This window comes from Nitrospirota bacterium (assembly GCA_016212185.1).
Lineage (GTDB): Bacteria > Nitrospirota > Thermodesulfovibrionia > UBA6902 > DSMQ01 > JACRGX01.
Window position 1 is genome coordinate 1 of record JACRGX010000090.1, and the last position, 57132, is coordinate 57132.

General features: G+C 43.2%; 60 protein-coding genes (1 of these 60 only partly in view). 33 read left to right on the top strand and 27 right to left on the bottom strand.

Annotated features, from left to right (window positions below; genetic code table 11):
• The 6 genes from acpS to HZA10_10215 form a co-directional block, all read right to left on the bottom strand.
• Nucleotides 1-326 (bottom strand): holo-ACP synthase (acpS, locus tag HZA10_10190; protein MBI5196673.1); only part of this gene is annotated, 326 nt, incomplete at its 3' end.
• Nucleotides 323-1033, bottom strand: a complete 711-nt coding sequence (locus HZA10_10195; protein MBI5196674.1) for a pyridoxine 5'-phosphate synthase — start codon at nt 1031-1033, stop codon at nt 323-325. The genes HZA10_10195 and acpS, both read right to left, overlap by 4 nt.
• A 162-nt stretch (nt 1034-1195) precedes the next feature.
• Nucleotides 1196-2149, bottom strand: a complete 954-nt coding sequence (locus tag HZA10_10200; protein MBI5196675.1) for an ATP-binding cassette domain-containing protein — start codon at nt 2147-2149, stop codon at nt 1196-1198.
• A gap of 111 nt (nt 2150-2260) precedes the next feature.
• Complete coding sequence (locus HZA10_10205) at nt 2261-3247, bottom strand: ABC transporter ATP-binding protein (GenBank protein MBI5196676.1); 987 nt, start codon at nt 3245-3247, stop codon at nt 2261-2263.
• Nucleotides 3248-3250: 3 nt separating this feature from the next.
• Entirely contained in the window at nt 3251-3955 is a 705-nt protein-coding gene (locus HZA10_10210; protein MBI5196677.1) for a general secretion pathway protein GspB, read from the bottom strand.
• Nucleotides 3956-3981: 26 nt separating this feature from the next.
• Nucleotides 3982-5610, bottom strand: coding sequence for an AAA family ATPase (locus tag HZA10_10215; protein ID MBI5196678.1), 1629 nt, complete (start codon nt 5608-5610; stop codon nt 3982-3984).
• Between the two features lie 96 nt (nt 5611-5706).
• Here HZA10_10215 and HZA10_10220 point away from each other — a divergent pair, with 96 nt between their 5' ends.
• The 9 genes from HZA10_10220 (at nt 5707) to glnA (HZA10_10260) (ending at nt 13340) form a co-directional block, all read left to right on the top strand.
• Complete coding sequence (locus HZA10_10220) at nt 5707-5865, top strand: hypothetical protein (GenBank protein ID MBI5196679.1); 159 nt, start codon at nt 5707-5709, stop codon at nt 5863-5865.
• 200 nt (nt 5866-6065) lie between these two features.
• Nucleotides 6066-6266, top strand: a complete 201-nt coding sequence (locus HZA10_10225) for a hypothetical protein (protein ID MBI5196680.1) — start codon at nt 6066-6068, stop codon at nt 6264-6266.
• Between the two features lie 14 nt (nt 6267-6280).
• The gene (locus HZA10_10230; GenBank protein ID MBI5196681.1) at nt 6281-7150 is read left to right on the top strand and encodes a hypothetical protein; all 870 of its coding nucleotides are present in this window, start codon (nt 6281-6283) and stop codon (nt 7148-7150) included.
• Nucleotides 7151-7291: 141 nt separating this feature from the next.
• Nucleotides 7292-8641, top strand: coding sequence for an ammonium transporter (locus tag HZA10_10235; GenBank protein MBI5196682.1), 1350 nt, complete (start codon nt 7292-7294; stop codon nt 8639-8641).
• Nucleotides 8642-8773: 132 nt separating this feature from the next.
• Entirely contained in the window at nt 8774-9112 is a 339-nt protein-coding gene (locus tag HZA10_10240) for a P-II family nitrogen regulator (protein MBI5196683.1), read from the top strand.
• A 212-nt stretch (nt 9113-9324) separates the two neighbouring features.
• A complete protein-coding gene (locus tag HZA10_10245) occupies nt 9325-10620 on the top strand; it encodes an ammonium transporter (GenBank protein MBI5196684.1) in 1296 nt (431 codons plus the stop codon).
• A 102-nt stretch (nt 10621-10722) separates the two neighbouring features.
• Nucleotides 10723-11061, top strand: coding sequence for a P-II family nitrogen regulator (locus HZA10_10250; protein MBI5196685.1), 339 nt, complete (start codon nt 10723-10725; stop codon nt 11059-11061).
• 3 nt (nt 11062-11064) lie between these two features.
• On the top strand, nt 11065-11781 hold the full coding sequence (locus HZA10_10255) for a type 1 glutamine amidotransferase (GenBank protein ID MBI5196686.1): 717 nt from the start codon (nt 11065-11067) through the stop codon (nt 11779-11781).
• Nucleotides 11782-11927: 146 nt separating this feature from the next.
• Nucleotides 11928-13340 (top strand): type I glutamate--ammonia ligase, encoded by a 1413-nt coding sequence (gene glnA / locus HZA10_10260; GenBank protein MBI5196687.1) that lies wholly within the window; start codon nt 11928-11930, stop codon nt 13338-13340.
• Between the two features lie 132 nt (nt 13341-13472).
• On the opposite strand, the gene HZA10_10265 is transcribed toward glnA (HZA10_10260), so the two are convergent.
• The 5 genes from HZA10_10265 to HZA10_10285 all read right to left on the bottom strand — a co-directional run bounded on the left by HZA10_10265 (nt 13473) and on the right by HZA10_10285 (nt 15129).
• On the bottom strand, nt 13473-13712 hold the full coding sequence (locus HZA10_10265) for a CopG family transcriptional regulator (protein ID MBI5196688.1): 240 nt from the start codon (nt 13710-13712) through the stop codon (nt 13473-13475).
• Nucleotides 13687-13974, bottom strand: a complete 288-nt coding sequence (locus HZA10_10270) for a BrnT family toxin (GenBank protein MBI5196689.1) — start codon at nt 13972-13974, stop codon at nt 13687-13689. Before HZA10_10270 ends, HZA10_10265 begins: the two co-directional genes overlap by 26 nt.
• A gap of 87 nt (nt 13975-14061) precedes the next feature.
• Nucleotides 14062-14478, bottom strand: a complete 417-nt coding sequence (locus HZA10_10275; GenBank protein ID MBI5196690.1) for a PIN domain nuclease — start codon at nt 14476-14478, stop codon at nt 14062-14064.
• Nucleotides 14435-14698 (bottom strand): hypothetical protein, encoded by a 264-nt coding sequence (locus HZA10_10280; protein MBI5196691.1) that lies wholly within the window; start codon nt 14696-14698, stop codon nt 14435-14437. Before HZA10_10280 ends, HZA10_10275 begins: the two co-directional genes overlap by 44 nt.
• A 92-nt stretch (nt 14699-14790) precedes the next feature.
• A complete protein-coding gene (locus tag HZA10_10285) occupies nt 14791-15129 on the bottom strand; it encodes a P-II family nitrogen regulator (protein ID MBI5196692.1) in 339 nt (112 codons plus the stop codon).
• Nucleotides 15130-15325: 196 nt separating this feature from the next.
• Here HZA10_10285 and glnE point away from each other — a divergent pair, with 196 nt between their 5' ends.
• From glnE to HZA10_10300, 3 genes are all read left to right on the top strand, one after another.
• Nucleotides 15326-18244 carry a bifunctional [glutamate--ammonia ligase]-adenylyl-L-tyrosine phosphorylase/[glutamate--ammonia-ligase] adenylyltransferase gene (gene glnE, locus HZA10_10290; protein MBI5196693.1) on the top strand — a complete coding sequence of 973 codons (2919 nt, stop codon included), beginning with the start codon at nt 15326-15328 and terminating at the stop codon, nt 18242-18244.
• Nucleotides 18231-18572, top strand: coding sequence for a hypothetical protein (locus HZA10_10295; protein ID MBI5196694.1), 342 nt, complete (start codon nt 18231-18233; stop codon nt 18570-18572). Before glnE ends, HZA10_10295 begins: the two co-directional genes overlap by 14 nt.
• A gap of 337 nt (nt 18573-18909) precedes the next feature.
• Nucleotides 18910-19332 (top strand): SET domain-containing protein-lysine N-methyltransferase, encoded by a 423-nt coding sequence (locus tag HZA10_10300; GenBank protein ID MBI5196695.1) that lies wholly within the window; start codon nt 18910-18912, stop codon nt 19330-19332.
• Here HZA10_10300 and HZA10_10305 read toward each other — a convergent pair.
• Nucleotides 19316-19621: a hypothetical protein gene (locus tag HZA10_10305; protein MBI5196696.1), complete on the bottom strand. Its 306-nt coding sequence runs from the start codon at nt 19619-19621 to the stop codon at nt 19316-19318. The two genes, HZA10_10300 and HZA10_10305, sit on opposite strands and share 17 nt — an antisense overlap.
• 36 nt (nt 19622-19657) lie before the next feature.
• Nucleotides 19658-21199, bottom strand: coding sequence for a site-specific DNA-methyltransferase (locus HZA10_10310; protein ID MBI5196697.1), 1542 nt, complete (start codon nt 21197-21199; stop codon nt 19658-19660).
• Between the two features lie 249 nt (nt 21200-21448).
• Between HZA10_10310 and glnA (HZA10_10315) the strand changes: the two genes are divergently transcribed.
• The 3 genes from glnA (HZA10_10315) to lptG all read left to right on the top strand — a co-directional run bounded on the left by glnA (HZA10_10315) (nt 21449) and on the right by lptG (nt 25271).
• A complete protein-coding gene (glnA, locus tag HZA10_10315) occupies nt 21449-22780 on the top strand; it encodes a type I glutamate--ammonia ligase (protein ID MBI5196698.1) in 1332 nt (443 codons plus the stop codon).
• A 333-nt stretch (nt 22781-23113) separates the two neighbouring features.
• Nucleotides 23114-24193 carry an LPS export ABC transporter permease LptF gene (lptF, locus tag HZA10_10320; protein MBI5196699.1) on the top strand — a complete coding sequence of 360 codons (1080 nt, stop codon included), beginning with the start codon at nt 23114-23116 and terminating at the stop codon, nt 24191-24193.
• A 7-nt stretch (nt 24194-24200) separates the two neighbouring features.
• Nucleotides 24201-25271, top strand: coding sequence for an LPS export ABC transporter permease LptG (gene lptG / locus HZA10_10325; protein MBI5196700.1), 1071 nt, complete (start codon nt 24201-24203; stop codon nt 25269-25271).
• A 50-nt stretch (nt 25272-25321) separates the two neighbouring features.
• Here lptG and HZA10_10330 read toward each other — a convergent pair whose 3' ends face one another.
• The 3 genes from HZA10_10330 to ilvE form a co-directional block, all read right to left on the bottom strand.
• Nucleotides 25322-26314: a hypothetical protein gene (locus tag HZA10_10330; GenBank protein ID MBI5196701.1), complete on the bottom strand. Its 993-nt coding sequence runs from the start codon at nt 26312-26314 to the stop codon at nt 25322-25324.
• A gap of 286 nt (nt 26315-26600) precedes the next feature.
• Nucleotides 26601-27275 (bottom strand): deoxyribose-phosphate aldolase, encoded by a 675-nt coding sequence (gene deoC, locus HZA10_10335; GenBank protein MBI5196702.1) that lies wholly within the window; start codon nt 27273-27275, stop codon nt 26601-26603.
• 24 nt (nt 27276-27299) lie between these two features.
• A complete protein-coding gene (gene ilvE, locus HZA10_10340) occupies nt 27300-28163 on the bottom strand; it encodes a branched-chain-amino-acid transaminase (protein MBI5196703.1) in 864 nt (287 codons plus the stop codon).
• Nucleotides 28164-28321: 158 nt separating this feature from the next.
• Between ilvE and HZA10_10345 the strand changes: the two genes are divergently transcribed.
• The 6 genes from HZA10_10345 to HZA10_10370 all read left to right on the top strand — a co-directional run bounded on the left by HZA10_10345 (nt 28322) and on the right by HZA10_10370 (nt 34948).
• On the top strand, nt 28322-29284 hold the full coding sequence (locus HZA10_10345; protein ID MBI5196704.1) for a GDP-mannose 4,6-dehydratase: 963 nt from the start codon (nt 28322-28324) through the stop codon (nt 29282-29284).
• Between the two features lie 3 nt (nt 29285-29287).
• Complete coding sequence (locus HZA10_10350; GenBank protein ID MBI5196705.1) at nt 29288-31066, top strand: hypothetical protein; 1779 nt, start codon at nt 29288-29290, stop codon at nt 31064-31066.
• Nucleotides 31067-31189: 123 nt separating this feature from the next.
• Nucleotides 31190-31408 carry a helix-turn-helix transcriptional regulator gene (locus HZA10_10355; GenBank protein MBI5196706.1) on the top strand — a complete coding sequence of 73 codons (219 nt, stop codon included), beginning with the start codon at nt 31190-31192 and terminating at the stop codon, nt 31406-31408.
• Between the two features lie 159 nt (nt 31409-31567).
• A complete protein-coding gene (locus tag HZA10_10360) occupies nt 31568-32545 on the top strand; it encodes a site-specific DNA-methyltransferase (protein ID MBI5196707.1) in 978 nt (325 codons plus the stop codon).
• A gap of 22 nt (nt 32546-32567) precedes the next feature.
• Nucleotides 32568-33323 (top strand): hypothetical protein, encoded by a 756-nt coding sequence (locus tag HZA10_10365; GenBank protein ID MBI5196708.1) that lies wholly within the window; start codon nt 32568-32570, stop codon nt 33321-33323.
• Nucleotides 33324-33403: 80 nt separating this feature from the next.
• Nucleotides 33404-34948, top strand: coding sequence for a glycoside hydrolase family 3 protein (locus HZA10_10370; GenBank protein MBI5196709.1), 1545 nt, complete (start codon nt 33404-33406; stop codon nt 34946-34948).
• Here HZA10_10370 and gltA read toward each other — a convergent pair.
• The 4 genes from gltA to HZA10_10390 all read right to left on the bottom strand — a co-directional run bounded on the left by gltA (nt 34878) and on the right by HZA10_10390 (nt 39600).
• Nucleotides 34878-36296 (bottom strand): NADPH-dependent glutamate synthase, encoded by a 1419-nt coding sequence (gltA, locus tag HZA10_10375; protein MBI5196710.1) that lies wholly within the window; start codon nt 36294-36296, stop codon nt 34878-34880. The two genes, HZA10_10370 and gltA, sit on opposite strands and share 71 nt — an antisense overlap.
• A 102-nt stretch (nt 36297-36398) precedes the next feature.
• Nucleotides 36399-37232, bottom strand: coding sequence for a sulfide/dihydroorotate dehydrogenase-like FAD/NAD-binding protein (locus HZA10_10380; protein ID MBI5196711.1), 834 nt, complete (start codon nt 37230-37232; stop codon nt 36399-36401).
• Nucleotides 37233-37469: 237 nt separating this feature from the next.
• Nucleotides 37470-38168 (bottom strand): ComF family protein, encoded by a 699-nt coding sequence (locus HZA10_10385; GenBank protein MBI5196712.1) that lies wholly within the window; start codon nt 38166-38168, stop codon nt 37470-37472.
• A 214-nt stretch (nt 38169-38382) separates the two neighbouring features.
• Nucleotides 38383-39600 (bottom strand): 2,3-bisphosphoglycerate-independent phosphoglycerate mutase, encoded by a 1218-nt coding sequence (locus HZA10_10390; protein ID MBI5196713.1) that lies wholly within the window; start codon nt 39598-39600, stop codon nt 38383-38385.
• 237 nt (nt 39601-39837) lie between these two features.
• On the opposite strand from HZA10_10390, the gene HZA10_10395 reads away from it, so the two are divergent.
• Together HZA10_10395 and HZA10_10400 are read left to right on the top strand one after the other, a co-directional pair.
• Nucleotides 39838-40326 (top strand): peptidylprolyl isomerase, encoded by a 489-nt coding sequence (locus HZA10_10395; GenBank protein ID MBI5196714.1) that lies wholly within the window; start codon nt 39838-39840, stop codon nt 40324-40326.
• Nucleotides 40327-40413: 87 nt separating this feature from the next.
• Entirely contained in the window at nt 40414-40767 is a 354-nt protein-coding gene (locus HZA10_10400) for a hypothetical protein (GenBank protein ID MBI5196715.1), read from the top strand.
• Between the two features lie 50 nt (nt 40768-40817).
• On the opposite strand, the gene HZA10_10405 is transcribed toward HZA10_10400, so the two are convergent.
• The 4 genes from HZA10_10405 to HZA10_10420 form a co-directional block, all read right to left on the bottom strand.
• Nucleotides 40818-41780, bottom strand: a complete 963-nt coding sequence (locus HZA10_10405) for a hypothetical protein (protein ID MBI5196716.1) — start codon at nt 41778-41780, stop codon at nt 40818-40820.
• Entirely contained in the window at nt 41770-42558 is a 789-nt protein-coding gene (locus HZA10_10410) for a prepilin peptidase (GenBank protein ID MBI5196717.1), read from the bottom strand. The genes HZA10_10405 and HZA10_10410 overlap by 11 nt, the downstream gene beginning before the upstream one ends.
• Nucleotides 42555-44351 (bottom strand): aspartate--tRNA ligase, encoded by a 1797-nt coding sequence (gene aspS, locus HZA10_10415; protein ID MBI5196718.1) that lies wholly within the window; start codon nt 44349-44351, stop codon nt 42555-42557. The genes HZA10_10410 and aspS overlap by 4 nt, the downstream gene beginning before the upstream one ends.
• 206 nt (nt 44352-44557) lie before the next feature.
• Entirely contained in the window at nt 44558-45280 is a 723-nt protein-coding gene (locus HZA10_10420; protein ID MBI5196719.1) for an rRNA pseudouridine synthase, read from the bottom strand.
• A gap of 77 nt (nt 45281-45357) precedes the next feature.
• Between HZA10_10420 and HZA10_10425 the strand changes: the two genes are divergently transcribed.
• Nucleotides 45358-46191 (top strand): segregation/condensation protein A, encoded by an 834-nt coding sequence (locus HZA10_10425; GenBank protein MBI5196720.1) that lies wholly within the window; start codon nt 45358-45360, stop codon nt 46189-46191.
• A gap of 179 nt (nt 46192-46370) precedes the next feature.
• On the opposite strand, the gene selD is transcribed toward HZA10_10425, so the two are convergent.
• Nucleotides 46371-47321 (bottom strand): selenide, water dikinase SelD, encoded by a 951-nt coding sequence (selD, locus tag HZA10_10430; protein ID MBI5196721.1) that lies wholly within the window; start codon nt 47319-47321, stop codon nt 46371-46373.
• A 108-nt stretch (nt 47322-47429) separates the two neighbouring features.
• Between selD and HZA10_10435 the strand changes: the two genes are divergently transcribed.
• Genes HZA10_10435 through HZA10_10455 form a run of 5 tightly spaced genes read left to right on the top strand, consistent with a single transcriptional unit; the run spans nt 47430 to nt 50402 of the window.
• Nucleotides 47430-47600, top strand: a complete 171-nt coding sequence (locus HZA10_10435; GenBank protein ID MBI5196722.1) for a hypothetical protein — start codon at nt 47430-47432, stop codon at nt 47598-47600.
• A gap of 27 nt (nt 47601-47627) precedes the next feature.
• Entirely contained in the window at nt 47628-48359 is a 732-nt protein-coding gene (gene hisA, locus HZA10_10440) for a 1-(5-phosphoribosyl)-5-[(5-phosphoribosylamino)methylideneamino]imidazole-4-carboxamide isomerase (GenBank protein MBI5196723.1), read from the top strand.
• Nucleotides 48360-48382: 23 nt separating this feature from the next.
• Nucleotides 48383-48739, top strand: a complete 357-nt coding sequence (locus HZA10_10445) for a four helix bundle protein (protein ID MBI5196724.1) — start codon at nt 48383-48385, stop codon at nt 48737-48739.
• A 57-nt stretch (nt 48740-48796) separates the two neighbouring features.
• Nucleotides 48797-49651: an imidazole glycerol phosphate synthase subunit HisF gene (gene hisF, locus HZA10_10450; protein ID MBI5196725.1), complete on the top strand. Its 855-nt coding sequence runs from the start codon at nt 48797-48799 to the stop codon at nt 49649-49651.
• Nucleotides 49652-49709: 58 nt separating this feature from the next.
• Nucleotides 49710-50402 carry a GGDEF domain-containing protein gene (locus HZA10_10455; GenBank protein MBI5196726.1) on the top strand — a complete coding sequence of 231 codons (693 nt, stop codon included), beginning with the start codon at nt 49710-49712 and terminating at the stop codon, nt 50400-50402.
• Between the two features lie 40 nt (nt 50403-50442).
• Here the strand turns inward: HZA10_10455 and HZA10_10460 are convergent, their stop codons facing one another.
• Nucleotides 50443-51477, bottom strand: coding sequence for a hypothetical protein (locus HZA10_10460; GenBank protein MBI5196727.1), 1035 nt, complete (start codon nt 51475-51477; stop codon nt 50443-50445).
• Nucleotides 51478-51799: 322 nt separating this feature from the next.
• Here HZA10_10460 and HZA10_10465 point away from each other — a divergent pair, with 322 nt between their 5' ends.
• Nucleotides 51800-53188 (top strand): TldD/PmbA family protein, encoded by a 1389-nt coding sequence (locus HZA10_10465; protein ID MBI5196728.1) that lies wholly within the window; start codon nt 51800-51802, stop codon nt 53186-53188.
• A gap of 142 nt (nt 53189-53330) precedes the next feature.
• Complete coding sequence (locus HZA10_10470) at nt 53331-54224, top strand: UDP-3-O-acyl-N-acetylglucosamine deacetylase (protein ID MBI5196729.1); 894 nt, start codon at nt 53331-53333, stop codon at nt 54222-54224.
• 249 nt (nt 54225-54473) lie between these two features.
• On the opposite strand, the gene HZA10_10475 is transcribed toward HZA10_10470, so the two are convergent.
• Nucleotides 54474-54977 (bottom strand): helix-turn-helix transcriptional regulator, encoded by a 504-nt coding sequence (locus tag HZA10_10475; protein MBI5196730.1) that lies wholly within the window; start codon nt 54975-54977, stop codon nt 54474-54476.
• A 423-nt stretch (nt 54978-55400) separates the two neighbouring features.
• Between HZA10_10475 and amrS the strand changes: the two genes are divergently transcribed.
• Both amrS and HZA10_10485 read left to right on the top strand, forming a co-directional pair.
• Complete coding sequence (gene amrS / locus HZA10_10480; protein MBI5196731.1) at nt 55401-56483, top strand: AmmeMemoRadiSam system radical SAM enzyme; 1083 nt, start codon at nt 55401-55403, stop codon at nt 56481-56483.
• Between the two features lie 13 nt (nt 56484-56496).
• Nucleotides 56497-57132, top strand: the 5' portion of a protein-coding gene (locus HZA10_10485; GenBank protein MBI5196732.1) for a metal-dependent transcriptional regulator. Its footprint extends 21 nt past the window's final position; the window shows 636 of its 657 coding nt (coding positions 1-636); its start codon is at nt 56497-56499; its stop codon lies beyond the right edge, outside the window.

The following is a 57132-nucleotide window of genomic DNA, read 5'->3' on the forward strand; positions in this document are numbered from 1 at the left end:
CTGAGGGACAGATGGCAATGGCTGATTGACTTCTCTTGGAAAAACGCCTCAAGCAAGCCTCTGGCCTTAATCACCGGCTTCCCATTTTCAAAATTCATAACTTCAATATCAGTCAGCGGAATAAACACCTCAGAGCCGATTGCCTTAACCAAAGCCTCTTTTGCGGCAAATCTTACAGCAAATGAAAGATACGGCTCTTTTTTTTCATAGCAATATGCAATCTCATTTTCCGTAAATATCTTCTCAAGGAATTTTCTTCCCCATTTATCAACGGCCTCTTTCATCCGCTCAATCTTTACAAGGTCTATGCCGATTCCGTATATCATCCCACCGCCTCTTTCATTTCTCTCACTGCCCTTTCTATTCCCACGAAGACTGCCCTTGAGATGATGCTGTGTCCGATATAAAGCCCTCTTATCCCCTTAATGGACGCAATTCCCCCCACATTCGTATAATTCAGCCCGTGTCCTGCATTAACCAGCAAACCAATCCCAAGGGCTTTTTTTACCGCCTTTTTTACCCTGCTTAATTCTTTCGCCTGTTTACTGCCTCTTGCGTTTGAATAAAGCCCTGTGTGAATCTCAACCATCCGCGCGCCTATTTTTTTTGACGCCTCAATATCTGCAATTGATGGATTTATAAAAAGGCTCACCGGTATGCCCCTGCCCTGCAATAAATCAACCGCCTTTTTAATCTTCTTTCCGCTCGTTTTAAAATTAAGCCCGCCCTCTGTTGTAAGCTCCTGCCTTTTTTCAGGAACAAGAGTAACCATGCCGGGTTTTATTTTCATGGCAATTCCTGTCATCTCATCTGTTGCCGCCATTTCAAGATTGAACTCAACATTCCTCACCATCTTCCTTATTTCTTTTAAATCCCTGTCCTGTATGTGTCTTCTGTCTTCTCGTAAATGAACGGTGATTCCGTCCGCACCGCCCCTTATTGCAAGCGGCACAGCCAACACAGGGTCAGGCTCGCACCCCCCCCTTGCGTTTCTTACAGTCGCCACATGGTCAATATTAACGCCGAGAAGCATGTATTACCTCCTTGAATATAATACCCGTTCAAATTGTTTAATTCGTTTAAGATTGTTCAAATCGTTCAAATAAATTGAGACTCATTCAATAATCGTTTAAACAGTTCAACCTTGTTCAAATCGTTCAATTTTAAACAACTTTAAACAATGTTGAACTGTTAGTTAAAACAGATGGCACGAAACCCATCTCCCATTGCTTATCTCTTTTAAAACAGGAATCTCTTTGCCGCACGGTTTAAATCTCCTGTGGCACCGGGGATGAAAAGGGCATCCCGGCGGAATATGCACAGGACTCGGCACATCGCCTTCAAGGATTATCCTTGAACTTTTTTTATCAACATCAGGCTTTGGCACAGCAGATAAAAGCGCCTCGGTATAAGGATGAAGCGGTTTTTTAAAAAGCTCATTCGTCGGTGACGACTCCACTATTTTACCGAGATACATCACAGCCGCTAAATCGCTGAGGTGCTCAATTACCTGAAGATTATGGCTTATGAAAACATATGAAAGTTCAGACCCCCTACCGTCGCCCCGCCTTAAATCCTCAAGCAGATTGATTATCTGCGCCTGAATGGATACATCAAGCGCTGAAAGGGGTTCGTCTGCAACTATAAGTCTGGGATTTACAGAAAGCGCCCTTGCTATGCAGACCCTCTGCCTCTGCCCGCCGCTTAGTTCATGCGGATACCTGTAAAGGGTCTCTCCGTTGAGTCCGACCTTTTTGAGCAGTTCCACAACCCTGTTCTTTATCTCGCTTCTCGGCGCAATTTTATTTACTATCAGCGCCTCGCCGACTGCATCCACGACGCGTTTGCGCGGATTAAGCGATGCAAAAGGGTCCTGAAATATAATCTGAAGCCCTTTTCTGATCTTTGAAAGCGTCTCGCCGCGGGCTTCCACAACGTCCATATCATCAAAAAAAATCTTCCCTCTGTCAGGCATGAGCAGTCTCAGAATTAATTTTGCAAGTGTTGACTTGCCGCAGCCGCTTTCTCCCACAAGCCCGAAGACCTGTCCTTCCTTAACTGAAAAGCTGACGTCATCAACTGCCTTAAGAATGTTTCCACCCTTAAGGGGAAAGTGTTTTTTTACGTTTTGTAGTTTAAGTATTTCCATTTGTTTTTGCTGTCATTCCGGGCTTGACCCGGAATCCAGTAGAAGCATATTGAAATGCACCCCAACATCCTCTCTGGATTCCCGTTTTCACGGGAATGACAAAATAAACCTTCATAATTCATTTGCCCTTATGCACCGGCTGAGGTGTCCTGAAAATCCCCCCTTATCATTTACTGCAGCAAGCTCCGGCTCCTTCAAATTACATTCTTTAATTGCATAGCGGCACCTTGGAGAGAATTTACATCCTGCCGGAAGTTCGCTTAGTCTCGGCACCTGTCCGGGTATCGGTGTAAGCTTTTCACCCTTTTTCTTTGGAAGCGATTTAAGAAGTCCTATTGTGTAGGGATGTTTCGGATTAAGAAATATCTCCCTGACAGGGGCCTCTTCAACTATCCTGCCCGCATACATTATTTCAACCTTTTTTGCCCATTCGGCGATAACTCCGAGGTCATGGGTTATGAGTAACAATGACATCCTGCTGTCCTTTCTTAAATTATCCAGCAGTTCAAGTATCTGCGCCTGAATCGTGACATCAAGCGCTGTCGTCGGCTCATCTGCAATGACAAGAGACGGCTTGCACGCAATTGCCATTGCAATCATGACCCTCTGCCTCATCCCGCCGCTCATCTGATGCGGATACTCCTTAACCCTTGTCTCAGGCGAAGGAATCTTCACCGCCTTGAGCAGTTCAACCGCCTCATTCATGGCTTCTTTTTTGCCCATGTTTTTATGCGCCGTCAAAACCTCGGCTATCTGGTAGCCGGAAGTCAATACAGGATTCAAAGAAGTCATCGGCTCCTGAAAAACCATGGAAATATATCTGCCCCTGAGGTCCCTTAGTTCAGACTCTTTTTTGCTGAAAATATCTCCGCCCTGAAAAAAGACCCTCCCGGAAAAAGAAGTATTTGCCGGCAAAAGCCTCATTACTGAAAGCGCAGTCAGCGTCTTGCCGCACCCGCTCTCACCGACAACGCCTACAACCTCTTCCTCCATGACGTTAAAGCTTACGCCCTCTACCGCAGTGATTTCCCGCCGTAATTTATTTTCAGTTGTGAATGAAACGCTCAGGTCTTCAACTGAAAGGAGAGGCCGGGGCATTATCTAATATCCCCTCATGCGAAAGCGGTAGCCCTGATAATTTAAGACAACCCCGTATTCAGTAATATCTTCAAGCCTCAGCCCGCCGGCTATAGATTGACCCTCACGCAAAATCTTTCCGTTAATGTTGACCATGCGCGACGATGGATTATTGGAATATATATGTCCTGCAATCAAAATATCAGGCAGTCCCTGCTGGACCGAGGCAGGGAGTTCGTTTTTATCATAAATTGTTTCTCCCTGAGCGGGTATGGAGTTTATCTTGGGTTCTGCAGGCGGTAACGGCAGCGCTTCAGGAATTTTTTTAGTTCCAACTGCAATGGGCTTCGCCGGAGGAGCCTGCGGAATAACATCTGCCTGCCTTGCCGCGGGAGGAGGAGTTAAGGCAGACTTAATTCCGGCGTCACGCTGAGGCAAGGCCGGCGTCTGTTTTTCAGAAATCTCTCCGCCTGTCCTGACCAAAGGCGCCTCATAGCTTTGAGAATCTATCGCCTGCTTAGCAACATGCTGATTGTCAGACCTCCACGGATGCAGCCACACAAGCATTACAGCGGCATTCACCAGTAAAACCGCCGCAAGAAAATAAGCCAGGGGGAAACGTTTAACCGGTTTCTCTGAAGTAAAATCATGGACTGTAAGCAGCCCCGGCAAAGAGCTGCGGTGGCGCTTGTGTTCCAGCTTTTTTAATGCATCAAGTATAAATGACATCGTTTAAATTCCTCTTTACGCTATATTTATGCGCCTCCGGCGTTTTTATACTCAAGTGCGGGGACATCTGCACCGGTTGCCTTGTCAAGATAAATCAATGTCTCTGCGCCTAAAATCCCGTCAGGGACCAATCCGTTTGCAAGTTGAAATTTTTTGACCTGCTTAACAAGCTCTCCGTCATACAAAAAATTCTTACTGGATTGAGCAGGCTTTCCGTTTATTGCCGACAGCTGATTTTCAAGCCATAGTATCACAGTGCTGCTGCTGCCCGGGTATATGTCTCGCTGATAATCCTGAGGGGGGCGCCATAACAAAGTGTATTCGCCTAACCAGTGCGCCTCAATATCTTTTACAGATACATTTTTAGTCTCCGTCCCAAGCGCGAGTACAGCCGTCTGAGCCTTGATAGCTGTCAATGCCGCATAAAACTCCCTGCCTTGCCTGTCAAACAGCTTTAATAAAGCTGGTTTGTTAAGGCGACGCAGACTCTCAAAACTGCTCACTGTATTTAAACACCGCAGACCATACGCCTGCGCCTGTACACATGCAGAAGCTTTCTTTCCTGACTGATATGAAATGCCCCATTGTTTAAAAATTGATTTTAATGCAGCCTCTTTGTTCAGCCTGTTCAGATTACCCAAATTGCTCAGCTTACTTAAGGGCTTCGGCTGTTCTGCAGGCGGTAATGAAGAAGTATGAGGTGTAATTACTGTATTTTCCTTCAGGGCCGGCGGTTGTTCTTTCTTGTAATTAAAATAGGCTGCCGCAAACACGACCGCAGAAATTGCAAGCAGTATTACAGCAAACATCCATACGGATATCTTTTTACGATAACCTTTATATTCAGCTTCGCCGAAAACTTCCCGTGCCGCTGTCTTAATCGTCGGCTTGTCAACATCATTTTTCCCCTGAACATATGTCCCTAACAGCGCCCTGTCGCATAATACATTAATCAAACGCGGGACTCCCCTGCTCAGCCTGTATATGCTGTGCATGATCCGGAAAGAAAATATCTCCCTGCGTACCCCTGCAACTGATAAGCGGTGTGCAACATATGCGGCTATGTCCTTCTTTGACAGGGGACCGAGATGATACCGCGCAATTATCCGCTGCGCAAGCTGCTGAAGTTCAGGCCTTGACAGCTTATCCCTTAGTTCAGGCTGTCCAAGGAGGATAATCTGAAGCAGCTTGAATTTATTGGTCTCCAGATTAGTCAGCAGCCGTAACTGCTCCAGCACATCAGTACTGAGATTCTGGGCTTCATCAATAATAAGCAGGGCCTTATGCACCCTTGCATGAGCGTCAAGCAAAAATGTATTAATAAGGTCTGTAAACACCTTGACACTGGTATTGCCCTCGGGATATTTAATTCCAAACTCGTCACAAACCGTTGCCAGCAGTTCCACGGCAGTTAATTTAGGATTAACAATGAAGGCAATAGCGGAGTTTTTGGGAATCTGTTCAAGGAGGCAGCGGCAGATGGTTGTCTTGCCGGTGCCTATTTCTCCAGTTAATAATACAAAGCCGCCGTCCCCGTTAAATCCATACACGAGATGCGCCAAGGCCTCCCTGTGCTGAGCGCTCATGTAGATATAGCGCGGGTCAGGGGCAATGGAAAACGGCATTTCCGCAAGACCAAAATATTCTTTATACATAGGCAGCGCTTTGTTATTGAAACTATTATTTGTTATTGAAACTATTAAAAGAGTAATACAAGCACCATGCAAAAAACAACCCCTTGCGTAGGGTGTATGAAAACAATATCAATAAACCTCCCCGCTGCAAAGACAGCGAAGTATCTTAAAGTCTCCCCTCCCTTGACGGGAGGGGATGAAGGGGAGGGTGAAAAGAACATCCTTAATCTCCCCCACCCACACCCTCCCCCGTCAAGGGGGAGGGAACTATTATGAAAGTGCATTTTCGGGTCAATGACAGCTTATTTATGTAGCGGTTAACTTATTAACCTGATGTTCCAGCCCTCCAAGACTTAAAACTTGCACAACTACAAAATTGTACTAAACATACAAAATTGTATGTAGATGTTTATTAAACAATCCTTAAAAATCAATGGAATAACTTCTCGCATGATTTTCGCATTAGTAATTTCAGGATGACTGAAACAAAAACACTAAAAGAAAAAATTAAAGAGTTTGAGCAGGAGGAGATAATCAACGCGCTCAAAGAATGTAATTGGGTTATTGCAAGGGCGGCAAGGAAACTCGGCATAACCGAGAGAATAGTTGGATACAAAATTAAGAAATACGAAATAAAAAAAGAAGCAGCCGCAGACCTTGGTCTGAGGAATAAATAACTTTGGAGGGCAGCATGAAATTAAAAATTATGTTCTGTACAGCGTTATTAGTATGTTTCAGTCTTGCAAAAATTTCATTTGCAGAAGAAATCAAGGATGCGCACAAGGTAGAAACGCAAAAGGAGGTTACGCTTCAGCATACGGAAACACCACCTGTGTCAGGAAGCGCATCAGCCGGGGTTTTTAACAAATATATCTTTAGAGGATATGAACTAAGCTCAAACAGTTTTGTTATTCAGCCTTCTGTCAGCGTTTCATATAAATGGTTTTCAGCCTCTTTATGGGGCAACATTGACAGCGACGAACACCTCACACAGTCCTTTGTCCCTGACAGAGCCGGGCACAAAAGTTTTAATGAAACTGATTTGACATTGAGCTATACGTATGCGATAGATAAACTCAGCATGACTGCCGGATATATTTACTACGGCACTAAATACACTGCAGAAACCGAAGAGCTGTTTTTTACAGTAGGCTATGATACTGTGCTCAAACCCGTATTGTCAGTTTACCGCGATATAAATGAATATCCGGGCACCTATATAAACCTTGCGCTCTCACAGTCACTGCCTATTTACAAGGATATCACCATTGATATTGGCGCATCCGCAGGATATTTCATGGGGGACAATGACTACTGGAACACGTATGAAAGCACTACAAGCGCATATACCGGCAAAAAATACTCTGCGCTCCATGACGGCATGATAAAGGCCGGTTTTACAATACCAGTTGCAAAAAATATCAATGTTCAACCACTTGTTCAGTACTGGTTCCCGCTGTCTGACAGGGCGGAAAGAACAGTTGACAACAGTTCTTATAACCATAACGGAAAACTTGACGATACATTTGTGTCGGGTGTCAATATGGCGTTAAGTTTCTAACTGTCATTCCCGCAGAGCCTGTCCCTGCTTGTCAGGGATCGCGGGAATCCTTCTGAAGAAAGATGCCCCGATTTAATCGGGGCATGACAACCAAAAAGCATTTTCATGTCAATGACAGAACACAAAAAAGGAGGCATCGCCATGAAAAAAATATTAAGTTTTTCAATCATAATCAGTTTGCTTGTTTTAACAAGCCTTGTCTTTGCAGAGGAGGTTCCTCTTGCACCCCCCACTGTTCCTGCAGTTGCGCAGAGCGCGCCTGTGCCGAAGGTTGATACCGGCGACACTGCATGGGTCTTAATCTCAACTGCGCTTGTAATGCTAATGACACCGGGGCTCGCATTGTTTTACGGCGGCATGGTCCGACGCAAAAACGTATTAGGCACTATAATGCAGAGCTTCATCGCATTGGGGGTAATCAGCATCATATGGGTGCTCTACGGATACAGCCTTGCGTTTGGTCCTGACATCGGGCACTTCATAGGCAGTCTTGACTGGGCCGGATTAAAAAATGTCGGGCTGGATCCGAATCCTGATTATTCGGCCACAATCCCGCATCAGGCCTTTATGATATTTCAGATGATGTTTGCAGTCATCACTCCCGCACTGATAACAGGCGCGTTTGCAGAACGTTTCAAATTCAGCACATACATTTTATTTCTCGTGCTCTGGGCCACCTTTGTATACTCACCTGTTGCGCATTGGGTATGGGGCCTCGGTGGATGGATAAGAAACCTGGGCGCGCTTGACTTTGCAGGCGGGCTGGTTGTGCATATAAGCTCGGGTGTATCAGCGCTTGCCGCCGCCCTTATGGTCGGCAAAAGAAAAGGCTACAACAAGGAATCAATGCCTCCGCATAATCTTACGATGACATTTTTAGGCGCTGCGCTGTTGTGGTTCGGCTGGTTCGGGTTTAACGGCGGCAGCGCAGTGGCATCAGGCGCGCTTGCAACATCTGCATTTGTTGTGACACATATTGCAACTGCTGCTGCCGCACTAACATGGATGACTGCAGAATGGATGCACAGGGGAAAACCGACAGCGCTCGGCGCTGTGTCAGGCGCTGTTGCCGGACTGGTTGCAATTACTCCGGCCTCGGGTTTTGTCGAACCGATGTCCTCAATAGTCATCGGATTGGCAGCCGGCGTCATATGCTACATGGCAGTAAATCTCAAGACAAAACTCAGATATGACGACTCTCTTGATGCAGTGGGCATTCATGGAGTCGGCGGCACATGGGGCGCAATTGCAACCGGATTATTTGCATCAAAGGCAATTAACTCAGCGGGTAATGACGGACTATTTTTCGGCAATGCCTCACTGCTGGTTAACCAGTTAATAAGCATCGGCGCCGTATGGGTTTATTCTTTCGTCATTACACTGATTATTCTAAAAGTTCTTGACCTCACTCTCGGATTAAGAGTCAATGAAGAGAGCGAATTTATTGGTTTAGACCAGTCAGTGCACGGAGAAAGCGGGTATACGTCGTAAAAATCACTAAAGGATTTCACATAATTTGTCATTCCCGCAGAACCTGTCCCTGCTTGTCAGGGATCGCGGGAATCTTTCTTAAGAGGGATTGCGGACAAGCCGCAATGACGGAAAAAAACAAAAGGAGACATTATGAAAAAGATAGAGGCGATAATTAAACCATTCAAGCTTGATGAGATAAAAATGGCGCTGAATGAACTTGGGGTACAGGGCATGACAGTAACAGAGGTTAAGGGTTTTGGAAGACAAAAAGGACATGTAGAGTTTTACCGCGGGGCAGAGTATGACATAAATTTTGTCCCGAAGGTAAAGATAGAGATGGTCGTGCCGGACAAGATAGCTGAGCAGGCAATCTCCGTGATTCAAGCGCATGCAAAAACAGGGGACATCGGCGACGGAAAGATCTTCGTCTCAAACATTGATGAGGTTATCAGGATACGAACAGGTGAAAAAGGAGAGGCAGCAGTTTAATCGCAAGCCATAGCTACAAAAATGTAGTTCCTACATTTTTGTAGCTATGGTACATATCCCTATGTTTTTAAAGAAAAATTTAAATGCATACAATCTTTTCCTACAAAATTGTATGGAATGAAAATATAATTTTTTACAATAAATCAAGGAGTTAAATTTAAGCATGACTTTTGCAACTACCTCTATTGAAAATAACCTGAATGGAGGTGTTCATGAAATTGAGGTTTATCCTGACAGCAACAGTAAGTTTAGTTTTGCCATGCCTCGCTTATGCCGGAGAACCGTCTGCCATAAACAGCGGCGATACCGCATGGATGCTGATTTCAACAGCGCTTGTAACGCTGATGACACCGGGGCTTGCGCTCTTTTACGGCGGTATGGTCAGGAGGAAAAACGTGCTCGGAACCATTATGCACAGCTTTATCATGCTTTGCATGGTAAGTGTAATATGGGTATTGTGGGGATATTCGCTTGCATTCGGGCCTGATAAATGGGGCATTTCAGGAAGCCTTGAATGGTTTGGACTTAACGGTGTAGGGCAAGAGCCCTCCACGTTTGCGCCAACTGTCCCCCATCTGATATTTATGATGTTTCAGAGTACATTTGCAGTCATAACTCCGGCGCTGATTACAGGAGCATTTGCTGAGAGGATGAAGTTTTCGGCGCTGATTATTTTTACGATACTATGGGTAACATTTGTGTATTCGCCGTTATGCCACTGGGTGTGGGGCGGCGGATGGATTGCAAAAGAACTCGGCACGCTGGATTTTGCAGGAGGAATAGTGGTTCACATAAGTTCAGCAGTTGCGGCATTGGCGGCAATAATGGTCATAGGAAAACGCAGGGGCTTCGGCATTGAGCCGATGCTGCCGCACAACCTGCCGATGACCATACTCGGATTAGGACTTTTATGGTTTGGCTGGTTTGGCTTTAATGCAGGCAGCGCACTGACATCCGGAGGGCTTGCCTCGGTAGCATTTGTAACAACAAACACAGCCGCCGGCGCTGCGGCTATGAGCTGGCTCATTATTGAATGGATGCAGAGGGGAAAACCTACTGCGCTCGGCGCAGTCAGCGGCGCTGTGGCAGGGCTTGCAGGCATAACACCTGCCGCAGGTTTTGTCAGCCCCCTGTCGGCAATATTAATCGGCATAATTGCAGGGGCCTTGTGCTACATGGGCGTTAATATGAAATCAAGACTCGGCTATGACGATTCGCTTGATGTAATCGGGATTCACGGCGTCAGCGGGACCTGGGGAGTATTGGCGGTAGGGCTTTTTGCATCAACAGCCATAAACTCTGCCGGCAAGGATGGACTGTTTTTCGGTAATCCTTCATTGCTCTGGACACAGTCTGCCTCTGTAATAGTATCTTATATTTTTGTTTTTATCTCAACGCTAATCATTCTTAAACTTGTTGACTGGACAATAGGGCTGAGGGTCAAGGACGGTGAAGAGTTTCTTGGACTGGATCAGTCTCTTCACGGTGAAAACGCGTATACGCAGTAATTATTACAAGAATTTCACACAATTTGTCATTCCCGCTTGTCGGGAATCTTTCTTAAGAGGGATTGCGGACAAGCCGCAATGACAGAAAAAAAGGAGTTAAAAATGAAAAAGATTGAGGCGATAATTAAACCGTTCAAGCTTGATGAGATAAAAAAAGCCCTGAATGAACTCGGCGTGCAGGGAATGACGGTGACTGAGGTCAGGGGTTTTGGAAGACAGAAAGGGCACATAGAGTTTTACCGCGGGGCCGAGTATGACATAAATTTTGTTCCGAAGGTAAAAATAGAGATGGTCGTGCCGGATAAAATAGCAGAGGAGGCAATCTCCGTGATTCAGGAGCATGCAAAAACAGGCGACATCGGCGACGGAAAGATCTTTATCTCAAATATTGATGAGGTAATCAGGATACGAACAGGTGAAAAAGGAGAGGCAGCGGTTTAGTTTATGTCAGTGCTAATTTGTAAAAACATAATAACTGAAGGGCCCGGGACAATTGAGGATTATCTCAAGTTACAGAAAATCTCTTATTGTATTGTAGACCTCTCAGCCGGCGTCAGGCTCCTCGCTCCCGATGCCTTTGACACGCTTGTAATGATGGGCGGGCCCATGAGTGTAAATGAAGACAACATTTATACCTATATCAAAGACGAAGAAACTCTTGTCAGGGATTTTATTTCAAAAGGCAAAAAAGTTCTTGGCGTATGTCTCGGCGCCCAGATAATGGCAAAGGCTTTGGGCGCAAAGGTTTATGCGGGCCCGCAAAAAGAGAGTGGATGGTATAATATCGGACTTACGGAGGATGGATTAAAGGATGAGTTGTTTTCTTCACTCCTGACCTTGCCTGGTAGGCAGGCTCCGGACCTTGCCTATCGACAGGCAGGCTCCGGACTTTTAACTGTCTTCCACTGGCATGGAGAGACCTTTGATATTCCGGAAGGCGCAGTAAGACTTGCATCTTCTGAATTGTATCCGAATCAGGCTTTCAAGTACGGCAAAAACGCCTATGCGTTTCAATTCCATATTGAAGTGACACGGAAGATGATAACGGACTGGCTCAGGGATGCGCCTGATTTTCAGAAAATTGAGAAAGACTCGGAAACATTTTACAGGGAATATTCCGTAAGGGCGGAAAAGTTTTATGAAAAATTTTTCACACACTAAAGTTCGTCATTCCTGCGGAAGCAGGAATCCAGATGAAAAAATACTGGATTCCGCATTCCCGAAGTATCGGGACGGAATGACAAAAAACGACCTGTACTATTTACAGTGTTATAATTTACCAATCAATAAACAAAGGAGGAATTAAGATGACACCAAAAGACGTAATCAAGATGGCGCAGGAAAACAAGGCGGTCATGGCAAATTTCAAGTTCCTTGATTTTCCCGGCATCTGGCAGCATTTTGCAGTGCCGATAGCAGAATTAAAGGAGGAGATATTTGAGGAAGGGCTCGGCTTTGACGGCTCTTCAATCAGGGGATGGCAGGCAATCCACACGTCTGACATGCTGATAATCCCTGATCCGAAGACTGCATTCATGGACCCTTTCATGGAGTATCCAACGATAAGCTTAATCTGCAATGTCGTAGACCCGATAACAAAAGAATTTTATACTAGGGACCCGCGTTATATTGCGCAAAAGGCTGAGGCATATCTGAAATCAACCGGCATAGGCGACACGGCATATTTCGGGCCCGAGGCTGAGTTTTTTATTTTTGACAATGTAAGATTCGACCAAAACTCGCAGAGCGGTTACTATTTTGTTGACTCTATTGAAGGCATATGGAATTCAGGCCGTGTTGAAAATCCGAATCTTGGATACAAACCAAGACATAAGGAAGGTTATTTCCCGGTTCCGCCCACAGATAGTCAGGTAAATTTGAGGACAGAGATGGTCATGGAGATGCAGAAATGCGGCATTTATGTTGAAAAAGAGCATCACGAGGTGGCAACAGCAGGACAGGCTGAGATAGACATGAGATTTGAATCTCTGGTTAAAATGGCTGACAATCTCATGCTGTTTAAATACATAATCAAGAATGTTGCAAAAAGGCACGGCAAGACAGTGACTTTCATGCCTAAGCCTTTATTCGGGGACAACGGCTCAGGCATGCACGTACATCAGAGCATATGGAAAAACGGCAAGCCTACCTTTGCGGGAAAAGGTTATGCAGGCTTAAGCGATTCTGCGCTTCACTATATAGGCGGCATATTAAAACATGCAAAATCACTCGCAGCAATTACAAACCCGACTACCAACTCTTACAAGAGATTGACCCCGGGATTTGAGGCGCCGGTTAATCTTGCATACTCTGCAAGAAACCGCTCCGCATCCATCAGAATACCGACCTATTCCGCAAGCCCGAAGGCAAAAAGGGCTGAGATCAGATTCCCTGACCCTTCATGCAATGGCTATCTTGCCTTTGCTGCCATGTTAATGGCAGGGCTTGACGGCATTGAGAACAAAATACATCCGGGAGAGCCGCTTGATAAGGACATCTACGAACTCGGTCCCGAAGAGCTGGCAAATGTGCCGACAATGCCCGGAACCCTTGAGGATGCGCTTAACCACCTTGAGGCAGACCATGAATTTCTGATGAAAGGCAATGTATTTACGGAAGATGCCATCAAGACATGGATAGCATACAAGAGGAAAAATGAGGTTGATGCGCTGAGATTAAGACCGCATCCCTACGAGTTCTTCCTGTATTTTGACATTTAAACATCACAAAAAAAAGGGGAGGGCAAATGCCCTCCCCTTTTTTTATCTGTTGCAAGATATTATTTTCTGATTAAATCCAGCGTGGTATAAACTGTGTGGAATTGTGGGACACCCAAGCAATTGTTAAGCGTGTTAAGCGCTTTTTTTATGTTGTGAGGCGTATAAATCTATCAGCCGTCTGATCATTTTTTGATATGAAGTATGATAACGCTGCGCCTCTCTTTTAAAAAAATCAATGCTTGATTTGTGCAGAGCAATGGTTATCTTAATATTTTCCTCTTTCAATACCAATTTGTCAGGCGTAGGAAGGAAGTCTTTAATGACTCTCAACTTACCCATCGGCTTATCAGTGTATTTTATTTTGCTCTTCATATATTTTCCTCCCTTTTCTCCAATATCCCGCACCATAGATGCGGATAATGTTTTCTCTATAAGTAAACCTGACCGTCATTATGCCTTCGCCGACCCTGCCGATACAATAAAACCGTTCTTCTTCAGAGTTATGATTAATATCTTCAACTATTACGCGGTGAGGGTCAAAGAAAGCGTGCTGCGCCATTGCAAAAGAAACATTATGTTTAGTTTGGTTTTCCCTGTCTTTTCCCTCATCCCAGTCAAAGCAGGTTTTCTTCATAGACATACTATACTACAGATATAATAAATTTGGCAATATAAATATATGGCTAAATGTATGGCACGATGGAAGTGTGGAAAATTGCGATTATTTTCTGATTAAATCCAGTGTGGTATAAACCGTAACTCCCAGTTCGCCAAAATCCTTATCATTGCTCCATATGGGGCAGCCGAGCTTCAGGGATAACGCAAGGAGATGTATATCATCAGGGTCTCTTTCTCCCAACATAACCTGAGCCTTATTTATTTTATCCTTATAAACTTCACTGCCACATACGAGAATGGGCAGCATGGAAACCGCAAGATAAAGGTCTTCTAACGGTATGTCTCTTTTTTCCGCAAGGACAGGGATATATTTTTCAACTTCCTTCAGATTAAATGCAGTGGTATAAAAAACTATATTTTCAGTAGTTAAAAATACAGTCCTTGAGTTTCCGCCAATTATTGCTGACAGGATTGGATTAGCGTCTACGGCGAGTTTTTCTATGCCTTTCAAAATCTTCAAGTATATCTTCCTCTTTTACCCCTTTTGCGTGAAGTTTTTTCTTTATGGATTCAGTAAGGGCGATAAAAATATCTTTCTTAAATTCAAAGGGAATTGCTTCTAAAGGGGTAGGGAAGAAAATCCCTGCGACTTCTCCGCGCCGCATAATAATTAACGGCTCTTTGCTTCTTAATGCCTTTGTGGCGCTGTCCCTGAATTGTTTCACCGACAACATCTTCATATCGTGACCACCTCCATGACCATATTATAGCATATAATTGCTTCTCATAAAAGTCAGAATTAGATGCTTTAATTTGAAACAAATTCTTTCGTTCACAGCGCCTCTTCTCCCCGCTCTCCGGTCCTTATCCTTAAGACATCTTCAATGCCTGAAATAAAAATTTTCCCGTCGCCGATTTCGCCGGTCTTTGCAGTTTCAGAAATTGTCCTTACTATCTCATCCGCCTTTTCATCGGAAACCGCAACTTCTATCTTAATCTTCGGCAGAAAATTCACCTCATAAGTTGTCCCCCTGTAAAGCTCCACATGTCCCTTTTGCCTGCCAAAACCCTTTACCTCTGTCACTGTCATTCCGTGAATCCCGGCATCATTAAGCGCCTTCTTAACATCATCAAGTTTGAATGGTTTAATTACAGCAGTTATCATTTTCATTGCCTTTATCCTCCAGATTATAAATTACTTACCAACGCCGTTCAATAATCGTTTAAACAGTTCAACCTTGTTCAAAATCGCTTTGAACCATCTTAAACAATTTTGAACTGCTTTGAACTATCACGACTGTGACAGCCAGCATAGATGCTTGTTCATTATCACAATTTACTGAATTTGTATTACTATATTCTATATTATGCCTTCTGACAAGGAAATATTTCAAAGCATAACAGAAGCATCGCAGAATACCGCTGATCCCAAAAGGGCGGAGACAAATCTTCTCAGGCTTTTAGAGGCGGCTCCTGAAAAAGAACTTTTCCTGCCTTATTTGACGGACATTGCACAGCTTTTTTCCGTAAGCCAGTTCCTTGCAAACCACTGCTTTTCATATCCTGATGAACTTTTCAGCGCATTGAGGCAAATCAAGGAGCCTGTCACAAAAAAATTTCTTTTTGAACAGGGCGCTGAAGAACTTTTTCCTTCACAAAGAGATACAAAAAACAATGGAAAAAATCCCCCCTCACCCCCCTTTGACAAAGGGGGGATGGGGGGATTTTTAGGTGAAAGTTCAGACCTTATGAAGAAGATACGGTTATTCAAAAAACGGTATCTCCTGCGGATTACCCTGCGTGATATTACAGGCGTGACAGATATACTTGCCTCAATGGATGAGATTACCTCCCTTGCCGAAGTAATTATACATTTTGCGCTCCATGCCGCTTTACAGATGAACCGGCAGAAATTCGGAAACCTGTCCTCTGAAGAAGGGCTCAGCCTTATCGCACTGGGCAAGCTCGGCGGCGAAGAACTGAATTACAGTTCTGACATTGACCTCATGGCAGTTTATGAAAATGAAGAAGGGCAGACTTCCGGCATAATGAGTCCGTCAGGAGTAAGAATGAACCGGATAAGCAGCAGCGAGTTTTATTTTAAAGTTATAGAGCTTTTCAACAGGATGCTTTCTGCAAATACGGAGGACGGCATTGCATACCGGGTGGACCTCAGGCTCAGGCCTCAGGGTGAAAAGGGAGAAGTTGCGCTTCCCTTGAAGGCATACGGCGCCTACTATGAAACATGGGGGCGCACATGGGAGCGCATGGCTCTGATAAGGGCGCGGCATATAGCAGGCAGTCCGGATACCGGCAGTGCCTTTATGAAAGTGATAGAGCCCTTTGTCTGGAAACAGGCCATGGATTTCACTGAGATTGAAGAGATTAAATCACTGAAGAAAAAAATTGATTCGGCTTTTTCAAAAAATGATATAAAGCGCGGATACGGAGGCATAAGGGAGGCGGAATTTTTCATTCAGACATTTCAGCTTATTTACGGTCATAAACATGAGGGGCTCAGAACTCACAGGCTTTTAAATGCAATACAGTCCCTGCGGTGGCTTGGGCTGGTGCCTGAAGAAGACCTCGTTATGCTGTGGGATAACTATCTTCACCTGAGGCGCATTGAGCATCTCCTTCAGATGAAGGACGACCTTCAAACTCATTCACTGCCGGCATCAGCGGATGATCTGATTTCCCTTGCCAAAAAGAAAGGCTTTATTTCCCCGGATGAATTCCTCTCGGACCTCAGGTTAAGGAGAATGAAAATAAGAAATATGTATAACTCCCTTCTCGGCACTGAAGAAGATGTGCATGCCGAGGCGCTTTCTCTCCTTGAAGGCGACCTCAGCGGCGATGAACTTGCCGGCTACCTCTCTTTCAGGGGATTAAAAACACCATCCGGCGGGCTTAAAAATCTCAGGGGAATCCGAGAGCAGTTTGAACACTTCAAGACACAGAGGGAGCGCACAGTAATGAGGAAGGCCGTTCCCATGCTCATTGAAAATGCATTAAATGCGGAAAGCCCTGACAGGGCGCTGAGCGGTCTTGAGAGGTTTTTCACGGCAACAGGCATCAGGGAGACATACCTTACGGGACTCATGGAAAGAAAAGAATTGAAGGATGGAATCATCAAAATATTTTCTCTGAGCGCTTATCTATCAAGAATATTTCTGAGCACCTCTCAATACCTGGACCTTCTTATTGAAGGCAATGTCATACAAAAGACATCAAAGCAAACCCTTGAAGATCTGGAAAGAATCATCACCCATGAACATTTTGAGACAGGGATTGCAGTGTATAAAAACGCCGAGGAAATCCGCCTCGGAAGTTTTTTTCTTATGCGCGTTATCGCAAACCATAATCTGGTCAGATATCTTTCCCATCTTGCGGATGCAGTAACCCGAATAATAACTGAAAGGTCTTTATCCACTGCTACCCCCTTAATGCCCCCCTTGCCGAGGGGGAAATTAAGGGGGGCAGGATTCTCCGTGATTGGGCTTGGGAAACTCGGCGGCCGGGAAATAACCTTCGGTTCGGACCTGGATATAATATTCCTGTCTGAAACTCCTGATGATCTGAAAATAGCGGAAAAAATATTAAAAACACTTACAGCATATACTGATAAAGGCGTTCTGTACAATGTTGACATGCGGCTCAGACCCGACGGTTCAAAGGGCGTTCTTCTAAATGACATCGCAGGCTACAAAAATTATTATCAAAAAAATGCGCACCTGTGGGAAATTCAGGCGCTTCTTAAGGCAAGACCCATTGCAGGCGACATGAATTATGCAAAGGCATTCATGGAAACGGCAAAAGCAGCCGTTTTAAAAAGGGGACGGGAAATAAAAACTGAGGACCTGAAGGCTATGAGGGAGCGGATAGTAAAAGAGCTTTCTCATGAATCAAAAGGCCTTGATATAAAACTCGGACATGGAGGGATAGAGGAGATAGAATTTTTTGTCCAGAGGCTTCAGCTTCAAAACGCACGGAGCGCCCCTGAAATACTTTTACAGAATACTCCCCTTGCAATAAAACGCCTCATGAAAAAAAATTTACTTGGCGTCCAAAATGGAAAAACGCTCTTAAGCTCCTACGAATATCTGCGCACTCTTGAAACCTTTATGCGTTTAAATGAGGAATATGTCATTATTGAAAATTCTGAATTTGCTGAACTGGCCGCTGTTTTTATGGGGCATAAAAGCAAAGATGAATTTCTGGAATATGTGAGAGGATTGAGGGAAAGAGTCTTTGAATTGATCGGAGGCGCTTATGAACTTCATTAAACTTTTGCCTGTGATACTGAGCCTGCTTCTGCTCGGAGCGCATTTCTTAAGAGGAAGGCTTTGGGTTCTGGTTTTAACCGCCGTAATAATGCTGGTGTTTTTGCTGATACGCAGGCGGTGGTCTGCCCGGCTGGTGCAGATATTTCTTGTTATCGGCGGGCTTGAGTGGGTCAGGACACTTATCAGTCTTGCAGAAATGCGGCAGGCTGAGGGCGGGCCGTGGATGCGTCTTGCCATAATTTTAGGCGGGGTAGCGGTCTTTACAATCTGCTCGGCGCTTGTCTTCAGATTTAAGTCCCTGCGAGAACGGTATCGGCTCACTCTATGAAAGAGGAAGTTCCTATGTAGTCCCTTCCTCCATTAATCGTCAATTTTATTTGTTAATTCAGTTCTAAAGGCAACTTTCAGCTTTGACAAACACGTACAACGGTTGAAATATCAGTTTAAGCACTTCAGTGCTTCCCCACTTCCTGACTTTCTCCCTTCTTCCCTGTTGCTCTATGGAACTTCTGCACCATGCAAAAAACTATTGCTCTTTTCCGATGTTTTTGCTTATGATATTCCGTAATTACGAGAGGGACGGCAATAAGCGTGGACAGGGAATAATATAGATACAAAAACAATACTCCCTTGCCTTTTCTTGGAACTAACATAGGAGGAATCACATGGCAGACCCAAGAGGTTTTATAAGTTTTGACATTGGACTCATTTATACTTTTAAAGGACCAACCATTTCATTTGATGAAACTAAAACTAGTGGTATAACAGAATGTATGTCATTGCAGTATGGCTTTGACAAATATATTGATACAGAAGCACCGGGTAGATTTGTGAATCATTCTTGTGAGCCAAATACAGGAATTATAAATAATTTTGACTTAGTTGCTCTCGAAGATATTCCTATTCATTCCGAAATACGATTTGATTATTCAACAACTATGGACGAAAACTATTTTCAAATGGAATGCAAATGTGGAAAGCCTTCTTGCAGAAAAGTCGTTACAGATTTCAATCTCCTACCTGAAGAAGCAAGGAAAAGATACCTTGATTTAAATATAGTGATGAACTTCATTAAGGCACAATACTAGTTTTACGGCAGGCGCAACCGATATATAACCCACACAACCACCCGCATAAAGAAGCAACCTGATCGGCATTTGTCAGATTTGCGGCGTTGCTTAATGTGCCTTTTTTCAATTGATCCCAGATTTCATCCGCCATGCTATTTTCAATAGCAGCCCCGACAAAAAACAAATCCGGGGAAAAACCTTTTTGGGAAAAAGCTTTTTGTATACGCGCAAGCGATGTCCTTGCTGTTTTCCAATGTTCATCTGCTCCTGCCGGATCAATCCCGCCTTTAAGCTCTCCAAGGGCAATATAAAGAGAAGTTTTTTGAGAGAAGTGGAAAGTTCCTCAGGAGTACAAAATTTTTCTCCAGACATAAACACACTTCCTCAAGGGATTACGTCCATGCCTTTCCATTTGCTGGCTGCTGTTTCCCTTACCGTTTGGGAGTACCAGTATATTTTCTACATGAAATCCTAACTTTTCAGCAATATTTGTAAGTATTAAATCTACTGAAATACTTGCACCGGCATAACGTACATTATCATTGACCATAAACAAAAGTGCATTATGTTTCAGCACACGCTTACACTCTGATATGACACACGCCATCTCATAAAAATAGCCGCGTACCATTCTGGGAATGCCGTTGTTGTTCAGTCGCCCGTGTGCCTTTTCATCCTCAAGGTAGCATAAAATGGTTTGCAATAATTCCAGGCTTTCTGCTGCTTCTATGGCAGTGGTCCACTTCGGATTTATTTGCAGTAAGTCCTTTGCCCGGTTTTCAACTGTACAGCTCAACATCTCTTGTCTTAGTTTTGTCAGCTCTTTTTCTCCAATATTCAGTAAAGCCAATTCAAGCGCATACGTTCTGGTATAGTCATAACGATTACAGTAAGGCGGAGATGTCACAATAGCGTTGTATGATTTGTTCGGCAGCGTCGGCATTATATCAAGACAAGAGCCGTTTAAAAGATGGATGTTACCCTGTAAAATCTTTGATGGAAACAGTTCACTGTCGCCATTTGTACTTTGCAAATCACGACAAATTTCATTTATCTTGTCACATATCGCTTTATCAAAGTTGAGGATTGCACCTTTATTGAAAGGCTTTGCTCCTTGCCGGCGTCCAGACCGATAATCCCAGCGAAGACATTGTCCATCTTTACGGGTAAAACCGATTGACTCTAATACACAAAGAAGTGCAAATTGCAAGACCAATTGTACACGTTCATTTTCCTGTTTCAAAGTTCCAATATATTGCTCAATGGAATCAAGGGTTTCTTTAGGATAGGCGCCGTCTGTGATACGCAAACGGGGAAGCGCTTTTCTTGCCTTTGTTTTACGCCAAGGACTATCTGTAATCCAGCGGTTGAGGGAAGCAATATCTTTTTTTATGAATTCTCTTTCCAGACACTTTCTTGCAGAGATAATCTGTTGCCCGATGGGAAGAAGCTCAATGCCGTCAGCATCAAGACCATATGCACTCGCTGCAAATAAGGTTGTGCCGCTCCCGGCAAATGGGTCCAGCACCTTACCTGATGTAATTCCATAGTTAGACAATAAATATTCAATAAGAGATGCAGAAAAAGCCTCTTTATATTTATACCAGCGGTAAGAAGGTCTCGGTTTATTGGCCTGAAAACTTACAAGTTGACGTGTCAATATTGGCTGGAGTTTAATTTTATTATGAAAATGCTGTAAGAGCTTGCAATCAAGAGCCTCTATTTCGGTTAAAGCAGTTCTTTGCTCTTTTGAAATATCCGTGTGATTTTCATGAGCAATATCAATATGCACATTATCTAATATGTTGTCATTAAAAGAATCAGTTAGTGTTTTCTTCTGCGGGAAAAGCGGTTTGTCTGTAAGCTGAGTAGGTGAAAGATTCATAAAAACAATTTACCCCTTAAAAGTATTAACATGATGATAATATGTAAGACCGTTATCCGTCAAGCAAAATGAATTTTTCCCCAGATTTTTGCGGCTGCCAGCTATTTTTCATTATATAAAATTATTGAGGCGTCTTGTCTTATTATGATGTATAATTAGTTTTATCTATCGGACAAGCAAGTAATTAACTAAATTTTGGATTCCGCCCTGACGTTTTGGGGTGCGGAATAACACAGAGAGGAGAATGCCATGGAAAAGCCAAGGGACAAGAAGGATGTCATAGAGTTTGTAGAAAAAAACAATGTCAAGTTTGTCAGATTATGGTTTACCGACATCCTCGGACAATTGAAAAGTTTTGCCATTACAAGCGAAGAGCTTGAGGGAGCCTTTGATGAAGGCATGGGTTTTGACGGCTCATCAATAAAGGGTTTTGCAAGAATTGATGAGAGCGACATGATTGCAAAGCCCGATCCCTCAACTTTTCAGATACTTCCGTGGAGACCCAAAGAAAAGGCGGTGGCAAGGATGTTCTGCGATGTGCTGAATCCCGACGGTACGCCATATGAGGGCGACCCGCGATACGCATTAAGAAGAAACCTCCAAAGACTGAAGGAAAAAGGCTTCACCCTTTACCTCGGGCCGGAGCTTGAATTTTTCTATTTTGAAGATGAGAAAGGCACAAAAGTATTGGATGAAGGCGGATACTTTGACCTGACTACGCTTGATGCCGGAAGCGATTTAAGAAGGGACACTGTACTTACGCTTGAAGAGCTTGGCATAAAAGTGGAATATTCCCATCATGAGGTTGCACCCTCACAGCATGAGATTGACCTGCGGTATGCAGAAGCATCAACAATGGCTGACAATGTGATGACTTACAGGATAGTGGTCAAAGAAGTAGCGTCAAAATACGGCTGTTTTGCAACATTTATGCCTAAACCGATATTCGGGCAGAACGGGAGCGGCATGCACACTCACCAATCGCTTTTTAAAGGAGATAGAAACGCATTTTTTGATGCTAAGGACAAATATTATCTCTCAGACATTGCAAAAAAATATATCGCAGGACTGCTTAAGCATGCGCCTGAAATCACCGCAGTATGCAACCAGTGGGTGAATTCATACAAAAGGCTTGTCCCGGGATATGAGGCTCCTGTTTACATCGCATGGGCCAGGAGAAACCGCTCGGCGCTTGTAAGAGTGCCTCTGTATAAGCCGGGCAAAGAAACGGCGACGAGGATTGAACTCCGTTCGCCCGACCCCTCATGCAATCCCTATCTTGCTTTTTCAGTGATGCTTGCGGCTGGACTGGAAGGCATTGAAAAAAATTATGAACTCCCTGAACCGGTAGAAAAAGACATCTATCATCTCACTGAAGAGGAGAAGCATCAGCTTGGGATAAAATCCCTGCCGGGAAGTTTGATTGAAGCCATAGAGATTGCTGAAAAAAGCGAGGTCGTCCGCAAAGCGCTGGGCGAACACATTTTCAACAATTTCATTGAGAGCAAAAAAATTGAGTGGGATGATTACAGAATCAAGATTCACCCATATGAAATAGAGCGCTATCTGCCGATACTATAATAGTTTCAAGTTGCAAGTTTTAAGTCACAAGGCAAAGGCATATATGCCTTTGTGAAACGATTCCGGACAAGCCGGAATGACAAATAAAGAAACACACCCTGAAAAGGCATGTATGTCTGAAAAACTTTAAGGCAACACATTAGCGTCATGCTGCCTTTTACAAATAGTTCAAAGACAACTACTTAAAACTTTTTGCAGCATGACTTTTAATAATCACAGTTGCTTTCTTAGAGTTTTGAAGGCATATATGCCTTTGCTGTAAGATGCAGGATGCCATTAAGTTTCATCAATCCACTATTAACTGCGCACTTTAAACTGTTATAATTATTAACCATGATAATTCACAGGGCAATATTCAAGGAACTTTTTTTCAACTTTCTCGTCGTAATCTCCTTCCTGACATTTGTCCTTTTCATGGAAAAATTTGTACGGATTACAAGGCTTGTCATGGGCAAGGGGACAGAGATGATAGACACCCTTAAGGTCTTTATGTTCCTTCAGCCGTCTATTCTGCTCCTTTCAATACCGATGGCGGTCCTCATAGCCGTATTTTTGACTTACGGCAGAATGGCTACGGATAATGAAACAATCGCTCTGAAAAGCAGCGGCATGAGTTTCTGGCTTATCTCAAAGCCTGCCGTTACATTCTCAATCGCTGGCTTTGCCGTTCTTCTTTTCATCAGCCTTTACCTCCTGCCGAAAAGCGTGCACTCATTCAAGCAGACCTTGTATGAGGTAATTGCAAAAAAAACGTCAATGACCATTGAGGAGCAGACATTTTCAAAGGTCTTTAAGGGGACAGTGATATTTGTAAAAAAAATGTCGGGTGACAGTTTCAGGGGGGTCTTTGTTTACACCGACCCCGATTCTTCCGCAAAACAGCCTCTCGTAATAGTGGCTAAAGACGGCGCAGTGCGCTCTTATCCTGAAGACGGACTGATAGAGCTGAATATGCACGACGGATTAATCCATACATTTTCAGACAGGGGCTCTTCAGAGGTAACTTTCAGGGATTATAATTTAGTGCTGACATCTGCTATAGAGACCAAAAGGGAACAGAAACTTGATGAAGTCAAATTTCTTGACTTATGGAGGGATAAGGGAGATAAGCCCTTATGGCATGTTGAAATAAACAGGCGGCTGGCTATTCCATTTGCATGCCTGATATTCGGGCTTCTCGCCCCTGCCCTTGCCACAAAAATAGGCAAAACAGGCCGTGTCGGAAGTTTTTCCTTCAGCATTTCCGTGCTGATATTGTATTACTTTATATTCATATTCGGAGAAGGGCTTGCAAAGGCAGGAAGGCTTTCACCGTTACTTGGATGCTGGGGACCAAACATGCTGTTCGGCATTGCGGCAATCATTTTTTATTATTTCGCTCATAAAGACAAACTGGTATTTAAAAGAAGTTAAGAGTTAGATGAAAATTTTATCAAAATATTTTTTAAAGGAATTTCTAAAATTCTTTTTTATCATTCTGCTGGTGCTGACGGCAATCCTGCTGGTTGCGGAATTTTTTGACAAAGTAAATGAATTTTACTCTCAGAAACCTCCCGCTTACCTGGTAGTTGAATATCTTTTGCTTCAGTGCCCTAAATTTTTATTATTTGCATCGCCTGCGGCATCCCTGCTGTCCATTCTCCTTACTATCGGAATTGCAATGAAATGGAAGGAGACGGTGGTGATTCAGGCCTCGGGGCTGAGTTTAAAAAAATTCTTCTCCTCTTTTATTGTTACAGGGATTATAATCAGCATTTTTGCCCTGCTTATAGGTGAAACCATTGTCCCTGCCGCGACAAGAAAGGCGTCATGGGTAAGAAATCACATGATATTACAGAAACAGTCCAGAATTACATATCAGGAAGGTGCGTTATGGCTTAAGGGCCGTGACAGCAGTTTAATCCGCATCAGAGATTTTGTCGGAGATAAAAACACCATCCTGAAAATCAGCATATTCAACTTTGACCATGTCTTTGGATTAATCAGCAGGACCGAGGCTGAAAGCGCCAGATGGATTGATAAGAAATGGGAGCTTAACAATGTAACAGTATTTGACTTTTCCGGCAATAAAACCACAAAACACAAATCCATTGTCTCTCAGGCCATTGAAGAGCCCAGGATTTTCAAGGAAGAGATGCGTAAGCCGGAAGAGATGAATTTTATTGAGCTCTATGCCTATTACAAAAGACTTGAGAAGGCAGGATTTAAAAACCTTAAATATGTCGTTGACCTTTACGGGAAACTTGCTTATCCGATGGTGAATTTTGTCATGGTGCTTTTTGGAATAGCCCTTGTCCTGAACAGCAGGCTGGGAGGCGGCTTAAAGGCAGCGGGGCTGGGTATTGTTGTGAGTATTTGCTACTGGCTTATTTATTCAATCAGCACATCCCTCGGCAACACAGGCGCCATACCGCCATGGCTTGCGCCCTGGATAGGGCTGGTTCTTTTCAGTACAGGCGGGGGATATATGTATTTGAGGATTAGAGAGTAAAGAACAAGAAAAAAAGAGGGCAAGGTTTTAAATAACCTTGCCCTCTTTTTTTAATTAACTATTGCGCCCCACGGCGAACCCGAATATGTGCTGTCAGTAGAAGGCGCAAGCTTTATCGTACCCGTGACTTTATTGTTTGCCGTGTCAATAACAGAAACCGAAACATCTCCGTGATTTACCACGTATAATTTGCCGCTTTCAGAATCAACCGCAGCGCCGATAGGCTCCTTGCCGACATTGATTTTTTCAATTACCTTGTCAGTATTAGTATCAACAACCGCCACTGCATTTTCTTCCCTTATTGTCACATACGCCCTGCTCTTTGCGGAATCAACGGCAATGTACCACGCCGCCTTTCCGATGTCTATCGTGCCCGTTTCTTTATTGTTCTTTGCGTCAATGACCATCAACTTCCCTTTGCCGTGAATCGCCACATAAACCTTTTTTTTGCTCTGGTCCACCGCAACGCCGAGCGGCGTGTCAATCGTCTTAATTGTATCCATCACCTTATTGTCCGCAGTATTAAGTACTGAAACAGTCCAGTCGCCTGAATTGCTTACAAAGAGCTTATTGTCAATAATCTTCATGTCAAACGGTCCGACTCCCACTTCAATCTTGCCTTTAACCGTATTGGTTTTTAGGTCCAGCATTGAAAGCGTCTTATTTAGATTTTTTCCATCAACCATATTCTCCGTATCCGCGGCATACCCAATGCCGGCAGAGGGATTTAAAACTACAGACATTGGACCGATGCCTACCTTTATCTTTCCAACCACTTCATTGCTTGCAAGGTCTATCACAGAAACCGTACTGTCGCCGGGGCTAGAATTAACAACATACAGCTTCTTGCTTGCGGAGTCAATCGCCATACCGGCAGGCCAGACGCCCACCCTTATTGTCATTACCACCTCGTTTTTTGCAGTATCAATAACCGAAACTGTATTGTTGCCTGAATTACTAACATACACCTTCCCTGCATAGGCAACCACAGGCAGAATGATTAAGGCAGTAACTGCAAATAACAAAAAAACCTTTGATTTCATTGCGTCCTCCTTAAAGTGTTGAATGTTATATTCTAAACAAAGTCATGTATGTCTGAAAAATTTTAAGGCAACACATCAGCGTCATGCTGCCTTTTGCAAATAGTTCAATGACACATACTTAAAACTTTTTGCAGCATGACAGACAATAATTTTTGTTGCTTTCTTAAAGTTTTGAAGGCATATATGACTTTGATGTCAAATTCCAAATGTCAAATTCCAAACATACAAAGTCATATATGACTTTGTATGAGATGCAGTATTTTATATAATGTCACCCGATTAATTGTCAAGCTAATGCATCAGCTTCCTTTATTATCTCTACGCCGGAGCTTGTGCCTATTCTCGTTGCCCCTGCCCCGATAAATGACAGCGCATCCTTCAGTGTCTTAATCCCACCTGCGGCTTTTATGCCAATCTTTCCTTTAGTTATATCCCTTATCATTACAATGTCCTTTACCATTGCCCCTGCCGGAGCAAATCCCGTAGACGTTTTCACAAATTCAGCGCCGGTATCCATCACAGCCAAAGATGCCTTTATTTTTTCATCGTCTGAAAGATAACATGTTTCTATAATTACCTTGTGAACTGCAGACGGAGTGGCAGTTGCAAAATCGGAAATCTCTTTTTTCACAGCATCCCACCTGCCAGCTTTGGCTGCACTGATGTTCATCACCATATCAAGCTCGTCAGCGCCTTCATGCACAGATTTCATTGCTTCAAACACCTTTGCCCCTGAGAAAGTTGCGCCGAGAGGGAAACCGATTACTGTCGTAATCCTGACACCGCTTCCGCTAAGAATCTTTTTAGCTGTTTTTATAAAACACGGGTGGATGCATACCGAGAAAAAACCATATTCCTTAGCCTCTGCGCAAAGTCTTTCAATGTCTTTCAGGGAGGCGGCGGGCTTAAGAAGGGTATGGTCAATCAGATTTGCTATGTTAACATTGCTGTCTATTTTCATTGAACAAAACAGATATACCCGGGATTATTTGTGAGCCTTTATATATTCATCAACTTTTTTTCTGTAGGCTGCAAGAAGCGCTTTGGTGATTCTCCCTGTCTTTGAACCTATCTTGATGTCATCAATTTTTGTTACGGGCATAATCTCCCTTGTAGTGCTTGATATGAAAACCTCATCGGCGTCATACACGTCGTCAGGGATGAACCTTCCTTCACTGAGTTTCATTCCGGCTTCATCCGCCAGATTCAGGATGATGCGCCTTGTTATCCCGTCCAGAATGCCGACCTCAAGCTCAGGCGTAAAAAGGGTTTTGTTTTTTATAAAAAAAATGTTTGATGTCGTGCCTTCGGCAATGTAACCTTTGTAATTAAGCATTATTGCCTCATGAGCGTCTTCCTTCATCCCCTCTATGTTTGCAAGGACATTGTTTAAAAAATTAAGCGATTTTATCATCGGGTTGAGCGCGTTCTTAAAATTTCTCCTTACATTAACTATGACAACCTTCACTCCTTTTTCATAGTATTGTTCAGGGTAATCCTTAAACGGATTGCAGATTATTACAAAGGTAGGCTCGGGACAGAGCCGCGGGTCCAGCCCTATGGGACCGGCGCCCCTTGAGATATTTATCCTGATAAATGCTTCTTTCAGTTTATTGGCCCTAATTGTTTTATATACAGCCTTTTTGATATCAGCAGGGCTCATCGGGATTTTAAGCCCTATCATGGCCGCCGAACGGAAAAGGCGTTCAATATGCTCATCAAACTTAAACGCAACACCGTCATACGCCCTTAGCGTTTCATAGATGCCGTCGCCATAGAGAAATCCGTGGTCAAAGACAGAAATCAGGGCTTTATCCCTTAGAACGAGTTTGTTGTTAAGATATATCACAAGATAAGTTTATCATGAATGAACCATGATTTTCCATATAAACCATAAGGCGGAAGTTTCCAGCGCGGTTGTCAAATAAAGATTATTTTTGTATACTCATACATCACATTAAGCAAAGCAGTAATAGTAATCAGGAGAGGCAGGGCATCACAATAATAATGAAGGCGCTTATTACAGGCGGTGCAGGTTTTATCGGTTCACACCTTGCTGAAGAGCTTCTTGAGCAGGGACATGAGGTTTATCTCATTGACGACCTCTCCACAGGGAGCATTGAAAACATAGAACATTTGAAAAACCGCAAAGGGTTTCATTATATGATAGACACCATTTTAAACTCTCCGGTTATTGCCGAACTCGTGGATAAATGCGATGTGGTTTTCCACATGGCTGCAGCGGTTGGAGTAATGCTGATTGTAGAAAGCCCTGTGCGCACCATAGAGACCAATATCAAAGGCACGGAAGAGATACTCCTGCATGCCAACAAGAAAAAAAGGAAGGTGATAATTGCCTCCACCTCTGAAGTTTACGGCAAGAGCGACCAGAAATCTTTCAGGGAAGACAGCGACCTTATTCTCGGACCAACGACAAAAAACAGATGGAGCTACGCCTGTTCAAAGGCAATAGATGAATTTCTGGCGCTGGCTTACTGGAAAGAAAAGAACCTCCCGGTCGTTATTATAAGGCTGTTTAACGTTGTCGGTCCCCGGCAGACCGGAAGATACGGTATGGTCATTCCAAGATTTGTAAAGCAGGCGCTTCTTAACCATCCAATTACCGTCTTCGGCGACGGCAAGCAGTCAAGGTGCTTTTCCCATGTGAAAGACACCGTAAGAGCGCTTGTAAAACTCAGCCAGACGGATGAGGCTGTAGGTGAAGTCATTAATACCGGCAGTGACAATGAAATATCAATAGAGGACCTGGCAAAAAAGGTCAAAGAGCTGGCAAAAAGCAGGTCAAAAATCCAGTACATTCCGTACAGCGATGCATACGAAGAGGGTTTTGAGGATATGATGAGGCGCGTCCCGGACCTTAATAAGGTAAAAAAGCTAATTGATTATAAGCCGCAATACTCTCTTAATGATGTACTCAAAGATGTAATAGATTATTATAAAGGTCATTAAAAAGTGAATTACATCGCACCTTTTTTTCTTTCTTTAGTCCTTTCTTTGTCAATAACCCCGGTGATCCGGAGCCTTGCGTTGAAATACGACAGGGTTGCACAACCGCGCGAAGACAGGTGGCATAAAACTCCCATAGCCCTGTTGGGAGGGGTTGCCATATATCTCTCAATCATAATTGCATCAGTGATTTTCATACCGGCAAACAACAAACTCATCGGTATATTAGCAGGTGGAACATTTCTTTTTGCTGCAGGAATAATTGATGACTTCAGTCCCATGAAGCCTTACACAAAACTATTACTGCAGATAACGGCTGCCTTCATAGCAATACTGGGGGGAGTAAAAATAGAAATGTTTACGCCTCTTATAGCCCTGCCCTTGACTGTTTTATGGATTCTTGCAGTCACCAATGCATTTAACCTTCTTGACAATATGGACGGGCTTTCAGCAGGAATTGCCTTTATTGCAGCCATTGTTTTGTCTATCGTATCTGTAACGCAGGGGAGCACAGACCTTGCCGTCATCGGCATTGTTATCGCCGGCGGAACACTCGGTTTCCTGCGGTACAATTTCAGCCCCGCAAGTATTTTTATGGGCGATTGCGGAAGCATGTTTCTCGGATTTACCATAAGCACGCTTTCAATTGTAGGCACTTATCATCATGCGTCTAATTTTATTGTTACGCTGGCTGTTCCTGTCCTTGTCATGGCTATCCCGATATTTGACACTGCGCTGGTGACTGTCATGCGTCAGCTTACCGGCAGGGCCATCTCACAGGGCGGAAAAGACCATACCTCGCACAGGCTTGTGATTCTCGGGCTTTCAGAAAAAAAAGCAGTGCTTCTAATGTATGCCTTAAGCATAATTGCAGGGGCTATTGCAATTATTTATCCGTATGTCAATGTTTATGTAGTCTCTGTAATTGTGATACTTGGATTAATCGGACTCTTCTTCCTCGGCGTGTTCCTCAGCGAGGCACGGGTATATTCAAAAGAAGAAATGGATGCCGCCAAAGAAAAAGTCATGGGGAAAAACAATGAGACAATATTAAATACAAATATCTTTTATAAAAGACAAATCATTGAAGTCGTCATAGATTTTATACTGATAACAGTTGCATATATTTCATCTTATCTATTGCGATATGAAGGAGTAATAAGTCAGTTAAACATGAAGCTTATTACACAATCTCTTCCTCTGCTGATAGTGCTGCAATTAGGCTCCTTCTATTATTTTGGCCTCTATAAAAAAATCTGGAAATACATCGGGCTTTCAGATGTCATCTCAATACTCAAGGCAGTAACGCTGGGCACTGTCACAACAGTTTTGATCCTGCTTTTGACCACAAGGTTTAGAGATTATTCAAGGGCTGTTTTTATCATTTACTGGCTGACGCTCGTTGTTCTTGCCACAAGCGTCAGAGGGCTTTTAAGGATGCTACGGGAGCATTTTGCAGAGATACAGAAAACCAAAGGAGAGAGGGTTTTGATTTACGGCGCCGGCGACGGGGGCAATGTGCTCCTGAGGGAAATCAAAAATAATCCTGAACTGCAATACAACGTTATAGGTTTTATAGACGACGACCCCACAAAAACCGGCAGAAAGATTTACGGCATGTCAGTGCTCGGCACCGGCGCAGAGCTTTCACAGATAACGAAGAAAAAAAATATTCAAAAAGTACTCATAGCCATATCAAAATTAAGCGAAGAGGATTTTCAGCGGATAATGAACCTCTGCAGCGAAAACGCCCTGCCCTGCAGAAAAATGGGAAAAATGCTGTAACCCGCCTGTTGTCTCCCCTTTATATTCCGGCTTTTCAACTGAATTATACCCCTTAATTTAGATGATACTTATAGTCTATAGACTTATAAGCATCATTTGATCAACAATGATCTCTAAGAAATTATGCTTGATATTAAAAAAATATTCGGCAATAACGTCCGATATTTCCGCAAAAAGAGAGCCATCTCTCAAGAGCTATTAGCCGAACTTTGCGGACTACATAGAACATACATTAGTCACGTTGAATGCGGGAAAAGAAATGTTTCCCTTGAGAATATCCAAAAAATAGCCAACGCATTACAAATAAAAATTGTTGAGTTATTCAAAGGGATAAATCGGTAATGTCAGATAAAATTTGTTTAAATCCCAATTGGCGGTCATTGACCCAAAAATACATCCACCAGTGTCGTCATGCCCCGATTTATCGGGGCATCTTTCTTAAGAATCCCGATGCATCGGGACGACAAGCGGGAATGACGTCTAAAAGACGGCAGAGTATAGATGCCTAAAAGAACAACCAATAAAACTAAACTAAAGATTCAAACTAAGCATAAAAAAACTGCAACTTACAGTCATCCTGAAAATCCCATTGAATTTTATATTTCTGAAGAGACAGCAGTTTACGGCAGGAAACTATTCGCCAAATATTATGACAATCCGGAACACTCCGTAAGGCTTCTTAAAGGCAATTGCGTTGAGATATTAAATCAGGCAAGGGAAAACAGCGTTGACATGATCTTTGCAGACCCGCCTTATTTCCTTTCCAACGGAGGCATTACCTGTCATGCGGGAAAGATGGTTTCAGTAAATAAAGGGAAGTGGGATAAATCCAGAGGCATTGAAGAAAATCATAAATTTACTCTTGAATGGCTTAAGGCATGCCAGCGTGTTTTAAAACCTAATGGGACTATCTGGGTTTCAGGAACAACACATATTATTTATTCCATCGGCTTTGCCATCCAGGAACTCGGATACAAAATTCTTAATGATATTATCTGGTACAAACGCAACGCCCCGCCAAATCTCTCATGCAGATATTTCACTCATTCAACAGAGATAGTTTTATGGGCTGCAAAAAATGAAAAAAGCAAACATTATTTTGATTATCCATTAATGAAAAAAATGAACAACGGCAAACAAATGCGTAATGTGTGGCAATTTTCTGAAGAGGAAGAAGAGCAAAGGGAAACCGACGATATTTGGGTAATGTCAGCCCCTGCATCTGCAGAAAAAAAGTTTGGTAAACATCCTACGCAAAAACCTGTAGAGCTTTTAGAAAGGATTTTACTCGCTTCTACAAAAGAAGGGGACTTGGTTTTAGATCCTTTCTGCGGTAGCTCAACAACGGGCGTTGCATCGGCTCTCCTTAATCGAAAATATGTAGGGATTGAGATGGAGGAAGAATATCTTCAGCTCTCCAGAAAAAGATTGGAAGAATGTATTAAAAAATTAAACCTTTTTTGTAAACAGATGTCCTGAACTAAAAGGGGGTTAAATCATAATGAATAGCGTGTCTTGGAAAACTATTTTTGATAAGTATCAAATTCATAAACATAATTTTACAAAATCTCCTTTTATCATTTTTGCCGAGCAAATTAAAACAGCGACTGCCCATTTCAAACAAACCAATGAAAAAGAAGTTCGTATTTTATGTAAGCAGGATTGCAGAGAAGATAGACCAGATGTTTTCATAGAAAACAAACTGTTCCTTTTGCCTATAAAAAACGGAACATATGCTATTGTTAAAGGCGAAGGGTACATTGATATTCCTACCATTCCTGATACCACTAAAATTTATAAGTCAAAACTTGCCTTTACATTAGATACCTCAAAAGTAGGCAACTCTGAAATGCAACACTTAGATTTTGCATATGCCACGAGCTTAATTAGAAGTTTTTTAAATGACGATAGCTTAGTTTTAACTATTCGGGGCAGAAAATATACACCCCAATTCAGTTTTAATGTCGGCAAGCAAATAATCGATGTTGAAAGTGTTCAGACTGAAGTAGATGCTGGATATGAAAGTAGCAATCAAATTGCTTTAATAGAGGCTAAAAACAGTAAAACGACCAATGTAATAATAAGACAGTTATTTTATCCTTTTCGGCAATGGTCTCATTATTCTAAAAAGAAGGTAATAACTTTATTTTTTGAAAAGAGACAAAATTATTATTCGCTATGGCAGTTTGAATTTCTTGATGAAAATAATTATAACAGCATTCAATTACACAAATCTTATAAGTTCCAGATAGTTTAACACCAAAACCCGTCAGAAATTATAGATTTTAAGAGACAAAGGAATTCAGGAATTCAGACAAAAAGTGTAAAATACAACTTGTGGACATAAAAAAGAAAATCGCACAGCTTATAATCGCCCGGCTTGACGGGCAAGATATCAGAAAAAAATTCAGCTATTACCAGTCGCTTGTTAAAAAAGGCATCGGCGGTTTCATCATCTTCGGCGGTGAAGTTAAGGAAGTCAGCAGTGCGATAAAAAAACTTCAGGCTGTCTCTGAGATTCCGCTTTTCATATCCTCTGACATTGAAAGGGGACTTGGACAACAGCTTGAAGGCGCAACAGTCTTCCCTCCTGCAATGGCAGTTGCAAACACAATAAATAAAAATAATGCATCTGACATCAGGCTGTTAAGAAAATCAATAAGCATTATCGCAAAAGAGGCGCGCGCCGCTGGAATCAATGTCATTTTCTCTCCTGTCATGGACGTGAATACAAATCCCCAAAACCCCATAATCTGCACAAGGGCCTTTTCTGATAATCCTTCACAGACTGCATGGTTCGGCAGAGAATTCATAAAGGGCTTTCAAAAGCACGGGCTTATTGCCTGCGCAAAGCATTTCCCCGGGCATGGCAATACAAGCAGGGATTCCCACAAAGAACTGCCTGTGGTAAGGGCTGACATGAAGAGGCTCCGCAAGGTGGAACTCCATCCTTTCAAAGAGGCAATACAGGCAGGGGTAAAAATGATTATGGTCGGTCACCTAATGGTGCCTGCGATTGATAAGAAATTTCCTTCAAGCCTTTCGGAAAAAACCATAACGGGATTTTTAAAAAATAAAATGGGGTTTAAAGGGCTTGTGATAACTGATGCAATGAATATGCAGGCGCTGAAATCGGGTGAAGAAAAGGCAAGCCTGCTGGCATTAAATGCAGGCACAGACATAATACTTCATCCGAGCAATCCTGAGAGGGTAATAGATTATTTGGCTTCAAAATGGGACGAAATAAAACCAAGAGCAGAGGAGTCTTTAAAAAGAATTTTGGATACAAAAAAAGCTTTCATCCTTCATCCTTCATCCCTCAGCCCTGCCTACCGGACAGGCAGGCTTCAACATATTGGGGGAAAAACAAGCCGGGATTTGGCTTATAAACTTACTCAAAAATCACTTAAAGTTAAACTTGATAAAAAATACTCCAACCTACTTGAAATATTATATTTTACCACATCAAAGAAAGAGTCTCCCATTATCCTCGTCATTGACGATGACAACATGAAGTCAGGGGAGACATTTGTTAATGTTTTGAAAAAAAAATACGGCAAGCTAAAAGCGTATTATACTGACAATAAAACCATTTTATCTAAGAATCCCCCCTCACCCCCCTTTGTCAAAGGGGGGATGGGGGGATTCTTAATCATCGCCGTATTTTCAAAAATATCCGCATGGAAAGGCAGAAGCGGATTAAGTAAAGAGTTACAAACCATACTTAAAACAGCAGTCGGAAATTCAAAACACTCTCTGATTATCGGATTCTGCTGTCCTTATTTTCTCAGCAGTTTTAAGGCAGATGCGGTTATTGAGGCTTATTCTGATTCTGAGGCAGCTCAGGAGTCTGCGGCTGAGATGCTGTTCGGCCCACTATAAAATCATCAATAGCCCTTGCAGCCCGTTTCCCCGCGCCCATTGCGCTTATGACAGTGGCGGCGCCGGTGGTAATATCGCCGCCTGCATAGATTCTTTCCAGATTTGTCTTTCCGTCCCTGCCTGACGTTATATAGCCGTCGCCCCAGATGCCTAATCCATTTATTGACCTGACAAGTATCGGATTTGAACGCTGTCCAATTGCAACTATCACCTGATCAACGTCAATGCTGAATTCCTCTCCTGAGGGCATAGGTTTTCTCCTTCCTGATGCATCAGGTTCTCCCAGTTTCATCTTTTCACATTTAATTGCACGCACCCAGCCTCTTTCATCGCCTGATATCTCTTTCGGGTCAGAGAGAAAACAAAACTCTATGCCCTCTTCCTTTGCGTTTTCAGCCTCCTCGCGCCTTGCAGGCATTTCCGATTCGCTTCTTCTGTAAATCAGATAAACCTTCTCTGCGCCGAGCCTCAGCGCCGTCCTTGCCGAATCCATTGCAACATTTCCTCCGCCGATGACAGCGACCCTGCGCGCCTTTTTAATCGGAGTATCATATCTTGGAAAATCATACGCCTTCATGAGATTAACCCTTGTCAGAAACTCTGATGCAAAATATACGTTATTCAAATTCTCGCCGGGGATGCCTAAATACCTTGGCGCGCCTGCGCCCACACCGATAAATATCGCCTTAAAACCATCGTTAAGCAATTCATCAACCGTCTGCGTCCGTCCGATAACCCGGTTGACCAAAATCTTTACGCCAAGGCTTCTGACATAGTCAATTTCCCTCCTGAGAATTTTTTTGGGAAGCCTGAACTCAGGAATCCCGTAAAGAAGCACCCCGCCCGGCTCATGAAGCGCCTCAAAAACAGTGATGTCATATCCTGATTTTGCAAGGTCTGCGGCAACTGTTAAACCCGCAGGACCTGAGCCGATAACTGCAACCTTATGCCCGTTTGCAGAAGCGATTCGGGGAGGCTCGACAATGTCCTTGTCCTGCGTTATCTCATAATCAGCTAAAAAACGTTCAAGCGCGCCTATTGAGACAGGTCTCTTCTTCTTTCCGAGTATGCAATGTCCCTCGCACTGCGTTTCCTGCGGGCATACCCTGCCGCAGATTGCAGGAAGGTTATTAGACTCTTTTATCTTTTTAAGCCCGCTTAAATAATCGCCCTCTTTTATGAATGCGACAAACTTCGGGATGTTGATTTCAACCGGACAGCTTTCAACACACAAGGGCTTTTTGCACTGAAGACAGCGGTTTGCCTCTTTCAATGCCTGCTTCCCGGTCAAGCCCAGGGCAACCTCTTTAAAGTCTTTTGATCTTTTTATGGGATTTCTGTAACGCATATTCTTAAAAAGGGTTCGAGGATTTCTTTCATTGCAAAATGCAAAATTAACATTTATCAATTTACAATGATAATTGCTAATTGATAATTTTTACTTGAATCCTTAACCCCTTGACCCCTTACTTAAAAACAGCCTATACGCCTCTGCCTCTTCCTCTTTATAAAAACTAAGCCTGTTTTCAAGTTCTTGGAAATCCACATCATGCCCGTCAAATTCAGGGCCGTCTGCGCAGGTAAACATTGTCTTTCCTGCAATCGTCACCCTGCAGGCTCCGCACATTCCAGTTCCCTCAACCATAAGGGAATTCAGACTGACTATGGTTTTAATTGCATGCGGCTTTGTGACATCAGAGACAGCGCGCATCATCTTGATAGGTCCGACGGCAACCACGAGGTCAACCTGTTTTTGGGCAATGACATCCCTGAGAAGGTCTGTCACAATGCCCTTTCTGCCTGAACTGCCGTCATCTGTTGCAATCAAAAAATCATCTGCATATTTCTTTAAATTTTCTTCCCATATAAGAAGCTCCTTTGTGCGGGCACCGAGAATCATCGTTGTATTGTTGCCTGCATTTTTAAGTGCTTTAATTATGGGGTAATGGGTGGCAGAGCCGATGCCTCCGCCAACCAGTACACAGTTACCGTAATCCTGTATTGGCGTAGGATGTCCGAGGGGGCCTGCAATGTCCCTGATGCTCTTGCCTGCCTTAAGCATGCCAAGCGCTTCAGTTGTCTTTCCCATCTTTTGAAAAAGTATTGTGATAGTTCCTTTTTCGCTGTCTGAGTCTGCAATAGTAAGGGGTATCCTCTCGCCTTTTTCATTAAGCCTCAGGATAATAAAATTCCCCGGCTTTGTATGGCGGGCAACATAAGGCGCATCTATTACCATCATGTCAACCTTCGGCGCAAGCGTCTGTTTTTGTAAAATTTTAAACATAATTTTAAATTTTAAATAACGGCATGTATGTTTGAAAAACTTTAAGGCAACACCCTAATGTCATGCTGCCTTTTAACAAATAGTTCAGGGTAAAAACTTAAAACTTTTTGCAGCATGACAGATAATAATCATTGTTGCATTCTTAAAGTTTTGAAAATATATATGCCGTTATTGTTCATTTTAATCTCTATTTATAACACACCCCTGCACCCCTCTTATTTAGAGGGGAATTTTGTGTCAATCTCCCTTTCCGTGCGCGAGGGCAATTACATAAATATCTTTTGCCCCTGCTTTTTTCAACTGCCTTGAACATTCCCTCACTGTTGCGCCTGTCGTGATTACATCATCCACAAGCATCAGGGTTTTACCCTGAATAAATCTCTTATCCCTAACCTCAAAGGCGTTCTTAATATTCTTCTCTCTTTCCTGTGCTCTAAGCCCGACCTGAGGCATTGTATCCCTGACTTTAACAAGGCAATCAATTGCAAGCGGAACACCCATGCTCCCTGCAAGATATTTTGCCAGAAGGGCTGATTGATTAAACTCTCTGTGCCTGAGCCTCTTCTTGTAAAGCGGAACGGGGAGTACTACATCAATACCCGTAATTTCAGTCCTAAGAATTATAGCAGATAACGGTTTTGAAAGTCTTTTGATTTTATGATACTTCAAAAGATTAACCGCCTCTTTTAACGTCCCGTCATACAGTCCGAAACTCCGCGCCTGCTTGAATGCAGGTTTGCTGGTGATACATATGCCGCATTCTATTGAGGCATCTGAGACAAGCGGCTTGCCGCATATGCGGCAAATTGGTCCGTTGTAGGGAGAAATCCCATCCCAGCATTCAGCGCATATAGGAGCAGTTTTATGGTATGTTGACGGCTTTTTGCATACAGGACAGGATTCGGGGAACAGGATGTTCAGGAATTTGTTGAGCATATAACCGGCTCTATTTTATCAGGTTTAATTTAGATTTGTTAGAGTTTATTTTTGAAAACTTGCAGAAGCGCGGGAGAGGAGGAAATGTGGGAAATGTCCCACCGTCTCAATTTTTTAGAAAGTGCAGTAGAATTTTTCAGATAACATCAAGCTGCTTTTTTATTGACTACACTTTCAAAGTTATGATACCGTTCAGATAATAACTTGTTCCCCCTTACGCCCCGAATTTTTTAAGCTTTCCCGCATGGGCAAGGGCCAGCGGCATAAGACTGACCGCAGGGAAAATGCCGAGTTCGCCTTTTACGCACTCCCTCTCGGAAAAAGCCTTGCACATCCCCCCGAGCACATAAGGAGAATTAATAAGCGCCGGAACAGGATGCCAGCTGTGGCCCTTCATTAAAGCCGGTGTTGAATGGTCGCCGGTTATGACAACGACATCGGGCTTTAACTGAAGTATGTCAGGAAGGAGTTTATCAAATTCCTCTATCCTTTCAGCCTTGCCCTTAAAATTCCCGTCCTCGCCGTACGAGTCAATTTTTTTCACATGCAAAAAGAAAAAGTCATAGTCATTGTACTTCTGTTTTAAAAATTTCACCTCATCGTCAACGCTTCCTTCAAGCGCAGGGGTCTCCATGTCCACAAGCCTTGCAAGCCCCCTGTACATCGGATAGGTGGCAATGGCAAGGGCGTTTAACCCGAATGCCTCTTTGAATGTCGGGATGTGCGGCATATTGGAAAATCCCCTTGTCAATATGAAATTAGCCCTTTCTTCATTCTTAAGTATTTCCCTTACCCTGTCTATAAATTTTCCGGCAATCATTGATACCCTTTCTGCGTTCTTTGAAAGAGCCGCTGCAGGCAGGGGCGCCTTGCCTTCTTTCTGAGGGTCTGTGTCAGCAAGCATTGCCGCGTCAGGAGCAAGATTATCAGGAAATCTCATCAGGACGGCAAACCTGTGCTCCATGCCCGGGGCCAATATGAATTCTGCATCATCAATTTTTTTTATCTCCTTTTGAAGTTTATCCGTAAATTTTTTATTCTGCTCTGTCGGTATCCTCCCGGCCCTTCTATCTGTGATAATCCCGTCCTTAATTGTTGCATAGTTGCACCTGACAGCCACATCAGTTTTTCTGACTTCCATGCCGAGCCCGAGCGCCTCAAGGATTCCCCTTCCAATCTGGCACTCAACCGGGTCATACCCGAATATGCCGAGATGTCCGGGCCCGCTTCCCGGGGTAATGCCGTATGCAACAGGGACCTGCAGACCGCATGCAGACTCTTTTGCAAGCGCATCAAGATTAGGCGTATTTGCCGACTCAAGTTCAGTCCTTCCCGATGAATTCGGAAGCCCCCCTACCCCGTCAAGGACTATAAGTAAAATTTTTGCGGGATTTGTCTGTATAAGCGGTTTTATCAAATTCTGCATATTCATAGATTAATCCACCTCCTGTTTAGCTTGCCATATTCTAACATTTTCTTTTTTTGTTTAAACAAAAGATATTTTATTGTAAAATACTTGTCAAAAGCAATTTTAAACCTTTACCCGGCAAAGGAGAATTTAATGAAAATTTTCAGAATACTGCCTGTGCTTCTCTTGATGTTAATGTTAAGTGTATCTGTTTTTGCTGAACCGGTTCACAGAAATTTTACTGACAAGGAGATAAAAAAAATGGCTGAAACAAAAGCTGTAATTGAGACAAAGTTCGGGAACATGGAGCTTAAATTTTTTCCTGATATTGCGCCTAATCACGTAAATAATTTTATTGAGCTTGCAAAAAAAGGTTTTTATGACGGGACCATATTTCACCGCGTAATCCCCGGCTTTATGATTCAGGGCGGAGACCCAAATTCTAAAAATCCGGACAAGTCAAAACATGGGATAGGCGGGCCCGACTATACAATCAAGGCTGAGTTCAGCAAAAAACCGCACAAAAAAGGCATACTGTCCATGGCAAGGAAAAATGACCCGGACAGTGCAGGTTCTCAGTTTTTCATCTGCGTGGCTGATGCGCCTTCTCTTGACAACAAATACACCGTATTCGGCGAGGTTGTTTCAGGACTGGAAGCGGCTGACCAGATTGTAAATCAGCCGCGCGACAGAAGGGACAACCCTGTTGAACGGATTGAGATAAAGGTGAAGATTATAGAGAAGCAGTAAAGCAGTCAGCAAAATTTTCAGGGCATATGTTATAATTAAAAATTACCATTGGTAATTAACAATATCCATATATAAGGAGTTTAATCTATGAAACGGTTTCTCGTGTTGGCAGTTTTGGTTTTAAGCCTCGCAGTCACGGCATTCGGATATAATGCATATGCCGCAGGCGAGGGCATCTTAACAGGCAAAGTTACAGAAACCATGAACAGCAGCGGCTATACCTATGTGCGCATTGAACAGGCAAATAGTGAAAAAATCTGGGTAGCAGTGCCTGAGACAAAAGTAACCAAAGGCAAGACAATATCTTTTGAGCCCGGCGCTGTAATGACAAACTTCAAGAGCAAGACCCTCAACCGCACCTTTGACAAAATCATCTTCTCATCCGGAGTTTCACAGCCGGCACAGCCGAGCCAGCCAAAGGCTAAAAGCGGAAAGAAATAAATTATTAAAAATAAAAAAAGCCGTTACGCATAAAAGCGTAACGGCTTTTTTTATTCTCCGGCAGGCAATGTTATCCTGAACGCAGTTCCCCTATCCCCGGCGCTTTGAACGTCTATGCTTCCCCCGTGAGCTACGATTACCTTCTGCACGAGGGCAAGTCCGAGTCCGGTGCCTTTTTCTTTTGTCGTAAAAAACGGCAGGAATATCTTCTGTATGATACTGTCAGAAATTCCGTGTCCCGTATCCCTGACAATTATTTCAGCGCTGTTATGCTTTATGCTTAAATCTATCTCAAGCGCCCCTCCTTCGGGCATTGCCTCAAGCGCATTGTGAAAAAGATTTGTCAGCGCCTGTTTTAAGAGAAACTCATCTGCGTTTATGGTTACAGCCGCATCTGCATTGACAGTAAGTTTAATTAAATTATTACCTGACACCACTGTGCCTGCTGTCTCCTCAACCAGTTTATTTATGTTTACAGGCGTCTTGTTAATGTCGGCAGGTTTTGTGAATGTAAGGAGTTCGGATATAATCCTGTCCATGCCCTGAATTTCATTCAAAATTGCATCAACAGCCTGCTTGTTTGAATTATCTATCCTTTTACTCAGGAGTTTTGCATAGCCGGCAATTACAGACATCGGATTTCTTAATTCATGGGCAATGCCCGCAGACAGCTCTGCCAACTGCTGCGCCCTGTCCTCTGCAAGGGATTTCAGGCGTTCAAGCTCCTTTTCCTTTTCCTTAAGTTTTTCAACAAGCTCATGAAAAGTATCAACCACAAAACCCACCTCGGATCTGTCGCTGATTCCTTCTGATGCCTTAAGGAGTTTCCTCTGGTTTACAATATAGATCCGTACCGCGGTATAAATCCCTGCCGTAATCAGAACGACGCCGGCGCCAAGGATTATTTGAATGCCGGTCGTGCTGAGAAAAGGACTTATAATGATTCCTACAAGCACACTGGAAAATATGAATAAAAAAATGACAAAGGCCCTTGTATGGAACTTATCCTGCATAAAGATACCACATCAAAATTTCCTGCCCGGAGAACAGGCTTACAAGCGAACCCAGCGCAAGATACGGGCCGAACGGAATCCTTGAGCCCCATTCCCTTCCTTTGACAACAATAAGAAGAAGTCCTATCAAAGAACCGAAAAGGCTTCCTAAAAAAGTTGTAAGCAGCACCCCTTTCCATCCGAGAAATCCGCCGACCATTGCCATCATTTTTATATCGCCGCCGCCGAGAGCCTCTTTTTTAAAGACCGCCGTGCCAACGATTGCCACGAGATAAAAAAGTCCGCCGCCAAGGAGAATTCCTATGACTGATGCCTTGAAGCCGAGCGCCTCCCAGCGAAAAAACGGATCCGGAAGTATAGTAGAACCCAATATCAGCCCAATGGGGATTCCCGGCAGGGTTATACTGTCAGGGATTATCTGATATTCAAGGTCTATGAAGGTAATTACAATAATAGCCGATATAAAGACAAAATAAGCAGGCAGATGCCATGAAATATAAGGAAATCTCCACACTGCAAGCACATAAAGGACAGCGTTAAGAAATTCCACAAGTGGATATTTAATTGATACCCTGCTCCCGCAGGCCCTGCATTTACCGCCTAAAAAAATATAGCTGATTATAGGGATGTTGTCATAGAATCTTACCGGTCTTCCGCAGGACGGGCAATGTGAAGACGGTCTAACAATAGACAGACCTTTAGGTATGCGGTATATGCATACATTAAGGAAAGAGCCCGCTACAGCGCCGAATACAAAGGTTATGATATAAATACTCATTCCACTATATCAAGCTTGATACTAAGCTCCCTGAGTTGTTTCCCATCAACAGTTGAAGGTGCATTGCTCAGAGGGCAAACTGCCTTCTGCGTCTTTGGAAACGCAATAACATCCCTTATTGACTGAGCCCCTGCAAGAATCATCACAAGCCTGTCAAGCCCGAGCGCAAGCCCGCCGTGAGGAGGAGCTCCGTATTCCAGCGCCTCAAGCAGAAAGCCGAATTTTGAATTTGCGTCATCAGCGCCGATATTAAGCAATTCAAACATCTTATCCTGAATATCCTTCTTATGAATACGGATACTGCCGCCGCCAATCTCAAAGCCGTTTAATACAATGTCATAAGCCTTTGCCTTAACTTCAGTGAATAGTGAATGGTGAGCAGTGAACAGTTTCGGGTCTGATAAATTTAGAGAATGTAATTTCTCCATATCTTCATCTGCAGGAGATGTAAACGGGTGATGCATTGCCTCATACCTGCCCTCATCTTCATTCCACTCAAAGAGGGGGAAATCCGTTATCCACAAAAATTTATAAATATCATTTTTTGTCAGATTAAGTCTTTTCCCAAGCTCATTTCTCAGGCGTGCAAGCGAGTCATTCACAACCTTGCTCTTGTCGGCAACAAAAAGAAGTAAATCCCCCTCCTCCGCCCCAAGCCTTTCAGCGACTGTCTTAAGAGTCTGTTCAGGAAAAAATTTTGCTATGGGCGATTCAAAACCGTTTTTCACCTTTATCCATGCAAGCCCCTTTGCGCCGAATGTCTTTACCTCTTCAGTAAGGTCGTCCAGCTCTTTCCTTGAATAACCGGAAAGCCCCTTTGCATTTATTCCCTTTACCAAACCGCCATCTGCCAATGCACTTAAAAATACTTTGAAAGATGAATCTTTCACCAAATCTCCAACATCCTTAAGCTCAAGCGAAAATCTCAAATCAGGCTTATCAGAGCCATACCTCTCCATGGCCTCTTTATATGTCAGTCTCTGAAACGGCTCTTTAAGCTCCACACCCATGACATCCTTAAAAATCTTTTTCAGCAGGTCCTCAACAAGGGTCATTACATCTTCCCTTTCAACAAAAGACATCTCAATATCCACCTGTGTAAATTCAGGTTGTCTGTCAGCGCGCAGGTCTTCATCCCTAAAGCACTTCACTATCTGATAATATCTTTCAAAGCCCGACATCATGAGTATTTGCTTGAAAAGCTGGGGCGACTGGGGAAGCGCATAAAAGTGTCCGGGATTCATCCTGCTCGGGACGAGGTAATCCCTTGCGCCCTCAGGAGTGCTTTTTGTAAGCACCGGCGTTTCTATTTCCAGGAAACCGTGAGAATCAAGATATTCCCTCACTGACTTTGTGGTCCTGTGCCTGAGAATAATATTCTTTTGAATTACCGGCCTTCTGAGGTCAAGATACCTGTGCTTGAGCCTCAAAAATTCAGAGGCGTCGGTATCATCCTCTATCATAAACGGCAGCGGCTTGCATTCGCTGAGAATTTTTAGCTCCTTTGCAACCATTTCAACCTGTCCGGTCTCAATCTGGGGGTTTTCAGTGCCTTCAGGCCTTTTCCGCACTTCACCCTGCACCTGAAGCACAAACTCATTCCTTATTTCATGCGCCGTGTTGTGGACCTCAGCGTTATCTTCAGGATTAATCACTACCTGCACAACCCCGCTCCTGTCCCTTAAATCAATAAATACAAGTCCGCCGTGGTCCCTGCGCCTGTTGACCCATCCTGCTATGGACACACTTAAACCTATGTCAGTCTCCCTTACCTCTCCGCACCATTTACGCATTTGTATTTCCTTTTTAGTCTAAAAATATACCTGGCCAGCAATTAAATGGCCAGCAATAAAGATGTTGCGAAAAAATTTATTTATTGATACCTTAACGTATATTTACAAATAACTGTTTGAAAATTTTATCGTATAAACAAATAAATATACTTTAATAATTTTTATCAAGTTAAATAAATTTTTGAGTAATTTCTTTATTGCCTGATTTATTTGCACCCGACTTCTTTTTTAAGTTTCCAAACCTCTTCATCGGTAAGATGACGGTAACAGCCTGATGGAAGTTTCTCAAGCTCAATGCCGTTAATCCTTATCCTCCTGAGTTTTAAAATCTCATGACCTATTTTCTCAAACATACGCCTGACCTGCCTGTTTCTACCCTCGTGTATCGTAATCTCCAGCCACGAGTTAACCTCCGCCTTTCTTATCTTCCTTATCTTTGCCGGGGCAGTCAAGCCGTCTTTTAATTTTACCCCTTTCTCCAGTTTCCTTATGTCCTCATCGTCAAGGATGCCTTCAACCTTCACAAGATACGTCTTGGGTATTTCACCTTTCGGATGTAAAACGGCATTTGCAAGCTCTCCGTCGTTAGTAAGAAGAAGAAGCCCTTCAGAATCATAATCAAGCCTTCCGACAGGATATACCTTTACCTTTACACCTTTTAAAAAGTCCTTAACAGTAGGCCTTCCCTCAGGGTCATACAAGGAGGTTATGCATTTTTCAGGTTTGTTAAAAACAATATAAACCTTCGGCTCAAACCTTCTGATAAGCTTGCCGTCAACCTTAATATGGTCTTTTTCAAAGTCAGCCTTTGTTCCCAAGACGGCAATCCTGCCGTTGACCTTGACCCGGCCCTCAAGTATCATCTCCTCAGCATTCCTCCTTGAAGCAATGCCGGATTTTGAAAGGATTTTCTGAAGTCGTTCTTGCATTTCCCAGTAGCCTATCTTATCACAAAACCCCTGTTTTTTCCCTGTATAAATTCTGAAAACCTGTTATAATATTCGCAATGCCAGAGGTTACTGAGACAGATTTACCGCAGATTAATTCTGACAACAGCCTGCATTTTAAACTCCCTGCCTTTGAGGGACCGCTTGATTTACTGCTTCACCTGATAAAAGAAAACAAAATTGATATCTACGACATCCCCATCGTACAGATAACACATCAATACATAGAATATCTTGAACTGATGAAAGAGCTTAATCTTGAGATTGCCGGGGAGTTTATTGTAATGGCGGCAACCCTGATTCATATAAAGTCGCGTCTACTTCTGCCGCCTGAAGAAACTCCGCAGGATGAACAGATTGAAGACCCACGGACAGAGCTTGTCAGAAGGCTCCTTGAATACCGGTCATTTAAAGATGCTTCGTCAAACCTAAGGGAGCAGGAAAATATCTGGAGAAATATTTTTCACAAAGCGCCGCCCTCAGAGGGAGAGTTTGAGCCTGAATTTGAGCCCATGCTTTTTGAAGTAAGCCTCTTTGACCTGATAACGGCCTTTAAAAGCCTTTTATCCAAAGCGCCTCCGGAGACCATGGAGATAACAAGAGAGTCCCTGACCGTTGCAGACAAGATAAACTTTATAATGGAAAAACTCACAACCGACTACGGCATAAAGTTTGAAGACCTTTTTGAAGGCAGTTTTGCAAGGATGACCCTCATTGTGACCTTCATAGCCCTGCTTGAGGTTATCAGGCTCGGGCTTGCAAAGGTATATCAGGAAAAGGCCTTCGGCGCAATCTGGATTATAAATCCGCAGAAGATGAATACAGAACATGCAGAAGTTTCTGAAGGAATAACTGCCGCCATAGAAAACACACCCCTTAACTCCTCTTATTAGAGGATAAAGCATACATACCTTCAAATCTTTAAGAAAACAACAATGATTATTATCTGTCATGCTGCAAAAAGTTTTAAGTATTTGCCTTGTCATAAAAAAAGGCAGCATGACTTTAAGGTGTTGCCTTAAAGTTTCTCAGGCATATATGCTTTCATCCTTCATCTTTCATCCCTGAACCTTCATCCTTCAACCACAATCCTTCCCCTGCCCTTCACAACATTTCCAATCTCCCAATAGGGCATGTTTTTTCTTTGCGCAAATTGCCTGAATTTATTTATTCCCTTTTGAGGCACGGCAATCAGAAGTCCGCCTGAGGTCTGGGGGTCGGAGAGGATTAATTTTTCAGCGTTTGAAAAATTTTTCGGAAAAGTAATTTTATCGCTGAAAAATTTTAAGTTATTATGCGCGCCCTTGGGCGCAATGCCTGAAGCGGCAAGGTTTTTCACCTTTTCCATTACCGGAATTTTATCGTGATAAAAAACAAAATCAGTCTTGGAGTCTTTAACCATATTTAAGGCATGCCCTATCAAGCCAAAGCCGGTAATGTCCGTTGCGGCATGAGCGCCTGCCGCCAACGCAGCCTTTGACGCAGTGCCGTTAAGTGTAAGCATTGAAACAATCGCCTTCTTTAAGTCTTTATCATTAATTGCCTTACGTTTAAATGCAGAGGCAAGGATGCCTGTGCCGAGGGGTTTTGTAAGGATAAGAATATCTCCCGGAACTGCACCGCCTGCCCTTAGGATTTTATTTTTATCAACCCGGCCTGTGACAGAAAGTCCGAATTTGAATTCAGCATCTTCAATGCTGTGACCTCCGATTAATGCTGCGCCTGCTTCCTTAATCTTTGCCTGCGCGCCTTCAAGAAGTTCTTTTATAACCGAATGCCCGTAATCGCAGGATGAAAACCCGAGAATTGCCAGAGCCGTAACAGGCGTTCCGCCCATAGCATAAACATCGCTCATTGAATTGGCGGCGCTTATGGCGCCGAATGTATAGGGGTCGTCAACAAGCGGCGTGATGACATCCACTGTCTCAACTATGGCACCGCCCTCAAAAAGGCATACCCCGGCGTCGTCACCGGGTCCGACAATTACCCGTCTGTCCTTATCCTCATGCAGGTTTGAAAGTATTTTTCTTAGATCCGCCGGACCTAATTTACCTGCTCAGCCGCCTGCTTTTACTTTTTGCGTAAGCCTGATTTTCCGCATATTGAGTTATAATACTTGAAAGGCCGTTTCATGTCAAAAACAAGGGCAAAAAAGAAAAAGATAAAAAAACCCCGCCTGCCCCTTGAGGCGGTGCTCAGGCTCAAGGGCGCACACGCGCATGAAACCAAAAAAGGCAAAAAAGGCTACGACAGAAAGACGGACAAAGAAAAAACAGAAGAGGAAATGGAAGAGTTTGCCTGAAAACGCTTTGTCTGATATACTCAATCGATGATAATTATACCGGCAATAGATTTAAAAGACGGCAAGTGCGTGAGGCTTCTTCAGGGGAAAAAGGAGGCTGTCACTGTTTACTCTGAAGACCCTGCTTCCATAGCTAAGCACTGGGCCAACATGGGGGCTGAATTACTGCATGTAGTGGACCTTGACGGCGCTTTTACAGGCACACAGAAAAATCTTGATGTAATCATGGAAATAAGAAAGGCAATAAGGATTCCCATTGAGCTTGGAGGCGGGATAAGAGATATTGAAAATATAGAAAAACTGATTAACCTCGGCATTGACAGGGTCATAATCGGAACCTCTGCTATTAACAAACGTGATATGATTAAAAAAGCCTGTGAAAAATTTCATGGTAAAGTGCTTGTGGGAGTTGACGCAAGAGACGGCAAAGCCGCTGTCAAAGGGTGGGTGGAGATAACAGAGTGGGATGCCGTTGAATTTGCAAGAAAGATGGAGGCTGACGGCGCCGCAGGGATTATTTACACTGACATTGCAAGGGATGGGATGCTTTCAGGTCCTAATCTTGATGCAATGGCAAAAATGGCTGATGCAATTAAAATACCTGTCATTGCTTCAGGCGGAGTGTCAACGATTAACGACATTAAAAATCTGATGCAGATAAAGAACCTCTGGGGAGTTATTACGGGAAAGGCGCTCTATGAAGGGACGCTTGAACTTAAGGATGCAATTAGCATTGCAAAATTAGCATTGCAAAATTAGCATTTAACAATAATGCAAAAAGTATGAATAACAGCAACCAATTAACAGAACGGTTACTCGATTTCACTGTAAGAATAATTAAGCTTGTTAATTCATTACCTAAAACAAATGTAGGAAGACATATTGCCGGGCAGATTTTGCGGTCCGGTACATCCCCCGGATCTAATTATGAAGAAGCATGCGGAGCAGAGTCACGGGCCGATTTTGTTCATAAGTTAGGTATTGTGTTAAAGGAATTAAAGGAAACTCGTTTTTGGTTAAAAATTATTTTCCATGCTCAGATTTTAGTTCCACAACGTGTTGACCCACTTTTAAAAGAAGTTGAAGAACTATGTGCTATTATTGCAAAAAGCATTGTTACTGCAAAAAACAAAAAATAAATTTAAAATGATAATTGTTAATTTTGCATTTTGCAATGTTATGTTTTATGGGGGAAAATGTTAGCTAAACGAATAATTCCATGTCTTGACGTAAAGAACGGAAGGGTTGTGAAGGGCGTAAGCTTTCAGAACCTTCAGGACGCAGGAGACCCTGTTGAGAATGCAAAATTCTATGACGAACAGGGCGCTGACGAGCTTGTGTTCCTTGACATCACTGCCTCACATGAAAAGCGGAAAATCATCCTTGATGTCGTTGCGAAGACGGCAGATGATGTCTTCATGCCTCTCACCGTAGGCGGAGGAATTAAAAACCTTGAGGACATAAGAGACCTTCTTAATTCAGGCTGTGACAAGGTCTCAGTTAATACAACTGCTGTCCATGACCCTTATTTTGTAAAAAAGGCTTCTGAAAGATTCGGCAGCCAGTGTATTGTCGTTGCCATTGACGCAAAAAGGGTCGTTACCAGATTAGGCGATGCCCCTGAAGAACACTGGTTCAGCGATCCGTTTTTAAAAGAGGTGCGGCTTGACATTCCGCCCTTATCAAGGGGGGGCAACGGCGGAATCTGGGCTATCTCAACGCATGGCGGCAGGAAGATGCGTCTTATTGACGCCGTTAAATGGGCCAAGAAAATGGAGGAGCTCGGCGCAGGAGAAATCCTGCTTACGAGCATGGACCGGGACGGGACAAAGAACGGCTTTGACATTGAGCTCACACGGACCATTTCAGAAACTGTATCAATACCGGTGATTGCATCAGGCGGCGTCGGAACGCTTCAGCACATTTACGAAGGGCTTGTGGACGGAAAGGCTGATGCGGCGCTTGCCGCCTCAATTTTCCATTACAGGGAATACACGATAAAAGAGGCAAAGGAATATCTCAGAGCAAAAGGAGTTCCTGTCAGGTTATAGCTAATCTAATTTCTTGCTTTATCCGTATAATCTGCTATAATTTCTCTATACATAAAGAATGAACCTGCGCATAATCATAGTTGTCTTAATTCTGGTTGCTTCCCTGTCATCATTGATAGGAATATCCTTTAATTATTCCTCGTTAAAACAGATTACTTATTCAGTCATATCATTAATTGTCGTTGTCGGGATATCTGTTTTCTATCTATATAAGCAGACCTGTTCCGATATAATCCGGCTCAGACAGCTTGAAGAAAAACTGCGGACGCAGTCCTTTACCGACGAACTTACCGGACTCCTTAACCGCAGAGGTTTTTTTACATTAATGGACTATCAGTTAAAGATAGCCGCCCGGCAGAAGAAAGAGGCCTTCATGCTTTATGTTGATCTGGATAATCTCAAGTGGATTAATGATACATGGGGGCATCAGGAGGGCGACCGTGCGCTGGCGGAAACTGCGGATATACTCAAAGAAACCTTCAGGGAGTCTGATATTATCGCCCGAATCGGCGGGGATGAATTTGTAGTCTTTTATGCCGGAACTCCTTATGAAAATTTTGAGACAATCTCCGAGCGCCTGCAGAAAGCCATTGAGACTTACAATTCAAAACACCACCGTGGTTATAAGCCGTTATTAAGCACAGGCATTGCAAAATATGACCCTGAAAACCCAGTCTCTCTTGATAAACTTCTGTACGAAGCAGAAAGACTGATGTACGTGCAGAAAAAGCAGAAAGAAAGTCTGAAATGACAAGTACTATAGAAATTGCTGCGGAATCAATCCCTGACAGTCATCTGCTTTTAAGAAGCACCTCTTGAGGATTCATTTCAATCCTGTACAGCCCCGCAATTGCATTATTTACAGGCAGCACTTTAAGATAAAACCTTTCACTCCCGATTGAAACTGCCACATCAACCTCTGTCAGGTGTCTTGCGTCTGAATATCTTGCGCATAAAGACGCTGCCGATGTCAATGTTTCATCACCTGCAATGCCGGAAATAATAGTCACCGGGCTTCCGTATCCTTCCACCTGCAATACATACTCCTCTGCGCCTGCAAGCGATAAAATGGCTTCATTTTCATTTTTATCTCTTCCGACAATAATCTTGCATTCAGGCGAAACCCTGAAATGTCTTCCTATCCTTAAAAGATTTATGTCTTTTAACTCCGGGTCTTTTTTATAAGCAAGCAGTTCTTTCAGCCTGAATGAATAGTTCGGCTCGGTCAGGAGACAGCCGCCCGCAGGCGCCGGATACTCTGTAAGTCCGAATTCCTTTGCAAGCGCCATCTGCGGTTTTCTTGAGCGCCCGTTAAAATCATAAAACAGGTCCCTGCTGACAATCCCCTTCTGCTCCGGAATTGTAATATCCAGCAGTTTTGCGCTGAGGGGCCTCAGCACATATCCCCTGACATCTGCTGTCTTGTCAATCATAGGGAAGTTGGTTTTCTTCTGGCTCATCGGCCTCTGCCCTAACACTTCGCCGGTAATTATGAAGTCAGCCCCTGTCAGGCGCATCAACTCGCTTGCCTCTTTAAGCATTAATATCCTGCAGTCAATGCAGGGATTCATGTTTTTGCCGTGCCCGAATCTCGGGTTTTTAACAATCTCAATGAACTTATCTGCTAAATGGTGGAGCTTGACCTTGAATCCGAATTTCTCAGCCGCAGAAAACGGGTCTTTTGAGCATGACGACCTGTCAGAGATATCACAGCCGAAATGGGTGAGAAAGGTAACGGCGGTTACTTCAATCCCCTGCCTCATGACAGCAAGGATGGCAAGCGTGCTGTCCAGCCCTCCAGAATATAGCGCAACTGCTTTTGACATTGTCAGTCCTTTCCCTCCCGGGCATTAGTAAAATGCTATAATACTATTACTTTTGTCATTCCGTGCTTGACACGGAATCCAGAAAAAAAATACTGGATTCCCGCCTTCGCGGGAATGACAGCATGTGTGGGCATTAGTATTATGCGATACTTATTAGTTTACAGAAAATTCCAGTAATGTCAAAATTTTATGAAGAAGCAGATAAGAAACATGAAACCACAGAGGGCACAGAGTTTTTTCCATTGCAAAATTATCAATTATCATTTCAAAATGCAAATTTAAAATGATAAATTTACAATGAATTTTTTCCAGGAGGCAAACCTTGAACACGGTATCTTACGAGCTTTTATCAAAGCTTATTAAAAAAGCCCTTTCAAAGGGCGGGGATTATGCCGATGTTTTTATAGAGCATACCCGCTCTACTTTCATCCAGATTGAGGATGACAAGGTTGAAAAGCTTGTCACAGGCCTTGATTCTGGAATAGGCATACGGGTCATCATCGGCGAAAAATCCGCCTATGCATACGGCAATGACTTTTCAGAAGAGGCCCTGTACGAACTTACCGCCGCAGTAAGCAAAGCGGCGTTGAATAAAGACAGAGCTGTAACCGTTGACCTTAGAAAAATAAAACCTCCGGTAGACTTTACCATAAAATTAAAACCAGAGGATGTTGTCATTGACAAAAAAATTCACCTCATAGAAAAGGCCAACAAAACCGCCCGAAGCGCAGGCTCTGAAATCAAGCAGGTGTCAGTAATTTATAAGGACTCCTCGCAGGACATCTGTGTTGCCTCATCAGATGGCGTAATCGCTGAAGACAACCGTATTCACACGCTCGGCGTCATACATGTCGTTGCCGAAAAAAACAGCGTCCTTCAGACAGCATATGAACCGGTCGGCGGACTGACAGGCTTTGAACTATTTGATGAAACTCCCTTTGATGAAATGGCGCGCAGTGCTGCGCAAAAGGCAGTTGCAATGTTAAGCGCAAAAAAAGCTCAGGGAGGAAGGATGCCGGTTATAATTTCTTCAATGGCAGGCGGCACTATGATACATGAGGCGATAGGACACGGACTTGAAGCCGATCTTGTACAGCAGGGACTGTCGATTTTTTCAAATAAGGCAGGCGAGCTTGTGGCATCACCCTTGATTACAGTAATAGATGACTCAACCCTGCCCAGTAAAAGAGGCTCTTTCAGGTTTGATGACGAGGGGTCGCCGTCCCAACGCACCATACTTGTTGAAAAAGGGGTGCTCACCGGATATATGTATGACCGGCTGACGTCTCTGAAAGATAAAAAGCCTTCATCAGGCAACGGCCGGCGTGAATCTTACAAACACAGGCCTATTCCGAGAATGACCAATACGTTCATAGCCCCGGGCAGCAGTATTCCTGAAGAAATAATAAAGTCTGTTGAAAAAGGTTTTTTTGTCAAAAAGATGGGCGGAGGGCAGGTCAATACCGCCACTGGTGAATTTGTCTTTGAAGTTTCAGAAGGATATTTGATAGAAAAAGGTATGCTTGGAGAACCAGTAAGGGGCGCTACCCTTATCGGCAACGGTCCTGAAATCTTAAAATCCATAGATATGGTCGGCAGCGATCTTGGCTTCGCAATCGGGACCTGCGGAAAAGATATGCAGGGAGTCCCTGTTTCTGATGCTATGCCCACAGTCAGAATACCGGAAATAGTTGTCGGAGGAACCGTTTAGAGCCTTTGTTTAACTGCCGCTGTTAATTAATGTTATGCAAAATAGATACTAATAGATGTGTTTATGATACACCTCGCAATATTATCTGCTTGATTTTAAAGGAAAAGCTCTCTGGTACTTAATTTGCTTTAATATATTCATAATGCGCTATCAACATACATTAAAACAGGAAGTCACGGTAAGCGGCATAGGACTTCACACAGGCAGAATGATTAACATGCGGCTTAAGCCCGCGCCGCGGGACACAGGCATAATTTTCATCAGGACAGACAAGGGTAATGCAGAGATAAAGGCCTGTGTAAATTCCGTAGTAGACACGATATTTGCCACTAATTTAGGCTTTAACGGCGTACGGGTGGGAACGGTTGAGCACCTCCTGTCCGCATTAGCCGGTCTTAATATAGATAATCTTTATGTTGAACTTGACGGCTCTGAAGTCCCGATAATGGACGGCAGCGCCTTTGTCTTTACACAAAAGATAACTGAGACAGGCATAGCAAAGCAGGCAAAGAAGATTTCATGCCTAAGAATTATAAAACCTTTTTCAATTGAAGAGGAGTTCTGCCAGATTGCAGTCATGCCGTATGAAGGCACCAAGGTGACATACCGTGTTCATCACAAACACCCCGCCTTCGGAGAACAGAAAATGAGCATTGATATAACCGGCACAAACTTCATCAAAGAGCTTGCGCCTGCAAGGACCTACGGATTTCTGAAGGACGTAAATTTCCTCCGGTCTAAGGGATTGGCGCGGGGCGGCTCGCTGGAAAATGCGCTTGTTCTCGGGGAAAACGGACTAATCAACAAAAACAAACTAAGATTCAAGAACGAATTTGTGCGTCATAAAATCCTTGATGCAATAGGCGATATATCATTGCTCGGACTGCCGATTTACGGCCATATAATCGCAAACAAGGCAGGACATGCCCTAAATATAAAATTTATAAAAAAGCTTCTTTCATTTAAAGACGCCTGGGAAATAGTCTCAGAGCCGCATATCTCTCCTTCTTCATCAGCGCTCGTCGCGTCCGTATAAATATAAGCCATTCCGCCAAATTCCAACTCAATAACGGCATATGTGCCTGAGAAACTTTAAGGGCAACACCCTAATCAAAAAAGAAGGGCAGCTGCATCCTGTTATTTCAGGATGCAGCTGCCCTAAAAACAACTCAACTGCAAAAGTTATTTTTTCTTCTTCTTTGCTGTTTTCTTCTTAGCAGCAGCTTTCTTCTTGGCGGCCATTCCTACTCACCCCCTTTCATATCCCGGGTTTACCGGGATAAGTCTATAATCTTCCAAGCAATAAAATTTTTTTTGCATTCAAAAGTTTTTTTAAACGCGCATCGCCCTTTCTTTTCTTCGTCTTGTAGTCCATTTCATTCATAACGGTATAGTGCAATTCCCTGCCAAAACGTTTTTCAACCTCGCTGAGATTATTCTTAAGATTATTGGAATCGCAGACAATAAACAGATTTATTGAGGGGACATCCGAGCCTTCCGCATAAGGCCCGTAAATAAAAGCAGTCTTTACCGAAGAAACTCTGAGCGTTGATTTAAGGGCTCCGGGAAGCCCGAGGGACTTTGCAATCAATCCTTTCAGCTCTGGAAAAGGAGGAGAGTCTTTGTTGACCTTAAAATATTTTAGATTGCCTTCCTTTTCACTCATAACAAGCCCCATCTTTTCCAGCTTGTCCAGTTCTCTCTTAACGCCTGACGGATTTTTTCTTACCAGCCTTGCAATCTCCCTGACATAAAATTTTTCTTCAGGACTGTTAAAAAGCAAAGACATAATGTCTGCTCTTATTCCTGATGTAAAAAGTTTCTCTAACATTCTTTCTCTAATATTATTTATATAACATTATTTTTACATTGTCAAGAAAAAAATGCAAAAAAAGAACGGACAAACACTTTTTGTAAACAATTTAGTTGTTGCCAATAGGGATACTTTTGTTGCTAAATAGTAAACAATCTTAAATCAGATGCAGGATAACGGCATATGTGCTTGAAAAACTTTAAGGCAACACCTTAATGTCATGCTGCCTTTTTACAAATAGTCCGGGTTAAATACTTAAAACTTTTTGCAGCATGACTGATAATAATCTTGATTGCATTCTTAAAGTTTTGAAGGTATATATGCCGTTATTGTTCAATCCGTCATAGGCGGACAAGTCGTGCATCGTATACCCTGATACCGTGTGATATAATATTACCTATGAAAGAGGCAATGTTTTACAAAAAACTTAAAGACGGGAAAGTGCAGTGTTTTCTCTGCGCCCATCACTGCGTTATATCTGACGGCAGGCGCGGTATTTGCGGCGTCAGGGAAAATAAAGGAGGCGCGCTTTACAGCCTGGTCTATGGAAAAATCATTTCAATGAACATAGACCCTATTGAGAAAAAACCTCTGTTCCACTTTCACCCGGCCTCAAAGTCTTTTTCAATCGCAACAGTCGGATGTAATTTCAGATGCATGCACTGCCAGAACTATGATATTTCACAGTACCCTAAAAACAGTTATAAGTTAAAAGTTAAGAGTTATGAGTTAAAAGATAAAAAAAACTCAGATGCCGAAAACCGAATTCCAGACGCCAAACATGAAATACCCGGGGAAGCCGTTACTCCTGAAGAAATAGTTGACGCAGCTATAGGAGCAGGCTGTAAAAGCATTTCATATACTTATACAGAACCGACTATATTTTTTGAGTTTGCATATGACTGCGCCGGAATTGCGCATGATAAAGGAATTAAAAACGTCTTTGTAAGCAACGGCTATACAGGTGTGGAAGCGGCAAGGGCAATCGCCCCTTATCTTGATGCAAATAATATTGACCTTAAAGGCGATGACAAATTTTACAAAAAAATCTGCGGCGCAAAACTTCAGCCGGTCCTTGATACAATAAAATTAATGGAGGACTCCGGCGTCTGGGTTGAGATAACCACGCTTATCATTCCGGGGCATAATGATTCTGAAGAAACATTAAGATGGATAGCAGGGTTCATCAAGTCCGTTGATGCATCAATCCCCTGGCATGTAAGCCAGTTTTATCCTACATACAAGATGCTTGATACACCGCGGACTCCTGTAGAAACACTCAGGCGGGCAAGAAAGATAGGTTTTGAAGCCGGACTTAAATATGTATATGAAGGGAATGTGCCGGGCGAAGGCGGAGAGAATACTCATTGCCCATCCTGTAAAGAATTGCTTATTGAACGCCTTGGGTTTTATATTAAAGAGAATAAGATGAAAGACGGCGCGTGCTTTAATTGCAAGACAAAGATTGAAGGTGTCTGGTAAAGGGGGATAATTCATGAGCAAGAAACTGACAGATGAAATACTTGAGCTTTTATGGTCCTTAAGGGAGAAAGGCTCAAAGAGTTATTCCGATGTCATCAAAAATCTTGATGATAAAAAAACGCCTGAAGTCATCAGGAAAATGGAAAAGGCTGATTTGATACACGTCTCCGGAGACACGATTGAGTTAAAGGAAAAAGGCGAGAGCCGGGCCAGTGATCTAACCAGAAGGCACCGCCTGGCAGAAAGGCTTTTCCATGATGTTCTTGAAGTAAGCATGGAAGAAAGCGAACACACTGCTTGCGAGGTTGAGCATTTTCTTTCCCCGGCAGTCACTGACAGCGTATGCGCCTTTTTGGGACATCCTCCGACATGCCCGCACGGCAAACCGATTCCAAAGGGAGAGTGCTGTTTCAAATACAGCCGCGAGGTAAAGCCGCTTGTCATCCAGTTAAAAGACCTTGAGGTCGGCTCTGAGGCAAGGATTGTTTACATAACCCTTTCCAAAAAAGATAAAAGCTTAAGGCTTGAGCGTCTTGCATCTCTGGGGATAGTGCCGGGCAGTATTATCAGATTAAAACAAAAAGGACCGCCGTTTGTGCTGGAGATAGAAGAAACGACATTAGCTATAGACTCGCCGATTGCAGAGGAG

Excerpts from the sequence above, each read along its gene's own strand:
- HZA10_10250 (MBI5196685.1), top strand. The coding sequence starts at position 10,723 with ATGAAAAAGATTGAGGCGATAATTAAACCGTTCAAGCTTGATGAGATA.
- HZA10_10475 (MBI5196730.1), bottom strand. The coding sequence starts at position 54,977 with ATGTCTTTGCTTTTTAACAGTCCTGAAGAAAAATTTTATGTCAGGGAG.
- glnA (MBI5196698.1), top strand. The coding sequence starts at position 21,449 with ATGGAAAAGCCAAGGGACAAGAAGGATGTCATAGAGTTTGTAGAAAAA.
- HZA10_10280 (MBI5196691.1), bottom strand. The coding sequence starts at position 14,698 with ATGAAGATGTTGTCGGTGAAACAATTCAGGGACAGCGCCACAAAGGCA.
- amrS (MBI5196731.1), top strand. The coding sequence starts at position 55,401 with ATGAAAGAGGCAATGTTTTACAAAAAACTTAAAGACGGGAAAGTGCAG.
- HZA10_10195 (MBI5196674.1), bottom strand. The coding sequence starts at position 1,033 with ATGCTTCTCGGCGTTAATATTGACCATGTGGCGACTGTAAGAAACGCA.
- deoC (MBI5196702.1), bottom strand. The coding sequence starts at position 27,275 with ATGAAAATAGACAGCAATGTTAACATAGCAAATCTGATTGACCATACC.
- HZA10_10425 (MBI5196720.1), top strand. The coding sequence starts at position 45,358 with ATGCCAGAGGTTACTGAGACAGATTTACCGCAGATTAATTCTGACAAC.
- HZA10_10210 (MBI5196677.1), bottom strand. The coding sequence starts at position 3,955 with ATGTCATTTATACTTGATGCATTAAAAAAGCTGGAACACAAGCGCCAC.
- HZA10_10200 (MBI5196675.1), bottom strand. The coding sequence starts at position 2,149 with ATGGAAATACTTAAACTACAAAACGTAAAAAAACACTTTCCCCTTAAG.
- HZA10_10345 (MBI5196704.1), top strand. The coding sequence starts at position 28,322 with ATGAAGGCGCTTATTACAGGCGGTGCAGGTTTTATCGGTTCACACCTT.
- HZA10_10270 (MBI5196689.1), bottom strand. The coding sequence starts at position 13,974 with ATGAAGAAAACCTGCTTTGACTGGGATGAGGGAAAAGACAGGGAAAAC.
- HZA10_10225 (MBI5196680.1), top strand. The coding sequence starts at position 6,066 with ATGACTGAAACAAAAACACTAAAAGAAAAAATTAAAGAGTTTGAGCAG.
- aspS (MBI5196718.1), bottom strand. The coding sequence starts at position 44,351 with ATGCGTAAATGGTGCGGAGAGGTAAGGGAGACTGACATAGGTTTAAGT.
- HZA10_10205 (MBI5196676.1), bottom strand. The coding sequence starts at position 3,247 with ATGCCCCGGCCTCTCCTTTCAGTTGAAGACCTGAGCGTTTCATTCACA.
- HZA10_10445 (MBI5196724.1), top strand. The coding sequence starts at position 48,383 with ATGAATAACAGCAACCAATTAACAGAACGGTTACTCGATTTCACTGTA.
- hisF (MBI5196725.1), top strand. The coding sequence starts at position 48,797 with ATGTTAGCTAAACGAATAATTCCATGTCTTGACGTAAAGAACGGAAGG.
- HZA10_10240 (MBI5196683.1), top strand. The coding sequence starts at position 8,774 with ATGAAAAAGATAGAGGCGATAATTAAACCATTCAAGCTTGATGAGATA.
- HZA10_10235 (MBI5196682.1), top strand. The coding sequence starts at position 7,292 with ATGAAAAAAATATTAAGTTTTTCAATCATAATCAGTTTGCTTGTTTTA.
- HZA10_10295 (MBI5196694.1), top strand. The coding sequence starts at position 18,231 with ATGAACTTCATTAAACTTTTGCCTGTGATACTGAGCCTGCTTCTGCTC.
- HZA10_10400 (MBI5196715.1), top strand. The coding sequence starts at position 40,414 with ATGAAACGGTTTCTCGTGTTGGCAGTTTTGGTTTTAAGCCTCGCAGTC.
- lptF (MBI5196699.1), top strand. The coding sequence starts at position 23,114 with ATGATAATTCACAGGGCAATATTCAAGGAACTTTTTTTCAACTTTCTC.
- HZA10_10265 (MBI5196688.1), bottom strand. The coding sequence starts at position 13,712 with ATGAAGAGCAAAATAAAATACACTGATAAGCCGATGGGTAAGTTGAGA.
- HZA10_10385 (MBI5196712.1), bottom strand. The coding sequence starts at position 38,168 with ATGCTCAACAAATTCCTGAACATCCTGTTCCCCGAATCCTGTCCTGTA.
- HZA10_10360 (MBI5196707.1), top strand. The coding sequence starts at position 31,568 with ATGCCTAAAAGAACAACCAATAAAACTAAACTAAAGATTCAAACTAAG.
- HZA10_10410 (MBI5196717.1), bottom strand. The coding sequence starts at position 42,558 with ATGAGTATTTATATCATAACCTTTGTATTCGGCGCTGTAGCGGGCTCT.
- HZA10_10310 (MBI5196697.1), bottom strand. The coding sequence starts at position 21,199 with ATGAATCTTTCACCTACTCAGCTTACAGACAAACCGCTTTTCCCGCAG.
- HZA10_10285 (MBI5196692.1), bottom strand. The coding sequence starts at position 15,129 with ATGAAAATGATAACTGCTGTAATTAAACCATTCAAACTTGATGATGTT.
- HZA10_10470 (MBI5196729.1), top strand. The coding sequence starts at position 53,331 with ATGCGCTATCAACATACATTAAAACAGGAAGTCACGGTAAGCGGCATA.
- HZA10_10460 (MBI5196727.1), bottom strand. The coding sequence starts at position 51,477 with ATGTCAAAAGCAGTTGCGCTATATTCTGGAGGGCTGGACAGCACGCTT.
- HZA10_10245 (MBI5196684.1), top strand. The coding sequence starts at position 9,325 with ATGAAATTGAGGTTTATCCTGACAGCAACAGTAAGTTTAGTTTTGCCA.
- HZA10_10330 (MBI5196701.1), bottom strand. The coding sequence starts at position 26,314 with ATGAAATCAAAGGTTTTTTTGTTATTTGCAGTTACTGCCTTAATCATT.
- HZA10_10395 (MBI5196714.1), top strand. The coding sequence starts at position 39,838 with ATGGCTGAAACAAAAGCTGTAATTGAGACAAAGTTCGGGAACATGGAG.
- HZA10_10300 (MBI5196695.1), top strand. The coding sequence starts at position 18,910 with ATGGCAGACCCAAGAGGTTTTATAAGTTTTGACATTGGACTCATTTAT.
- HZA10_10220 (MBI5196679.1), top strand. The coding sequence starts at position 5,707 with ATGAAAACAATATCAATAAACCTCCCCGCTGCAAAGACAGCGAAGTAT.
- HZA10_10390 (MBI5196713.1), bottom strand. The coding sequence starts at position 39,600 with ATGAATATGCAGAATTTGATAAAACCGCTTATACAGACAAATCCCGCA.
- glnA (MBI5196687.1), top strand. The coding sequence starts at position 11,928 with ATGACACCAAAAGACGTAATCAAGATGGCGCAGGAAAACAAGGCGGTC.
- HZA10_10215 (MBI5196678.1), bottom strand. The coding sequence starts at position 5,610 with ATGTATAAAGAATATTTTGGTCTTGCGGAAATGCCGTTTTCCATTGCC.
- HZA10_10230 (MBI5196681.1), top strand. The coding sequence starts at position 6,281 with ATGAAATTAAAAATTATGTTCTGTACAGCGTTATTAGTATGTTTCAGT.
- HZA10_10405 (MBI5196716.1), bottom strand. The coding sequence starts at position 41,780 with ATGCAGGATAAGTTCCATACAAGGGCCTTTGTCATTTTTTTATTCATA.
- lptG (MBI5196700.1), top strand. The coding sequence starts at position 24,201 with ATGAAAATTTTATCAAAATATTTTTTAAAGGAATTTCTAAAATTCTTT.
- HZA10_10355 (MBI5196706.1), top strand. The coding sequence starts at position 31,190 with ATGCTTGATATTAAAAAAATATTCGGCAATAACGTCCGATATTTCCGC.
- HZA10_10255 (MBI5196686.1), top strand. The coding sequence starts at position 11,065 with ATGTCAGTGCTAATTTGTAAAAACATAATAACTGAAGGGCCCGGGACA.
- gltA (MBI5196710.1), bottom strand. The coding sequence starts at position 36,296 with ATGCGTTACAGAAATCCCATAAAAAGATCAAAAGACTTTAAAGAGGTT.
- HZA10_10380 (MBI5196711.1), bottom strand. The coding sequence starts at position 37,232 with ATGTTTAAAATTTTACAAAAACAGACGCTTGCGCCGAAGGTTGACATG.
- HZA10_10365 (MBI5196708.1), top strand. The coding sequence starts at position 32,568 with ATGAATAGCGTGTCTTGGAAAACTATTTTTGATAAGTATCAAATTCAT.
- HZA10_10420 (MBI5196719.1), bottom strand. The coding sequence starts at position 45,280 with ATGCAAGAACGACTTCAGAAAATCCTTTCAAAATCCGGCATTGCTTCA.
- hisA (MBI5196723.1), top strand. The coding sequence starts at position 47,628 with ATGATAATTATACCGGCAATAGATTTAAAAGACGGCAAGTGCGTGAGG.
- glnE (MBI5196693.1), top strand. The coding sequence starts at position 15,326 with ATGCCTTCTGACAAGGAAATATTTCAAAGCATAACAGAAGCATCGCAG.
- HZA10_10435 (MBI5196722.1), top strand. The coding sequence starts at position 47,430 with ATGTCAAAAACAAGGGCAAAAAAGAAAAAGATAAAAAAACCCCGCCTG.
- HZA10_10455 (MBI5196726.1), top strand. The coding sequence starts at position 49,710 with ATGAACCTGCGCATAATCATAGTTGTCTTAATTCTGGTTGCTTCCCTG.